General features: G+C 66.7%; 32 protein-coding genes and 2 tRNA genes (1 of these 34 only partly in view). 19 read left to right on the forward strand and 15 right to left on the reverse strand.

Annotated features, from left to right (window positions below; all coding sequences use genetic code 11):
* A protein-coding gene (gene lgt, locus DB354_RS01715; protein ID WP_107833704.1) for a prolipoprotein diacylglyceryl transferase crosses the window boundary here: on the forward strand, window positions 1–514 show its 3' portion. The gene continues 350 nt to the left of window position 1, outside the view; 514 of the gene's 864 nt are visible here — the last part of the coding sequence; its start codon lies off the left edge, out of view; the stop codon is at window positions 512–514.
* A gap of 70 nt (window positions 515–584) precedes the next feature.
* On the opposite strand, the gene DB354_RS01720 is transcribed toward lgt, so the two are convergent.
* Window positions 585–1,874 (reverse strand): glucose-1-phosphate adenylyltransferase, encoded by a 1,290-nt coding sequence (locus tag DB354_RS01720; RefSeq protein ID WP_107833705.1) that lies wholly within the window; start codon window positions 1,872–1,874, stop codon window positions 585–587.
* A 96-nt stretch (window positions 1,875–1,970) separates the two neighbouring features.
* On the opposite strand from DB354_RS01720, the gene glmS reads away from it, so the two are divergent.
* The 6 genes from glmS to glnS all read left to right on the forward strand — a co-directional run bounded on the left by glmS (window position 1,971) and on the right by glnS (window position 10,145).
* Window positions 1,971–3,824, forward strand: coding sequence for a glutamine--fructose-6-phosphate transaminase (isomerizing) (glmS, locus tag DB354_RS01725; RefSeq protein ID WP_107833706.1), 1,854 nt, complete (start codon window positions 1,971–1,973; stop codon window positions 3,822–3,824).
* 249 nt (window positions 3,825–4,073) lie between these two features.
* A complete protein-coding gene (trpE, locus tag DB354_RS01730; protein WP_107833707.1) occupies window positions 4,074–5,555 on the forward strand; it encodes an anthranilate synthase component I in 1,482 nt (493 codons plus the stop codon).
* Between the two features lie 458 nt (window positions 5,556–6,013).
* Entirely contained in the window at window positions 6,014–7,096 is a 1,083-nt protein-coding gene (locus tag DB354_RS01735) for an RNA polymerase sigma factor RpoD/SigA (RefSeq protein ID WP_107833708.1), read from the forward strand.
* Between the two features lie 246 nt (window positions 7,097–7,342).
* Window positions 7,343–7,882, forward strand: coding sequence for a DUF1579 domain-containing protein (locus tag DB354_RS01740; protein ID WP_199226768.1), 540 nt, complete (start codon window positions 7,343–7,345; stop codon window positions 7,880–7,882).
* 200 nt (window positions 7,883–8,082) lie between these two features.
* Window positions 8,083–8,157, forward strand: a tRNA-Arg gene (locus tag DB354_RS01745).
* Between the two features lie 191 nt (window positions 8,158–8,348).
* Entirely contained in the window at window positions 8,349–10,145 is a 1,797-nt protein-coding gene (glnS, locus tag DB354_RS01750; RefSeq protein ID WP_107833710.1) for a glutamine--tRNA ligase, read from the forward strand.
* Window positions 10,146–10,304: 159 nt separating this feature from the next.
* On the opposite strand, the gene DB354_RS01755 is transcribed toward glnS, so the two are convergent.
* Entirely contained in the window at window positions 10,305–11,372 is a 1,068-nt protein-coding gene (locus DB354_RS01755) for a PAS domain-containing sensor histidine kinase (protein WP_107833711.1), read from the reverse strand.
* Window positions 11,373–11,621: 249 nt separating this feature from the next.
* On the opposite strand from DB354_RS01755, the gene DB354_RS01760 reads away from it, so the two are divergent.
* Both DB354_RS01760 and thrH read left to right on the forward strand, forming a co-directional pair.
* Window positions 11,622–12,308: a YceH family protein gene (locus DB354_RS01760; protein WP_107833712.1), complete on the forward strand. Its 687-nt coding sequence runs from the start codon at window positions 11,622–11,624 to the stop codon at window positions 12,306–12,308.
* A 492-nt stretch (window positions 12,309–12,800) separates the two neighbouring features.
* Window positions 12,801–13,403, forward strand: coding sequence for a bifunctional phosphoserine phosphatase/homoserine phosphotransferase ThrH (gene thrH / locus DB354_RS01765; protein WP_107833713.1), 603 nt, complete (start codon window positions 12,801–12,803; stop codon window positions 13,401–13,403).
* A gap of 68 nt (window positions 13,404–13,471) precedes the next feature.
* Here thrH and DB354_RS01770 read toward each other — a convergent pair whose 3' ends face one another.
* The gene (locus DB354_RS01770) at window positions 13,472–15,571 is read right to left on the reverse strand and encodes a Cache 3/Cache 2 fusion domain-containing protein (protein ID WP_233256523.1); all 2,100 of its coding nucleotides are present in this window, start codon (window positions 15,569–15,571) and stop codon (window positions 13,472–13,474) included.
* Window positions 15,572–15,707: 136 nt separating this feature from the next.
* Window positions 15,708–18,965, reverse strand: coding sequence for a family 78 glycoside hydrolase catalytic domain (locus tag DB354_RS01775; RefSeq protein ID WP_107833715.1), 3,258 nt, complete (start codon window positions 18,963–18,965; stop codon window positions 15,708–15,710).
* A 106-nt stretch (window positions 18,966–19,071) separates the two neighbouring features.
* Between DB354_RS01775 and DB354_RS01780 the strand changes: the two genes are divergently transcribed.
* Window positions 19,072–19,935: a diacylglycerol kinase family protein gene (locus DB354_RS01780; protein ID WP_107833716.1), complete on the forward strand. Its 864-nt coding sequence runs from the start codon at window positions 19,072–19,074 to the stop codon at window positions 19,933–19,935.
* Window positions 19,936–19,962: 27 nt separating this feature from the next.
* Here DB354_RS01780 and DB354_RS01785 read toward each other — a convergent pair whose 3' ends face one another.
* The 5 genes from DB354_RS01785 to DB354_RS01805 form a co-directional block, all read right to left on the reverse strand.
* The gene (locus DB354_RS01785; RefSeq protein ID WP_107833717.1) at window positions 19,963–20,934 is read right to left on the reverse strand and encodes a diguanylate cyclase; all 972 of its coding nucleotides are present in this window, start codon (window positions 20,932–20,934) and stop codon (window positions 19,963–19,965) included.
* A 355-nt stretch (window positions 20,935–21,289) separates the two neighbouring features.
* A complete protein-coding gene (gene trpA, locus DB354_RS01790; RefSeq protein ID WP_107833718.1) occupies window positions 21,290–22,090 on the reverse strand; it encodes a tryptophan synthase subunit alpha in 801 nt (266 codons plus the stop codon).
* Between the two features lie 246 nt (window positions 22,091–22,336).
* Window positions 22,337–23,107, reverse strand: coding sequence for an endonuclease/exonuclease/phosphatase family protein (locus DB354_RS01795; RefSeq protein WP_107833719.1), 771 nt, complete (start codon window positions 23,105–23,107; stop codon window positions 22,337–22,339).
* A 103-nt stretch (window positions 23,108–23,210) separates the two neighbouring features.
* Entirely contained in the window at window positions 23,211–23,669 is a 459-nt protein-coding gene (locus DB354_RS01800; RefSeq protein WP_107833720.1) for a universal stress protein, read from the reverse strand.
* A gap of 320 nt (window positions 23,670–23,989) precedes the next feature.
* On the reverse strand, window positions 23,990–25,258 hold the full coding sequence (locus tag DB354_RS01805; protein ID WP_107833721.1) for a uroporphyrinogen decarboxylase family protein: 1,269 nt from the start codon (window positions 25,256–25,258) through the stop codon (window positions 23,990–23,992).
* A 219-nt stretch (window positions 25,259–25,477) separates the two neighbouring features.
* Between DB354_RS01805 and DB354_RS01810 the strand changes: the two genes are divergently transcribed.
* Window positions 25,478–26,608 (forward strand): tetratricopeptide repeat protein, encoded by a 1,131-nt coding sequence (locus DB354_RS01810; RefSeq protein WP_107833722.1) that lies wholly within the window; start codon window positions 25,478–25,480, stop codon window positions 26,606–26,608.
* A gap of 216 nt (window positions 26,609–26,824) precedes the next feature.
* Here DB354_RS01810 and DB354_RS01815 read toward each other — a convergent pair whose 3' ends face one another.
* A complete protein-coding gene (locus tag DB354_RS01815; protein WP_107833723.1) occupies window positions 26,825–30,172 on the reverse strand; it encodes a TonB-dependent receptor plug domain-containing protein in 3,348 nt (1,115 codons plus the stop codon).
* Between the two features lie 316 nt (window positions 30,173–30,488).
* On the opposite strand from DB354_RS01815, the gene DB354_RS01820 reads away from it, so the two are divergent.
* The gene (locus DB354_RS01820) at window positions 30,489–31,700 is read left to right on the forward strand and encodes an MFS transporter (RefSeq protein WP_233256524.1); all 1,212 of its coding nucleotides are present in this window, start codon (window positions 30,489–30,491) and stop codon (window positions 31,698–31,700) included.
* A 26-nt stretch (window positions 31,701–31,726) separates the two neighbouring features.
* Here DB354_RS01820 and DB354_RS01825 read toward each other — a convergent pair whose 3' ends face one another.
* The 4 genes from DB354_RS01825 to DB354_RS01840 all read right to left on the reverse strand — a co-directional run bounded on the left by DB354_RS01825 (window position 31,727) and on the right by DB354_RS01840 (window position 37,505).
* Window positions 31,727–33,508 (reverse strand): hypothetical protein, encoded by a 1,782-nt coding sequence (locus DB354_RS01825; RefSeq protein WP_107833725.1) that lies wholly within the window; start codon window positions 33,506–33,508, stop codon window positions 31,727–31,729.
* Window positions 33,509–33,619: 111 nt separating this feature from the next.
* Window positions 33,620–34,915, reverse strand: a complete 1,296-nt coding sequence (locus tag DB354_RS01830; RefSeq protein WP_107833726.1) for a hypothetical protein — start codon at window positions 34,913–34,915, stop codon at window positions 33,620–33,622.
* A gap of 47 nt (window positions 34,916–34,962) precedes the next feature.
* Window positions 34,963–36,222, reverse strand: a complete 1,260-nt coding sequence (locus DB354_RS01835) for an AGE family epimerase/isomerase (RefSeq protein WP_107833727.1) — start codon at window positions 36,220–36,222, stop codon at window positions 34,963–34,965.
* A 29-nt stretch (window positions 36,223–36,251) separates the two neighbouring features.
* On the reverse strand, window positions 36,252–37,505 hold the full coding sequence (locus DB354_RS01840) for a prenyltransferase/squalene oxidase repeat-containing protein (RefSeq protein ID WP_146180065.1): 1,254 nt from the start codon (window positions 37,503–37,505) through the stop codon (window positions 36,252–36,254).
* A 150-nt stretch (window positions 37,506–37,655) separates the two neighbouring features.
* Here DB354_RS01840 and DB354_RS01845 point away from each other — a divergent pair, with 150 nt between their 5' ends.
* The 6 genes from DB354_RS01845 (at window position 37,656) to DB354_RS01870 (ending at window position 47,204) form a co-directional block, all read left to right on the forward strand.
* Window positions 37,656–38,684 carry a LacI family DNA-binding transcriptional regulator gene (locus tag DB354_RS01845; RefSeq protein WP_107833729.1) on the forward strand — a complete coding sequence of 343 codons (1,029 nt, stop codon included), beginning with the start codon at window positions 37,656–37,658 and terminating at the stop codon, window positions 38,682–38,684.
* A gap of 171 nt (window positions 38,685–38,855) precedes the next feature.
* Complete coding sequence (locus DB354_RS01850; RefSeq protein ID WP_107833730.1) at window positions 38,856–40,400, forward strand: sialate O-acetylesterase; 1,545 nt, start codon at window positions 38,856–38,858, stop codon at window positions 40,398–40,400.
* 148 nt (window positions 40,401–40,548) lie between these two features.
* Window positions 40,549–41,535 (forward strand): amidohydrolase family protein, encoded by a 987-nt coding sequence (locus tag DB354_RS01855; protein WP_107833731.1) that lies wholly within the window; start codon window positions 40,549–40,551, stop codon window positions 41,533–41,535.
* The gene (locus DB354_RS01860; protein WP_107833732.1) at window positions 41,532–42,317 is read left to right on the forward strand and encodes a 6-phosphogluconolactonase; all 786 of its coding nucleotides are present in this window, start codon (window positions 41,532–41,534) and stop codon (window positions 42,315–42,317) included. Before DB354_RS01855 ends, DB354_RS01860 begins: the two co-directional genes overlap by 4 nt.
* Window positions 42,318–42,323: 6 nt before the next feature.
* Window positions 42,324–46,646 (forward strand): glycoside hydrolase family 38 C-terminal domain-containing protein, encoded by a 4,323-nt coding sequence (locus DB354_RS01865; RefSeq protein ID WP_107833733.1) that lies wholly within the window; start codon window positions 42,324–42,326, stop codon window positions 46,644–46,646.
* A 303-nt stretch (window positions 46,647–46,949) separates the two neighbouring features.
* Entirely contained in the window at window positions 46,950–47,204 is a 255-nt protein-coding gene (locus DB354_RS01870) for an addiction module protein (protein ID WP_107833734.1), read from the forward strand.
* A gap of 65 nt (window positions 47,205–47,269) precedes the next feature.
* Here the strand turns inward: DB354_RS01870 and DB354_RS01875 are convergent.
* Window positions 47,270–47,346: transfer RNA gene (locus DB354_RS01875), tRNA-His, on the reverse strand.
* A gap of 911 nt (window positions 47,347–48,257) precedes the next feature.
* Here DB354_RS01875 and DB354_RS01880 point away from each other — a divergent pair.
* Window positions 48,258–49,946, forward strand: coding sequence for a hypothetical protein (locus DB354_RS01880; RefSeq protein ID WP_107833735.1), 1,689 nt, complete (start codon window positions 48,258–48,260; stop codon window positions 49,944–49,946).
* Window positions 49,947–50,099: the final 153 nt, after the last annotated feature.

Consider the following 50,099-nt stretch of genomic DNA (forward strand, 5'->3'; position numbering starts at 1 on the left):
CGCCCTGGCCTGGTTCGCCCGGAGCCAGAAGGTGCCGTTCCTCCACGTTGGCGACCTGGTCGTCTCCACCGCGCCCGCGGGGCTCTTCTTTGGTCGCCTCGCCAACTTCATCAACGGCGAGCTCTGGGGCAAGGTGAGCGACGTCTCGTGGGCCGTCATCTTTCCGAAAAGCGCCTCCCCCGGCATGCCGGAGTCCCTGATCCTGCCCCGTCACCCCTCGCAGCTCTACGAGGCCGCGCTCGAGGGCCTCGCGCTTTTCATATTTGTCCAATGGCGTTTCTGGCGCAGCGATGTCGCGGCGCGGCAGCCCGGCCGCCTCGCCGGCGAGTTCCTGATCGCGTACGCCGTCGTGCGGGCGATCGGCGAGGTGTTCCGCGAACCCGATGCCGGGGTTGATCCCATCTGGGGCCTCAGCCGCGGAACGTTCTACTCCCTCTTCCTCGTGCTCGCCGGCCTGTTTCTCATCCTCCGGCGCGGGCGCTCGCTCGACGCCAGCACGCCGAAGGCCGGGTGAGCGCCGACAAAAATGCCGGAACGGCGGGACCGTTCCGGCGAAAGCAAACCCGCGCCGCCCGTGCGGCGGGTTACACGTGCGTACCGGCAGGAACCACCGCGTTCTTCGGCACAACGAGGACGCCGTCGCGAATGATCACCGCGCCGTTAACGTACACCCCGTCCTCCTTCCCGGCAGCCGAAAGCACGCAGCCGTCGCCGATGCGGGTGTTCTTGTCGATGATCGCACCGTTGATCCGACAGTTCTTGCCGACACCGAGCCGGGGCTTCCCTTTCGCGATATTCTCCGCGAGTTGCTCGGGTGTCTCGTAGTAGTCGGAGCCCATGACGACCGTGTCCTCCAGGACCGTGCCCTCGTCGATGAACGAGCGGATGCCCAGCACGCAGTGCCGGAGACTGGAGTCGGTCAGGATCGACCCGTCGCCGATCACCACGTGGTCGATGGCGCACTTGTTCAGCTTCGACGCCGGCAGGTACCGGTCCTGCGTGTAGATCGGCGCCTTGGGTTCGAAGAAGTTGAACGGCGGCAGCGGCTGCGCCAGCGCGAGGTTGGCTTCGTAAAAGGCGCGCACCGTGCCGATGTCCTCCCAGTATCCTTCGAATGCGTACGCGTAGAGCTTCTTGTTCCCGAGCAGGCCGGGAATCACCTCGCGGCCGAAATCCGTCATCGTGTTATCCAGCGCCTCCGCCAGGACCGAGCGGTTGAACACATAGATGCCCATGTTCGCGAGACACCGCTTCTCCGGCGCCTGCGTACGCAACGTGGCCTCGATCGCCGGGCTGATCGCCAGGTCGGCAATCACCGCCGGATCCTTCGGCTTCTCCACGAAGCGCACGATCGAGAGATCATCATGCACCTGCATGAGACCGAGCCCCTCGACCTTCGAAACCGGGAACGGCACCGCCGCGATCGTCACATCCGCACCGCGTTCGATGTGCTGCGCAATGATCTCGCGAAAATCCATCCGGTACAGCTGGTCGCCGGAAAGGATCATCACGATGTCGTGCGGGAAGGAGCGAAAATGCAGGAGATTCCGGCGCACGGCGTCCGCGGTGCCCTGATACCAGTCCGATCCCTTCTCGGTCTGCTCCGCGGCGAGGATGTCGACGAAGCCGCCGCCGAACGGGTCAAAATTGTAGGTCGTCTGGACGTGGCGATGAAGCGAAGCGGTCTGGAACTGCGTGAGCAGGAAGATCCGGTTGATGTCCGAGTTGATGCAGTTGCTGATCGGGATATCGACGAGCCGATACTTGCCCGCGAGCGGGACCGCGGGTTTGCAGCGTTCGGATGTCAGGGGATGCAGACGGGTGCCTCGACCGCCTCCCATGATCACAGCCAGCACACGTTTCTGAGTGGTCATACGAAAATCTCCGATGGGGTTCTAATTCCTTGATAGAGGTTTGCGCGGCCAGCTAATGTTCGCCAACACAAAACCTAACTCGGCCCACGGAAAACCATGTGCGGAATTGTCGGCTACGTTGGTAAGCAAAAGGCTGCGGCCATTCTCTTGGAGGGTCTCAAGCGGCTCGAGTATCGCGGCTACGATTCCGCCGGCATTTGTGTGCAGCAGTCCAACCGCCTCGACGTGGCGAAGAAGGTCGGGCGCGTGGAAAACCTGGTCAAGGAGGCCGCGAAGCAGCGGTTCACCGGGACCACCGGCATCGGGCATACCCGGTGGGCGACCCACGGCGGCGTCACCGATGCCAACGCGCATCCGCATGTGAGCTGCGATGGCAAGATCGCGCTGATCCACAATGGCGTGATCGAGAACTACGCCCAGATGAAGTCCTTCCTCCTGGGCAAGGGCTACACCTTCCAGTCGCAGACCGACACCGAGGTGCTGTGTAACCTCATCGCCTACCACTTGGCGAAAGAGCCGGAGGCCCAGAACGGCACCAACCGTTTCGTCGAATGCGTGCGCAAGACCCTGCGCCACGTCGAGGGCACCTACGGTATCGCCGTGCTCTGCGTCGATTACCCGTCCGAGATGGTTGCGGCCCGCAAGGCCTCCCCGCTCATCCTCGGCGTCGGCGATGGCGAGTACATCCTGGCGTCCGACGCCTCCGCGCTCGTCAGCCGCACGCAGAACGTCGTTTATCTGCGGGACGGCGAGATCGTGCACGTCACGCCCGTGTCTTTTGCGATCACCACGCTCGACCAGATCGATGTGTCGCCGGTGGTGGATAAGATCACCTGGTCGATCCAGGACGCCGAAATGGGCGACCACGCCCACTTCATGGAGAAGGAGATTTTCGAGCAGCCGACCGCGCTCGAAAACACGATGCGCGGTCGTTTCTCGGAGGACGGCAGCACCGCCCAGTTCGGCGGTCTCAACATCAGCGCCGCCGAGTTTCGCCAGGTTGAACGCTTCGTCTTCTGCGCATGCGGCACCGCCTGGCACGCCTGCCTCGTGGCCGAGCAGCTCATCGAGCGTTTCGCGCGCATCCCCGTCGAAGTCGATTACGCGTCCGAGTTCCGCTACCGCAACACGCCCCTCGACCCGAGCACCCTATTCCTCTTCCTGAGCCAGTCCGGCGAGACGATCGACACGCTCGCCGCGCTGCGCGAAGCGAAGCGCAAGGGCTACAAGGCGCTCGCGATCAACAACGTCGTCGGCTCCACCCTCGCCCGCGAAGCCGATGGCGGCATCTACCAGCACGTCGGCCCCGAGATCGGCGTCGCCTCCACCAAGGCCTTCACTTCCCAGCTGCTGCTGGGCGCCATGTTCGCCCTCTACCTCGGCCGCATGCGCGACATGAGCTACAGCGACGGCGTGCGGCTGGTGAACGCCCTCAAGGGTGCACCCGATCTCGTGCGCAAGGCGCTGCGCGAGGCGCCGCACATCCGGGAGATCGCCCGGCGCTACGCGCAATACCGCGACATGCTCTTCCTGGGCCGGCTCTCGCTGTTCCCGATCGCTCTCGAGGGCGCCCTCAAGCTGAAGGAGATCTCGTACATCCATGCCGAGGGCTACCCAGCGGCGGAAATGAAACACGGTCCCATCGCGCTCATCAGTGAGAAGTGCCCAAGCGTGATCTTCGCCACCGCCGGCGAGATGTTTCCCAAGGTCGTCTCGTCGATGCAGGAGATCAAAGCCCGCAAGGGTCCGATCATCGCCATCGTCACCGAGGGCTGCGAACTCCCGCCCGGCATCGCCGACGAGGTCATCACCATCCCCGACTGCCACGAAGCCGTCCTCCCAATCGTCGCCTCCATCCCAGTCCAGCTCCTCAGCTACTACATCGCCGTGGAACGTGGCTGCGACGTCGACAAGCCCCGCAACCTGGCCAAGTCCGTCACCGTGGAATAGACGGCGTCCCAGAGGCCGGAAGCCAGAGGCCAGAACTCAGAGGAGAACGGATCAGTCGGCCACTGGCCTCCGGCTTCCGGCCTCTGATTTCCGGCTTCTGGTTTCTGGCCTCCGGCTTCTGGCTTCAGAGCCGGCACAGTGTCGCACTCACCTGCGGCGCCACTGGCCCGGCTCCCAGCGAGGCAAGCTGACGCCGGCGGATTCGCCGCTTGCCGCTCCCCCGGGCGGCTCGCATAAGCCAGACCGACGATGCACATCCATCCGACTCGCGAAGTTTTCATCAGCCTCGCCACTCAGGGCAACGTCGTGCCCGTGTACACGGATCTGATGGCCGACTTCGAGACGCCCGTCTCGGCCTACGCCAAGCTCAAGCACGCCGGCCCGTCGTACCTGCTCGAGTCGGTTGAGGGCGGCGAGAATCTCTCCCGCTACAGCTTCATCGGCTGCCGCCCGCGCAAGGTCTTCATCTGCGGCCCTGAGACCACCGAGATCCGCTCGCCCGGACAGCCCGCCGAGCGCGTGCCCACTCCGCAGGATCCGCTGACGCTGATCGAGGCCGAGATGAAGGGCTACCGTCCCGTCACGCTCCCGGGCCTGCCGCGTTTTACCGGCGGCGCCGTCGGCTTCGTCGCCTACGAGTACGTGACACGCATCGAGCCGAGCGTGCCCGCCGCCGGCCGCAACGAACTCGGCACGCCCCTGCTCTACTTCATGCTGTCCGACTCGCTGCTGATCTTCGATCGCGCGAAGCAGACGCTCCGGCTGTGCGTCAACGGCCACGTTCAGGGCAACGCCGGCGCCGCGTACGACGACGCCGTCGCTGAGCTGCGTGAGCTTTACGCGCTGCTGCGCCAGCCACGCGAACTTGCCCCGGCCCCGCTCGAGGAAACCTCGAAGATCGCCGTGCCGCCGGGGAACTTCACACGCGCGGCGTTCGAACGTGTCGTCGAGGATGGCAAGGAGTTTATCCGAGCCGGCGACATCATCCAGTTCGTCCCCTCCCAGCGCTTTACCCGCCCCTTCTCCAAATCGCCCCTCGATCTGTACCGCGCCCTCCGCACGGTGAATCCGTCGCCCTACATGTTCATCCTCGAGGCCGGCGATTTCTCGGTTGTCGGCGCCTCGCCGGAAGTCCACGTGCGCCTCACCGACGGTCGCGTTGAGATCCGGCCGATCGCCGGGACGCGCCACCGCGGAGCCACCCACGCCGAGGACCTCGCACTCGAGAAGGAACTGATCGCCGACGAGAAGGAGCGCGCCGAGCACCTGATGCTGGTCGACCTCGCCCGCAACGACATCGGTCGCGTCTGCAAGTTCGGCAGCGTGCGCGTGCCTGAGATGATGGTCATCGAGCGGTACTCGCACGTGATGCACATCGTTTCCCAGGTCGAGGGCGACATCGCGCCCGACCGGAATGCCTTCGATCTCATGCGGGCCACGTTCCCGGCGGGCACCGTCAGCGGCGCACCCAAGATCCGCGCGATGCAGATCATCGCCCAAAGCGAACCCAGCCAGCGCGGCATCTACGCCGGCGCCCTCGGCTACTTCGGCTACGACGGCAACAGCGACACGTGCATCATGTTGCGCACCGCCCTGCTGAAGGATGGCCAGATTCACATCCAGGCTGGCGCCGGGATCGTCGCCGACTCCGTCCCGTCCGCCGAGTACCAGGAGACTGTGAACAAGGCCTCGGCCCTGCTCAAAGCGGTGGCCATGGCGGAGCAGTTTTAGCCCGATACCAGGGCGGATTGCTCATAAATAGCCATTGCTCGGGACATTAGGTGGATTAACCGCTCTGTCGCCAGTGCGGCGCCGAATGCTGCCGCGGCCAGCACCGACGCTAACTGTGCCAGGCGAAGGGCCGATGGCAGCACGGTCGGGCGGAGAAGTTTCCAACCAATTAAGCACTAGTATCTTCTAACTTCATCCGCCCCTTCCCCTCTGTCCTCCGGTTGCGAATTCGTTTCTTCCGTGCAGTTTGGCCGCACGTGGGAGCCTGAGACAGTGCCAACTGAGCCTAAACGCCTCTAATCTCACAGGGCACTGTGACATTAATGCCCATAATAACGTACGCTGTTGGGCAACGTACGACTGGGCATGTGCGTTTATCCGTGTGGAATGAAATCCGCTCGTAGCAGGGGAACATCCACACTGTCCGTTCCACTATTCCCTCCCACGAGGTTCCCATCATGCCCACAAAAGCAAAGTCGCTCCGCAGTACTAACCTAGCTGACGATCCTGTTGCCGTAGAGGCCCCGACCGCCACTCTCGACGCCGCTCCCATCGACGCGCCTCCGTCGTTCCTGGAACGCCCCGAACCACCTGCCGCCGAACCCATCGCGCACGGCGAGCGCAGCAACCTCCAGCTCTATCTCCAGGAGATCGGCAAGACTCCCCTGCTGACCATCGACGAGGAAATCGCGCTCGCGAAACGTATCCGCCGCGGCGATCGCGCCGCCCGCGACCACATGATCAAGGCCAATCTGCGCCTGGTCGTGAAGATCGCGATGGACTACAAGGATTTCGGCCTGCCGCTGCTCGACCTCATCAGCGAGGGCAACATCGGCCTCATCAAGGCCGTCGAGCGCTTCGATCCCCGCAAGGGCGGCAAGCTCTCCACCTACGCCGCCTGGTGGATTAAGCAGTCCATCAAGCGCGCCCTCGCGAACCAGAGCAAAACCATCCGCCTCCCGGTCCATCTGGTCGACAAGATCTCCAAGATGCGCCGCACCGCCATGGCCCTCACCGAACAGCTCGGCCGCGAGCCCACGGATGAGGAGTTGGCCGCCGAGCTCCAGATCCCGACCTCCAAGGTCGCGCATCTGAAGTCCGTCAGCGTGCGTCCCGCCTCCCTCGACGCCCCCATCGGCGAAGAAGGCGACTCCGCCACTTTCGGCGAAATCGTCGGCGACGAAAATGCCGTCAGCCCCTACGAGGGCCTGCGGGAGAAGAACCTCACCAGCGACCTCCACGCGATGGTCGACTCCCTCGACAAGCGCGAAGCCGAGATCATCAAGCTCCGTTTCGGCCTCGAAGGCCGCGACGAACTCACGCTCGAAGAGGTCGGCAAACGCTTCAACGTCACCCGCGAGCGTATCCGTCAGCTCGAGTACCTCGCGCTCACCAAGATGCGCAAGGCGATGGCCCGGAACGAATCCGTCCGCTCCGTTGACGAGATCGAACAGGAAGAACGCCAGCGGCAGCGCATGGCGGTCATCCGCGAGTTCGTCGAGAGCAAGACCCGGCGTCAGCCGCGTCCCGGCCGCAACTAGGCCGCTTCGTCCGATCCCACCTTCAGGCCCACGCGCTCCCGCACGTGGGCCTTTTTTCGGTTCCTCAGGACGCCCCCGTCTCCGGCATCCGATGGCGCGCGGGCGGCCACGGCCTCCGCGGCTCATGTCGTCGCGCCGCTACGTTGTCCGGGGGCGCGCGGCCCATTCGTAGTGAGAGCAGAGGGACGCATGCACCGCGCATTCGGCCCGTGCCACCACCACCCACCCACAAAACCCACCCGTCCCATGGAAACCACGACTGCTCCCACACCAATCACGTCCCCGGAAACCGATGCCTGCGCCGCCATGTTTGCCAAGCCCCAGAAGGAACACGAGTGGCTGCACCAGCTCCTCGGCAAATGGACCTACGTGTCGGAGTGCAGCGGAGAACCGGGTCAGCCGCCCCAGAAGTTCGGCGGCACCGAAACCGTGAAGTCCCTTGGCGGACTTTGGATCGTCGGCGAAGCCGAGGGCGAATTTCCCGGCGGCAAGTCGTCGATGATGATCACCCTCGGTTTCGATCCGAAGCAGGACTGCTTCGTCGGCACGTTCGTGGCGTCCATGATGACACACCTGTGGCAGTACAAGGGACACCTCAACGCCGCCGGTCGCGTGCTGACCCTTGACGCCGAAGGGCCCAGCTTCGCGGATCCCAACAAGCTGGCCCGCTACCAGGACATCATCGAGTTCCGCAGCCCAGATCATCGCGTGCTCTCCTCCCAAGCCCTCGGCGAAGACGGTCACTGGACGTGCTTCATGACCGCCCACTACCACCGCTCCGCCTGATCAGCCCTCGACCCCGCTTTCCGCCGGCGCTTCGCAGCGCCGGCTTTCTGCGTCCGCAACGCGACGCGCCAAGCACACGTGCCGAAATCTTACTGACGTTTCCGGAGCTGGCTGGGAGAGCTCCGCACACGCCCCAGAGAGATTTCAGCCGGAGGCTTGACGCCCCCCGGGCCGAAGCACTTCATGAGCGCTCGTTCTCTGCGAATGTAGCACAATGGATAGTGTAGTGGCCTCCGAAGCCATTGATCCGGGTTCGACTCCCGGCATTCGCACCAGACTTCGCTCACCCACAAGTGGTTGAGCCACCCCCGCCGAAGGCTTCCAGCCACCGTCCTCCGGCTTCTGGCCTCTGGCCTCTGGCCTCTGGCTTCCAGCTTCAGCCTTGGGCGCCGCGCGTCCGCGCGGCGCCTGACGCGCCCAAATGCGCGTTGCCTCGCGCCGCTCCGCGCCACAAGTTCACCGGCCTATGTCCGCCGAGAAAACCGATTCCAAGGGAGAGCCCGCCTCAGCAGCCGCGCCGAGCGACTTCATTCGCGACATCGTGGCCCAGCACGTGGCGGAACAGCGCTACCCCAAGATCGTGACGCGCTTCCCCCCGGAGCCCAACGGCTATCTGCACATCGGCCACGCCAAGTCGATCTGCCTCAACTTCGGGATCGCCCGCGAAAACCACGGACAGTGCAACCTGCGGATGGACGACACCAACCCGACCAAGGAGGACGTCGAATACGTCGAGTCCATCATGGCCGACGTCCACTGGCTCATCGACGGCTGGGCCGATCACTGCCTCGGTTTCAAACCCAAGGGCACCCACCCGGCCGCCAGCATCCGCGACGGCAAGACCGACTTCTTCCTCGCCCCCATCCCGGCCACCTCGCCCAACGCCGAGCCGTTCTTCGCCAGCGACTATTTCGACGCGCTCTACGAGTTCGCCCTGGTCCTCATCCGCAAGGGCAAGGCCTACGTCTGCGATCTCACGCCCGAGGAGACCGAGGCTTACCGCGGCGCGCCGGACAAGCCCGGCAAGGAGAGCCCTTTCCGCAACCGTTCGGTGGAGGAAAATCTCGACCTCTTCGCCCGCATGAAGGCTGGCGAGTTCCCCAACGGCGCCCGCACCCTCCGCGCCAAGATCGACATGGCGTCGCCCAACATCTGGCTGCGTGACCCGCTGCTCTACCGCATCCGCCACACGCCCCACCATCACGCGGGCGACAAGTGGTGCCTGTACCCGCTCTACGACTACGCCCACTGCCTCAGCGACTACATCGAGGGCGTCACCCACTCCATCTGCACGCTCGAGTTCGAGGTCCACCGCCCGCTCTACGACTGGATCCTCGAGAGCCTCGATCTCCCCCGCCCGCTGCCGCACCAGTACGAGTTCGCGAAGTTCATCCCGAGCTACATGGTCGTCAGCAAGCGCCGGCTCATCCAGCTCGTCCAGGACGGCGCCGTCACCGGCTGGAACGACCCGCGCATGCCCACGATTTCCGGGTTCCGCCGCCGCGGGGTCCCCGCCCGCGCCATCCGCACCTTTGTCCAGAACCTCGGCGTCACGAAGTACGAGAGCCTCACCGACATCGCGGTTCTCGAACACGCCATTCGTGACGAGCTCAACGGCACTGCCCAGCGCCGCCTCGGCGTCCTGCGCCCGCTCAAGCTCGTCCTCACGAACATCCCCGCCGGCGAGTCCGTCCCCTGCACCGCCATCAACGATCCGCAGAGCGAGACCCCCACCACGCGGCAGATCGCGCTCACCCGCGAGGTGTTCATCGAGACCGACGACTTCGCCGAGGTTCCGCCGCCGAAGTACTTCCGTCTCAAGCCGGGCGGCGAGGTGCGCCTCAAGTACGCGTGCATCATCAAGTGCGACGAGATCATCAAGGATACCTCCGGCCGCATCACCGAGCTCCGCTGCACCGCCGATCTCACCACGCGCACCGGCCAGCCCAACGCCGACCGCAAGGTCAAGGGCACCATCCACTGGGTGAGCGCCTCCGCCTGCATCGACGCCGAAGTGCGCCTCTACGACCGGCTCTTCACCGTGCCCGAACCCGCTGCCGAGGACGACTTCAAGAAGCACCTCAACCCGCATTCGCTCGAGGTCGTCACCGCCAAGCTTGAGCCGTCCCTCGCCACCGCCAAGGTCGAGGGCCGGTTTCAGTTCGAGCGGCTCGGCTACTTCACCGTCGACGCCGAGGACAGCGCGCCCGGCAAGCTGGTGTTCAACCGCACGATCACGCTGAAGGACACCTGGAAGGCCTAAGCTCTCCCCCACGTCTTTCCTTCACGCCGCGCGTGATCCCCCGACCCGCGCGGCCTTTTTTCGCCCGCCCTCACCTCACCTTCCCCCTTCCCCTTCCACGCACTCCCACTTTCACTCTCACCTTCACTCTCACTCCGGCCGCGGCGCAGCCGCGTCCGGTTAGTCCAGCACGCACGCCGGCAGCAGCATCCGCGTCTCCAGCCCGATGCCATCCGCGCTGCGCGCGAGCCGCAAATCGCCGCCCCACCAACGCACCAACTGGCGCGCGGCCGCCAGGCCGAGTCCCAGGCCCGGCACTTCGCCCGACGACAGCCGCTCCAACTGCCAGTACGAAGAGCCGACCTGCGCCAGCAGTTCGTCCGGCAGGTCCGGTCCCGGCGCCGCGAAACACACCTCGGCCCCATTCGCGTGGGCCAGGTCATAACTCACCCGCACCCCCTCCTCCTTGGCTCGGCCATACTTCGCGTAGTTGTCCAGAATCTCGGTCATCACGATCTCGATCATCTCCGGATGCGCCACCTCGATCTCAGGATCCGTCAGCACGATACGTCCCTCGAGTCCCGAGGCGGACGCCGCCCGGGCCAGAATTTCGACCAGGCTGCCGCGCACCGCGTTCACGTCCGGAGCCATCGGGGGCGCAAAGACCGCGCTGTGATACCGCAGCACCCCATAGAGCGTGTCCTCCAGGTGCTCCGCACTCTGCCGCGCCGTCTGCAATAGGCTGCTCATCTCCGGATCCGTCCCCGCGTGCTCCATCGCATCGAGGTACGTCAGGATCGGGCCCAGCCCGCTCATCGGCGTCCGGATTTTGTGCGCGATCAGATGCTGAAAGGTGAACGTCTCCAGTTCCCGCCGCACCCAACCCGACCGGTTGGTGAACCGCAGCAGCGTCTCGCCGTCCGCGCCCATCGGCTGCAACTCCACCTGGAACCATCGCGCCGCCATCTGCGGCGTCTCCGGTTCAAACAGGACAAACTTCCGGTCCAGCGGCCAACGCAGCTCACGCCACGCCGCCAGCGCTCCCGCCGGCTCGCACTGAAAACGCCGGCTCAGCGCGTCCGCGACATCCTCCCCCGACCCGTCCGCGAGACCGAAGATCTGCCGCGCACGGCAATTCGCATACTCCAACGCCCCACGAGCGTCCGCCACGATCACCGGCTCCAGCGCCCGGTCCAGCATCCAGCGATAGCGATCCCGCTCCCGTCGCAGTTTATCATCCGTCATCATGGTTCCGCTTTCCCGCTTAGTGTGGTCGTTCGCATGGGCAGCCGTGGCAGCCCCGCCCGACCGGCTGTCGTCGACCGACGAACAGGTGCTCCGAATCCCGAAGCCCGACCACGCGAGGCCATCCCTGTTTTTCGACCCCAGCCCGATTGGGCTGAATGCGTAGTATCCGCCGTTTCAGCGAATCTCGCGCCACCGCGGCCACCTCACGCCGCGGCTTGTCGCGCGCCGGGATCTCGCTAGCCGTTGGGCATGGATGAACCGCTCCCGGTGCTTTCCGCCGCCGAAATTCGCGTCCTCGGCTCGCTGATCGAAAAACAGGTCACCACCCCCGACAACTACCCATTGTCGCTCAACGCGCTCACCAACGCCTGCAACCAGCTCAGCAGCCGCGACCCCGTCGTGTCCTACGACGAGCAAACCGTCGTCCGCGCCCTCGACCGCCTCCGGGACAAACGCCTTGCCATCGTCTACAACGGCGCCGACAGCCGCGTCGCCCGCTACAAGCACGCCTTCCCCGAAGCCGTCCCCGTCTCGCCCGCCGAACTCGCCCTCCTTTGCGTTCTCATGCTGCGCGGCCCCCAAACCGTCGGTGAGCTGCGCTCCCGCAGCGAGCGGCTCCACATCTTCGAGTCCCTCCCCGCGGTCGAGGACACCCTCAACGGGCTCGCCACCCGCCAGCCTCCCCTCGTCACCAAGCTCCCGCGCCAGACCGGCACCAAGGAGTCCCGCTTCGTTCACCTTCTCGCCGGCCCGTTCGACCCCGCCGCCGCCACCGCCTCCGACCTCCCTGCCGCTTCCAGCGCCTCAGCGCCCACCGCGCCAGCCCCCTCCGCCCCAGACCGTATCGAACAACTGGAGACCCAAATCGCCGCCCTCCAGCAGGAACTGGCCAACCTCAAGCGCGACTTTGCCTCCTTCCGCCAGCAGTTCGAGTAAGCCGACAATCTCCGTCGCCCCATCTGGGAGTACTTAGGGCTCTGTCGCTCGCCACCCCAACCCTCAAATCAACTTTTCAGGAGGCAATAGAGGCAAGGGGAGCGTTCAAAACCGGTGCCAGTGGCACCCTCACTCTCACTCCGAAGGCCGTTCTCGTTCTCGTTAAGTCACACCGCCCGGCGAATGCGGCGCGGGCGAGCGCAAGCGCTCTTTCTCTTACTCGTACTCTTCCTCTTTCTCTCAACGTTTCGTCTTCCTTGTCCGTCCTCTCAGCGATCCGCCATCCCTGCTCCGTGCTCAGTCTCTACGCGACGCCGCGCGCGGATGGGCCGAAGCGGGGAGTAAGAGAAAGAGGAAGAGTAAGAGAAAGAGGATGTAGTCCCCCCGGCCCTCTCACAATCGCCCCCGCCGTCACAGGGGCCACTGTACCGCTCCCGGCTCCGAGTCTCAGCTTGCCACGGCGCGCCGGCGGTTGGTTCACTGCGCGCCTACGTGAAGCAAAGTATCGTCACCCTCGACATGGAGGGCGTTCTGACGCCCGAGATCTGGATCGCCGTGGCCGAGCGGACCGGCATCCCCGCCCTGCGGCGCACCACCCGCGACGAGCCCGATTACGACAAGCTGATGCGCTACCGCATCGATCTCATGCACCAGCACGGGATCACGCTTTCCCGGATTCAGGAGGTCATCGGCACGCTCGAGCCGCTCCCCGGCGCCCTCGACTTTCTCAACCAGCTGCGCGCCCGCACGCAGGTTATCATTCTCTCCGACACGTTCGAACAGTTCGCCCAGCCGCTGCTGCGCCGCATGGGCTGGCCCACCCTCTTCTGCCACCGGCTGATCGTCACCAATGGCCGGATCACCGGCTACCAGTTGCGCATGCGCGACCAGAAAAAGGCCTCCGTCGCCGCCCTCCAGTCGCTCAACTACAATGTCGTCGCCGCGGGAGACTCCTTCAACGACACGACCATGCTCGCGCAGGCCGACCACGGGATCCTCTTCCACGCCCCGGCCAACGTCGCCGCGCAGTTTCCGCAGTTCCCCGCGATCGAGGACTACGGCGCGCTCCTGCAACTGATCACGTCGAAGCTCTAGGCGGGCTCGGCGCTCCCCCGGCATGGGCGGACGCAGCCCCGCTGGCCGCCTCCAGTCCGCACGCGCGCTCAGCGAAAAGATCCAGCCTGCGCCCCGCGCAGGCTCACGCGCTCCGCCTTTCGCGACGCGCTGGGCGCCGCCGGCTTCGGCGTCGTCTCCGCCAGTGGGACGTCCACCGCACGCGCGGTCTCACGCCGGGTTTCCCGTGCGTCGCCGCGGCTGCCGTCGATCAGCTCGAAGAGCGTACTCGCCGCCTGGTGCAACTCGACCGCCTGCGAATTCAACTCCTGCGCCGCGCTGGCCGACTCCTCGGCGCTCGCCGCATTCGCCTGCGTCACCCGGTCCATCTCCGACACCGAGCGGTTCAATTCGCTCACGGCGCGGTTCTGTTCCTCCGACGCCGACGCGATCTCGCTCACGAGCGTCTCTGCTTCGCGCACGGTACCGGCGATCTCCTCCAGATTGCGGCACACCCGCTCCGAACACGCCGCGCCCTGCTGGCTGCTCTCGTAGGCATGCGAAATCTTCGTCGAGGTCTCACGCGCCGCGGCCGCACTGCGTTGCGCCAGACTGCGCACTTCCTCGGCCACCACGGAGAAGCCCGCGCCGGCCTCGCCAGCCCGCGCCGCCTCGATCGCCGCGTTCAACGCGAGGATGTTCGTCTGGAAGGCGATCTCGTCGATCGTGCGCACGATCTTCGTGACCTCCTCCGACGAAGCTTTGATGCCCTCCATCGCCGTCTGCATGCTCCGCACTTCGTCGACCCCCGCATCCGCCAGCGTCCGCGCCCGCGTCGCCACGGTCTTCGCCTTGCCGGCATGCTCCGCGTTGCTCTTCACCGTGCCCGACGTCTCCTCCAGCGCGGCACTTGTCTCCTCGATCGCCGCCGCCTGTTCCGCCGCCCCCTGCGCCAGACTCTGGCTCGCAACCGAGACGTGTTGCGCCGCCCCCTGCGTGTGCGAGGCACCTGCTTCCATCGACTCGGCCAGCAGATGCAGTCGCTGGGCGATGCGCTTGCCGTAAATCACCCACGTGAGCGTCGCCGCCAGCAGCGCCCCGATCACGATCCCCAGCTGCCACACGCGTTCCGTGCGCTGCCGCGCCTCCAGGGCATGCACCGACGCCATCGCCTCCGCCTCCGGCACCCCCGCGACAATCACCCAGTCCCAGGAGGGGAAATAGGCATAGCGCGCGTATTGCAGGCGCGGCTCCGCGTCTGCATCGCGTTTCCACGGGAAGCGCACGAGCCCGGTCTCCTGCGGCTGCAGGGTCACGGCGCGCGTCACCGCGTCCCGGAGCCGCTGCCGGGTCTCGGAGTTCCCCTGCTCCAGCAGATTGCGGCCCGCGATCGTTGAGCCCTTCGCCAGCACGCCGTTTCCGGCCACCGAGCCTTTGCCGTTCATGATCAGGATCTCGCCTCCGCGGCCCAGAGTCAGCGCCTGGATCGTCTTCTGGACGGAGGCAAACGCCTGTTCCTCGGATTCGCCGACAAAAAGCATGCCGATCACCGCGCCATCCGGCCCGCGCAGCGGCAGGTAGCCCGTCAGCATCCACTTTCCCACGACAACCGCACGGCCGATGTAGGTGTCCCCCTTCAGCACCGCCTCGATCACCGGCGTCTTCTCGCCATTGCCCGCGCGCGCGGGAATGTACGTGCCGATCGCGCGCTTGCCCTCCGCGTTGATCACGGTCGTCGCCACGCGGAGCATGTCGCCGTCGTCGTTCATCCGCTGGAAGATCGTCGCCACGCCGCCTGTCAGCTTGCTGATTTCGTCCACGACCGGCACCGCGCGCGCGGCGTCGGCGGTCGGTTCTATCGCCGTCTTGCCGCCCAGCATCGGCGTCGGCAACGCCACCGCCTGCACCGCCTGGTCCGCCTGGTTCCGCGCCTGCCAGGACTGCTTGTTCTCGGCGGCGACGCTAAAACCGCCGCCGCGCTGCAGGACGTCGCGCGCGATCCGCACCTGCAGCTGAATCTGGCCGCGTAACTGCTGCTCCGCCATGCCCGCCAGGTTCACCAGCGACAACGCGACCTGTTCGATCTGCGCGTCCGCCGCCGCCTGCGCCTCCTGGGTTGCCACCTCGGCATTCTTCACGCCGCGCGACCACGACAGGACCGCGATCAGGATCAACGGCAGCGCCACCGTGGCGATGCCGGCGGCTGACAACTTAAATCTCAGGCCATATGTGGATATGGAAGCCATTAGGCTCCCCGATCGTCACCTTAAGCCGGCAATGAATGGGTAATATGTGTAAATCTCTCAATACCTTCCAAACCGTCGCCCTGCCGCCCCAACTAAATCATCAGGGCGCCAGTTCCCCTTCGAACGCGTAAACCCCAGGTTCGACCCTCACTTCCGTTCCATAGTCGCCAGCGTCGACGCGAGTGACGCCGACGGATTTCGCAACCGGTTGTCCGTTCACCATCAGGCGCGATGCGCGAGCGGGGACACGTACGATGCCGGTGACATTGGGCGGAATCTCCACCCCGAGGCTCAGCCGGTTTCCTTCGCGCCGCCACTCCGTGCTGACCCGCCCCGAGATCGCGCGATAGCTCGCCCGCGCCCACGTGAGGCCGTCCGCCATTGCCGGCTCGATCCGCACGGTCCGAAAGCCCGGCTCCGCCTCCTCGATTCCGCTGACGTGCCGGAAGAGGTACTCCGCCACCGAGCCATAGGCGTAATGGTTGAATGAGTTCATCGCGATGGTCTGGAAGCCGCGCTCCAGGGTCCACCCGTCCCACCGTTCCCAGATCGTCGTGGCACCGTGCTTCACTGGAAACAGCCACGAGGGATAGTCCTCCTGCAGGAGCACCCGATACGCCACGTCGTCGCGCCCGGCCCGGTGCAGCGCCGGCAGCAGCCGCGGCGTGCCAACGAACCCGGTGCCCAGGTGCCACCCGCGGCGCTCCAGCTCCCCGACAAACTTCGCCGCCGCCGCCGGCCGCCGCTCCGGCGTCAGCAGGTTCCACGCAAACGCCAGCGCGTACCCCACCTGCCGGCTGTCCCGGATCGTCCCGTCCGCCGCCACAAACGCCGCCTGAAACGCCGCGCGCACCTCCGTCGCCAGCGCCGCATACCGGCGCGCGTCGTCGGCCCGCCCGATCGCCGCCGCCATCTCCGCCATCGCGTCGGCCAGATACGCATAGTACGCCGTCTCGATCACCGTCGTCGGCGCGCCGCCATCGAGGTTCAGGTGGTCACCGATACCCCGGCCGCGGAGCGTCACGATGCCGTCCTTTGTCTGCTGCGCCACCCAGCCCATGTACCGGGTCATCGCCTCGTAGTTGCGCCGGATGACCCGCGTGTCGCCGTAAACGCGATACAGGGTGTGCGTGCACACCAGCGCCGACTCGCTCCACCCCGCCGCGGTCCACGCCGTGCCAAACAGCGGCGCCACGTTGCCAAACGCCCCCGAGGGCAGCTGCGTGTCCTGCACCAGCGTCCGCAGCCAGCGCGTGAAAAACCCCGCCACGTCGAAGTTGTACGTCCCCGCCCGGATGAAGAACTCCGCGTCGCCGCTCCAGCCCGCGCGTTCGTCGCGCTGGGGACAATCCGTCGGCACTTCGAGGTAATTGCCCTTCTGCCCCCACACCACGTTGCGCCAGAGCTGCGTGAGCAGAGGGTTCGAGCACTCGAACTCGCCGGCCGGCTCCATCCCCGAGTGCACCACCACGCCCGTCACCGCCTCCGGCGCGGGTCGCTCCTCCAACCCCGTGACCTCCACGTACCGGAAGCCATGGAAGGTAAACCGCGGCTCCAACACTTCCTCTCCGCCGCCCTGCAGCCAGTACACGTCCACCGCATTCGCCCCGCGGAGGTTCGAGGTGTAGAGCGTCCCATTCGGGTTCAGCATCTCGCCGTGCCGGACCATCACTTTCTGCCCCGCCCGGCCGCGCACCTTCAGCCGCACCCAGCCGACCATGTTCTGCCCGAGGTCAAAGGTCCACGCGCCGGGCCGCGGTTCGGTCACGGTTCGCGCCAGCAACAACTCCGCGACGCGGGCGGCGTCCGCGTTGGCCGCCTCCACCACGAAGGTCGCCAGCGGCTTCGCCGGATCCACCGGCCGCAGGCCCGTCGCCACGGGGCGCCAGCCTGCCGCGGCAAATCCCGGACGCGACCACCCCGCCGGCTCGCGCCGCGCATCATACGCCGCGCCTGCCATGAGGTCCGCCTGCCGGAACCCGCCGAACCCGCCGCGCCATGCGCCATTCGTCGCCACCACGTCCCGCGTGCCGTCCGCGTACTCGATCTCCAGCTGCGCCCGCAGCCTGGGATATCCACCATAAAAATACCGACGCCCCGTGTACCCGAGGATGCTGGCATACCAGCCATCGCCCAGAATTCCACCGAGCACGTTTTCTCCCGCCGCCAACTGCCGTGTCACGTCGTAGGTTTGGTACTGCACGCGCGCCCGAAAGTCCGTCCACCCCGGCGTGAGCTGGTCCCGTCCCACGCGCTGCCCGTTCAACTGCAGCTCGTACGCGCCCAGCGCCGTCGCATACACCACCGCCCGGCGGACCGGCTTCGTCACGGCAAAGCTCGTCCGCAGATACGGCGGCGGCGGCAGCCAGTACGTGAAGGTCTGCGGCGGTCCGTCCCAGGGGTTCCGCTTCTCCGGCGGCGACACCAGCGGACGCCACTCCGTCGCCGCGAACTCCGGCCGTTGCCAGCCGTCCGGCGCCGTGAGCGCAAAGGTCCAGCTCGTATCCACCGTCACGCGCTGCTCCGTGCCATCCGCCAATGCGAACGTCACCTCCCCCAGCACCGCTGGCGGATGCCCGTCCCACTGCGTCACCTCCAGCGCGACGACGTTCGCCCCGGGCCTCACGTGCGGCGTCAGGTCCAACAGCATGACCTGCTCCCAACGGGAAATCTCCGCCACCGGCACGCCGTTCACCGCCACCTTCGCCACCTGGTCCACAAGTAGCGCCGCGGTGGCGCGCCGCACCGTGGCGCCGGCCGGAACCGTGAATCCACCGCGCACATACGCCGTGCGCGGCGCTGCCTGGTTCACCGGCACGTCCGCATACGCCCACTTCAACGCCGTCAGCCGCTGCCGCGTCGCTGCGTCCACCTCGCTGCCGTCTGTCGGCAGCTCCGCGTCCAATCCGATCCACTCCGCCCGCCACTCCTCCGGCTTCAGCAGGCCCATGCTCCACGACGCCGGTTCGCTCCATGCCCCGGCCACGCCAGCTTCATCCCACACGCGCACTCGCCACCAGCAGGTGTCCCGGGAGGCCAGCGCCCGGCCGGCGTACTCAATCTGGAATGCCGCCGCCGAGGCCACGCGGCCCGTGTCCCAGCGATCGGCCGCGCCCGCCAGCAGCCCCGCCGGCGTGCTTGCCACCTGGATCTGGTACGCACTCTGCCGCGCCCCTCGCGCCGGCCCCGCCGTTTCGCACTGCCACGCCAGTCGCGGCTGCGTCTCGTCGATGCCTTCCGGGTTCTCCCGGTATTCACAACGCAGATGCGCCGGCGTCAGCGCCGCCGCCGCCGTTCCCGCCCCACCTGCCAGGAGCGCCATCGCCCCGGCGAGGATCCACCGGCATGCCGAGTTCATGGGCGACCGAATCCACCGCCCGCCGCGCCAATGTCCACCGCGAAGGTTTCGGACGGTACCCTCGACCGTGTTGCCACCACGCCCCCGCCCGCCATGATGCCCCGGTTTGAAACCCCGCTTCATCGTCAACGCGCGCTCCGGCGGCGCCGCGCGCGCCCTCCCTGCCGTCCGCGCCTATGCCGCCGCCCGCGGCGTGCCCGTCGTGCTCACCGAGCGCTGCGGCCACGGTGCCGAGCTCGCCCGCGCCGCGCTCGCCGAGGGCTGCGAGCTCGTCGTCGCCGTTGGCGGCGATGGCACGATGAACGAGGTCGCCTCCGCCCTCGTCGGCACGTCCGCGACCCTCGGACTCGTGCCGTGCGGTTCGGGTGACGGCCTTGGGCGCTGCCTCGGGCTGCACGGTCCGGCGGAACACGCGCTGCGCGTCCTCGACCACGGCCACCCGCGCCGGATCGACACCGGCACCGCCGACGGCCACCCGTTCTTCACCGCAGCCGGCCTGGGCTTCGAGGCCGAGATCGCCCAGCGTTTCAACCAGCTCACCCAGCGCGGCTTTCTGCGCTACCTCAGCACGGCCTTTCGGCTCTGGCGCCAATGGATCCCCGAGCCGTACGAGATCACGCACGCAGGCGGCACGGTCCGCGTCTCCGCCTTCACCCTCGTGGTCACCAACGCCAACCAATACGGCAACGACGCCCGCATCGCCCCAGCCGCGCGCGTCGATGACGGCCGGCTGAACCTCACCGCCATCCCGCCGGTAACCCTCCTGCGCGCGATCCCGCTCGTCGTCCGACTTTTCGCCGGCGATGTGACCCGCGCGCGCGGCGTCACCGCCCTTGTCGGCGACCACTTCATCGTCCGGCGCCCGCAGCCCGGCTGGCTCCACACCGACGGCGAACTGCGCACCGCCGGCGCTTCAGTCGAGTTTCGTGTGCGTCCGGCCAGCCTGAGCATTCTCTGCCCCGCGCCCTGACGCCCATCGGCCGCCTCGCCACCCGCCTCAGGCCACTTCGGCGCCGCGATGGGGCGACTGCGACGGCCCCGAGCGGCGCTGCGCGTGTCCGCGCCGACCCGCACCGGTCGCCGCCATCACGCGGTTCCGCCCCGCCGCCTTCGCGGCGTATAGCGCCTCATCAGCCTCGCGCAGGAGATCGAGCGAGGTGCGGGCATCATCCGGCATCGAGGCGACGCCGATGCTGATCGTGACCCGCAGCGAAATGCCCTCGGCGATCGGAATCGGATCCAGTTCGAACGCCGCGCGAATCCGTTCCGCCACGCCGAGCGCGGCCACGCGATCCGCCTGCACCAGCAGCACCGCAAACTCCTCGCCGCCGTACCGCGCGACGCGGTCGACGTTGCGGGCCTGCGCCCGGAGCCGGCGCGCCACCTCGCGCAACGCGATGTCACCCACCGGATGCCCGTGGGAGTCGTTGATCATCTTGAAGTGGTCCACGTCCGCCATCAGCAGCGCGAGCGGCTGGTTGAAGCGCAACGCGCGTTCCTGCTCCTCCTCGAGCAGGCGGTCGAACTCGCGGCGGTTCTTCAGTCCCGTGAGCTCATCGACCGTGGCGAGCTGCCGCAACGCCTCGAGGGTGTCGGCCAGCTTCATCGCGTAGCGCAGCGAGCGCTCGAGCAGCCGCGGCGTGATCTCGCCCTTCACCAGGTAGTCGAGCGCCCCGGCGTCCATCGCCTCACAGTCAACCCGCGCCGAGGTCTCGGCGGTGAGGAACACGATCGGAGTGCGGCAGCCCTCGCGCACCGCCTCGCGGATCAGCTGCAGGCCATCGCGCGGCCCCAGCTGGTAATCGAGCAGGCAGACCGCATACGCCCCGGTGCGCAGCTGCTGCAGCCCCGCCTCGTACGTCCCCGCCCAATCAAGTTCGTACGCGTCCCGCGAACACTGGCGCAGCAACGCCCCCGTCAGAAGGAACTGCGCGCGATCATCGTCGATGAGCAGGACTCGCCGAAGCATGGGAACAATGGAGCCGGGATTACGCCCCAACCCCGCCCCAACACAAGACGGGATTCGGCGGCGGCGCTGCCGCCGCCGAAGTGAAAGTGCCCGACGGGGCTGCGCCGCCGCGGGAGTGAAAGTGAGAGTGAAAGGGGCGAACCGTGGAGCCTGGAGCCGGCGACAGCGCACCGTCTCGTCCGCGCGCCTTCACCATGCCCGCCAGCGCGATCGGCCAATCGGACTGACCTGATTGATCCGACCGATCCGACTAATCGGACTAATCCGTCTTCCGGCTTCCGGCCTCCGGCCTCCGGTTTCTGGCTTCCGGCTTCAGCCCTTCAGTCTTTCAGCCCTTGCGCTGAGCGCCCCGCGCTCAGCGCCGAGCGCCGCGCGCGAGGTCGTTCGCCTTGGCGCCCACGGTCGCCACGATGCGCGCGCGGTCGCCGAGGTTGTCCTTGATGGCGTTCACGAGCGCGCTGCCCACGACGACGCCGTCGGCGTGCGCCGCGACCTGCGCGACCTGTGCCCGCGTGCCGATGCCAAACCCCACCACCATCGGGATCTTCGTGTGCTTCCGAATCCGCGCCACCGCCTCCGGGATGTTCGCCGCGACCTGGTCTCTCACGCCCGTCACGCCTTCGCGTGACACGTAGTAGATGAAGCCCGTGGTCGACGCCGCGATCGTCTCGATCCGCGCCTCGGGCGTCGTCGGCGCGATGATGCACACCGTGCCCACCTCGTGCTTGCGGCACGCCGTCGCCATCTCCGCCGCCTCCTCGGGCGGCAGGTCGAGCGTCAGGATCCCATCCACCCCCGCTTCGCGCGCCTGCCGCACGTAGGCGTCCACGCCGTTCGAGAACACGAGGTTGTAGTAGGTGTAGAAGACGATCGGCGCCTGGCTGAATTCCCGGATGCGCCGCACAAGTTCAAACACCCGCGCCGCCGTCATCCCGTTCTCCAGCGCCCGCTGCGCGGCGAGCTGGTTGGTCAAGCCGTCCGCCAGCGGATCCGAAAACGGCACGCCGAGTTCGAGGATATCGACACCATTGGCGAGCAGCGACTGGCACACCTCGAGCGAGGTGTCGAAGTCGGGATCACCCGCGCAGACATACGCCACGAACGCGGCACGGTTCTCCGCCCGGGTCCGGGCAAACGTTTCAGCAAGGCGAGACATGCTGGAAGTTCGCCACAAACCCCGCCCCAAACACCACCCTTTTCTCGCCCCCACCCAGTACAGTTCACCCGCAATCCGCCCAGCGGAGCCCAAGCGCCTTCGGGGTCCGACTTCCGACCTCCGGCTTCCGGCTTCAAGCTTCCGGCCTCCGACTTCCGCCCTCACGCCTCCCCTCCCGGCCTCGGGCCTTCGGCATCAGCGTTCAGCTTTCAGACCTTCAGCCTTCGCGCGGCGCCGCGCGCGCGCCTAGATCTCGAAATCCACGACCACCGGCAGGTGGTCGGACAAAATCGAGCGCACGATCTCGCACCGCGCCGCCTTGCAGCCCGCCGGGAGAAACACGAAGTCGAGCGCCCGCCGCGGCAGCGGCGAGGGAAACGTCGGCTGCCCGTCCGGATACAGCTCGTAGTCGCAGTAGTCCGAGAGATGACTCAGCAGCGACGCCGTCGCGTCATCGCGCGTCCCCGGGTTGTTGAAGTCCCCGCACACGATCGGCGGCGTCAGCCAGCGCTCTGCATGCAGCCGGTGCTTTTCGCGCAGCCAGTTCAACAGCCGGTCGAGCTGACGCAGCCGTTGCGCGCGGGAGCTGAAGTGCAGGTGCAGGTTCACCAGTGGCAGGATGCGCCCGCCAACGTCGAGTTCGACGTACAGGAACCCCTTCTCGCCCAGCCGGCGCTGGCCGAAGACCACCGTCTCCGCGACGTGGATCGGATGCCGCGACAGTAGCGCGTTGCCGTAGCTCAGGTTGAGCAGGCCCGTGCGGCGATTATTGATCCCAAACACCGCATGCGGAAACCGCGTGTGCACGCGCAGGTAATCGAGATGGTCGAAGTTGCCCGCCCAGCGGGAGCGTTCGTCGATCTCCTGCATCGCCACCATGTCGGGCGCCAACTCCTCCACCAGGTCCGCGATCCGTCGCAGGTTCAGCCGCAGCTTGCGTTGCGAGGTGAGCCCCTGGATGGGCGTAAGCCCCCGACCGTGCGCGATGTTGAACGTTACGAGGCGGAGCCTCGGCATGCGGCGTACATAAGACCCGCGCCCCCAGTCCGCGCAAGCGCAGGGTCCGCGCCGGCCCGGCGCCATCCGTCCGGGCGGCGCGCGGTCTGGAGACGACAGAACATCAGGTACGATCGCGCCCCGTGCGCCGACTGGACGGCACCACGATCACCGCACACGGCGCGCGCAGGAGCACGCCATGCGTCGTGCTGCCGACAAGGAGGTCATAGAGCGCGGTGTGACCGTGCGAGCCCATGACGATATAGTCGGCCGCGCGTTTCTTCGCCTCTTCGAGGATATGGTGCACCGGCGGACCGCTGTGCTGCACCGTCTCGCACGGCACCTGGTCCGCCTCGAGCTTGGCCTTCAGTTCATTGAGCCGGCGCTCGGTGGACTTTTCCGCGGCCACGGCGATGTCGGCCAGATTCTCCACGAACGGGGCATATTCCGTGGCGACGATTGGCGGTTGCACCACCGCCAGCAGCACCACCCGACCGGCTTGCGTCTTCGCCAACTGCGCAGCCTCCGCGACAACTTTGTCGGTGATCCCTGAAAAATCGACTGCCGCAACAATCGTTTTCATGCCCCAAGTGAACCTACATCCCGCCGCATTGCCACCTCCGATTCACCGCGGAGGAAACTTTCTCCAGCCGCCGGACATCCCCGTCGCGTCGGGCTCGCTGAACCATTGAACCGCGAACACTCGCGAACCCAGCCGCGAAAACCCGCGGTGTTCGCCGCCGCCCACGCACTCGTCTCGCGCAACCGACCGCACCCCGTTTTCGCGCCCTTTCGCGCCTTTCGCGGTTTCCCCCTCTTCATCCGCGGCCGATCGCGCCGAGCACCTTCGCTCCCGAGCGTACTCAGCGCCCGGGCCCCTCATTCCCTCAGTCCTTCATTCCCTCACTCCCTCGGCGCCGCGGCGTTAGCCGTAGTGCCGCCGCCGTGCAGCGCCGCGAACATGGCCTCAATGTTCTCCGGCGGAACATCCGGCAGGATGTTGTGAATCGTGTTGAAGACGAACCCGCCGCCCGGCGCCAGGATGTCGACGCGTCGGCGCACGTCGTCGCGCACCTGCGCCGGCGTGCCGTGATTCAGGATCGCGCGCGTGTCCGCGCCGCCACCCCAGAAGGTCACATCCTTGCCAAACTCCGCCTTCAACCGCTCCGGTTCCATATCGCGGCACGCCGTCTGCACCGGATTGATCACCTCGAAACCCGCCTCGATCAGGTCCGGCAGCAGCGCGTGAATCGACCCACACGAATGCAGGAACGTATGCATCGACGAGTGACGATGCACGTACTCGCACATCCGCGCATGGCGTGACTTGAAGAGCCGGCGGTACATCGCGGCCGACATGAACGGCCCCGTATCCATCCCGAGGTCGTCGCCGAACCGGCACACGTCGGCGATATCGCCGACTGCCGTGCACACCTTGCGCAGCGTCTCGAGGTGGATCTCCACCAGGGCGTCGACCAGCCGCTCGACCTGCTCCGGCTCCGCCGCGAGATCCATCAGGAAGTTGTCCATCCGCCGCAGAAACGTGCCCCACTCGAAGAGATTGCAGCCGACGACCACCATGATCGCGCGGTCGGTCGTGGCCCGGAGGTGGAGCGCGTTGGCCCGCAGTCGCGCCCAGAAATCCGGTGCCGCCGCGGCGTCCCACGGACTGTGCGCGAGCGCCGCCCAGTGCACCTTGCCCATCGCCGCCGGCAGGCCGGCGAGGTCGTCGGGATAGCCGTCGATCCAAGGGAAGCAGGTCTGGTCGTAGAAATTCATGCCCGGGAGCTGAATCGCGATCTCGGTGCCATCCGCATGCCGCGCGCGATACGCGCCGTCGGCGCCCAGCTCCGGCCGAAACCACGCCGGATACTCCGCGCGGCTGCCATCCCACAGGCTGACGTCGTACCAGTCGCTCGGCCTCGCGTTGAACGTCCGGCCGAGGTCGACCACGTCGATGCCGTAGCGGTCGAGGATCACATCCTCCGGCTGCGCGAGCTGTTGCACGACATCGTACACGCGCGTGCTCCCCGCCTTGAGTCCGAGGTGCGCGCGGAGCCGGTTGTAGGCGACCGCCGAGATGCCGGAGCTCGGCGTGGCGCCGAGATCAACGGGGACGCGGTCCGGTTCACGATGCGCAATGCTGGCCAGGATACGTTCGCGAGGGGTCATAGGGTGCACCGCCGGGCCGCCCGGCAATGTCACCCACATCTAGCGCCCGTTCCGGCATCAGGGAAGCCCGGAGACAACCTGCCGCCCCTAGTCGGGCCGCCAGTAGCGCGACGCCGCCGGGCAATTAGTGACCGATCGCCGCGCTGAAACAGGATTTGTCATTATCCTCCTCCCATTCAGGCTGCCCCCAAAGTCCGCAAGCTGCGCGCCTCTCTTTCCATGCAACGCCAGATCCTTGTTCTCCTCGGCCTCTCGGTGGTCGGTTGGTCCGGCTGCACCAACCCCATCAACGCCCACACTGCCCGACGGTATTTCGAAGCAGCCCAGGGTGCCGAAGCCGAGGGTGATCTTCCCCGCGCGCGGATGCTGTACTCGCGCGCCGCGGGCAATACCGACCTCGGCCATCTGGACGCGAATTCCAGGGCCCACGCCTGGTTCGAATACGCCCGCCTTTCCGGGTACCTCGGCGAGGTCGCCGAGGCGGAACGCACGTACGAGCGCGTGCTAACCCTGATCGACGCTGGCGTCCCAGAGGCTGAATCGCTGCGCGCCCCGACGCTCGCCGAGTACGCACGCCTCCTGCAAAACAACGACCAGCCGCAGCGCGCGTCGCCCCTCTATGCGCGCGCCGTCGCCGCGCTGGAGCGAGTCTCTGCCGCCGACAGTGATCCCATCGGCTTCGCGCTCTTCCTCGAAAACTACGCCCAATGTCTACGTTCCGTCGGCGACGCACCCGAAGCCGACCGGATCAAGGAGCGGGCAAACGCGCTGCGAAACCAGCATCCCGGCGTGAAAGCCAAGTTCACGAACGATCACCAATACGCCAGCGCGGCACGCGCCGCGTCCGAGCGGGGAGACTGGGCTGCGGCGCGGCGGTTCTGGCAATTGGCCAATGCCGCCGCGATTGGCGGAGCCGAAGATCCCCGTTTTGTTGCCGTCACCCATTACGAGTATGGTCGGAGCCTCGGGGTCACCGGACGCTTCGCGGAGGCCGAAACCGAGCTCAAGACGGCGTTGGCGCGTGACACCGAGTCGGGCGGAGAGCCCCACTGGGCGCTGACAGAACTGGCGCGGCTCAACCAGGCGCAGCACAAGTACGAGGCGGCCGCCGAATACTTCGAACGAAACCTGCCCATCCTCGACGCCGCCCGCGCAGAGCAACGCAACCCCGCCGACATGGCAGCCTTCCTCGCCGATTACGCCGAGTGCCTACGCCACGTCGGGCGGACGGCGGAGGCGGATCAGATTTCGGCGCGCGCAACCGCCCTCGCCGCCACCATCCCCGCCGGCGCCGCCCCCGCCGATCGCACGCCCTACGGAACGCAAACCAGCGCCAAGAAGAGCGGCTAGCGTTCTGCGGCAAGCCGCGGGGCGAACCGGGCCCATCTGACCTCGAGCGCTCGATGCCATCTCGGCGCCAGCCCTGCGCCCCCCTCATCGACCGCTTTCTCCTCGGGCGGGCCGGCCTGTTCTTTTCGTGGCGATAGCCGCTCCGCAGCCGGCCCCAGCCCCCGATCAGCCACTGCCGGGGACCAAGGCCGCCGATGGCACAGACAAAACCCGCCATCAGAATTCGTACCGCGCGGACAACGTATAGGTTCGGGGCCTCTCGTACGTGAAACCGCCGGGCACCTGTACGCGGGCATATTGCGTAAAGTCATTACCATAGGCGCGGCTCACCGTGGAGATATAGATCGGATTGTCGTAGTTGAACACGTTGTCGATCGTCAGATTGAAAACGATCGTCTGGTTCTTCCGAAACTTCCACGGGTAGCCAAGCGTGACGTTGGCCAGACCGTACCCCCGTTCCCATATCGCGGTATAGGCACTGACGTCCGGATCATCGATCGCCGCGGTGGTCGGTGACGTTGGATTGGGCAACTGATCGGCGCCGCGGTAGCCGATCACCATCGGCCCCCGGTAACGCCAGCCGGCCCCCACCAGCAACCCCTTCAGGCGACCTTCGGAAAAGCGATAATCGGTATAGATTTTGATGGTATATTTTACGAGGCGCAGTTGGACCTGCGAGTCTGTGACCCAATTATTCATGGCCGTCATGATCCCGTTGAAAGCGTCACGTCCGGTCGCGGCGTCGATCGACCTTGGCGCATTCGGGTCCGTCGGCAGCGAAGCCGTGTCATTGTTGAGCACGATACCGGCGTCGAGCGCGATGAGGCGCAGCGTCGGCAGATTCGCGAGCACCCAGGCCCGCGTCTCGCGAAACGCCCCCTGCTGGATCGCATTCGCGGTGCCAACGCTGGCATTCATCCGCCAGCCGCGGGTGAAATTCGCGGTCAGCTCAAATTCATACCCGTGCGATTTGCGGTCGGACTTGTCGCGCCATTGGTCGGGAAGCGGACCGAGATTCCGGATATTGCGGCTGCTCGGGCTGTCATCGCCAATCGCATTGGTGTTCAGAAACGTGTTGAAGTTCGTGTAGCCCGCGGGATTTCCCGCATCGAAGTCCTTCTCCTCGCTTTCATACGCCTGCAAATTGGCACTCACCCGGCCGCCCGGCAGATTGTAGCGCACGCCATAATCGTAGCCCGTCGACGAGCTGGGGGCCGGCGTCTTGTAGTCGATCGTGAACAGGCCCAGACCACCCGGGTTGAAGGTTTGCGCGAAATTACCCCAGAGCGAGAAGCCGCGTCCGAGATTCACGATCGCCCCGATCGACTTGGTGGTCTTGTTCTTCGTTACGCTCGGCGGGTTGTAATCGTTCTGGAACCGGTCGTTGGCGTACTGCGCAAGCGGGACGCCTGAATTGGCATCCAGGGGACGCGCCGCCGCCGGCGCCGCCGGGCCGGTGATCTTGCCGGTGGCATCCTTGGGAAAATAGGTCAGCGAATCATAGTCGCTCGGCGCCTTGCCCCGATAGATATAGGCCTTGGAATTGGCCACATATCCCGTGGGGTAGTCCATCGCCCGCAGACCAACCTTCTGCTTATTCTCGGTCTCGTCCATCCGCACGGCCCCGAGCACGATGAACCGCTTCTTGAAGAACCCCACGTGCGCCGCGGCCTGGTTGAACGTCGTGGTGTTCCTCTGGTTGATCACGCCACCATTGGCCGTGTTGTTGGTCGCCAGCGCCCATACCGGGGTGTAGGTTGTCTTCGCCCCAGTCTGCGGATTGATCGCGGTCAAAGGCACCTCCATGCGCGGCATGCCAAGGCTCGGCTTGTTATAGTAGTGCGTGAAGCGGAGCAACCGGCTCCGTCCATTGTTCGCCAGCAGCCCCCAGTAGCGCGGATCCGCATCGATTGGCAGCACGCCGTTTTCCCGCGTGGAAAAGGCTTCGGAGTCCTCGATGCCCACCATCGCATTCAGCTTCACTTCCGCCCAGCGGAAGGTGTCGACATAGGCGGCGGCCAAGCGCGCCGACCGGTTTTCGTTCTCGCCCAACCGGCGGTCCATGCGGGCGCGCATGTACGGTTCGAGGAAATTTGGATTCGCCGTTCCGTCCGGCAGGTTCTTGTTCAGGTCGATCCACACGCCGCCGAATCCATCGAGGCTGCCATTATTGTAATAGAATGACGCGTTGCCCAAGTTGTTGCGTTTGTTATAGTCGCCCGCCAGCTCGAAAAACAGCGTGTCGCCCACCCGGTGACTCAGGTACGCGACGATATCGCGGTAGCGATCCTTGCTGAGTGGCACCGCCGGCAGAAACGTGGACCGGCGCGTCGGGAGCCTGAAGGTCGACCCGGCGGTGGCAGGGCCGTAAAGCTCCTCGTCGGTCAGTCCGCGCATCACTTGGTCGATGAACGGTGATGCCTCAATGTTCATCGCCCCCCGGCTCGACGCATGCCGTCCGTTGATCGCCCGATTGTTGGCCCCGGAATAGCCCACGGTCGTCATGGTACCGGCAAAGTTCATCAGCGTGTTGTTGTCGGGTCCCCACATCCAATATTCATTATTGAACGGGTTCGCGGTGGTGGGGGCTCCAGCGATTCGGGTGACGCCGAGCGCGGTGAATTTTGGGTCGACCGATGAACCCGTCAGAGGCTGCAGCGCGCTGTAGGTTGTGACACCATCCCAGCCTGAAAGCCGGTCGCGGGGTCCGAGGGTATACGTGCTCTCCTCCTTCTCGTAATATTCGCCGGCGACGCGCAGCTCGGTGTTCCGCGTTAGGTTGATGGTGAAGGACGGGGCGAAGCCCTTCTTCTTGATCACCTCGTCATCCCGCCACGTGTCGCCCCGGTCCCACATCAGGTTGAGCCGGACCGCCGAGTTCTTGGTGACGGGGTGGTTCGTATCGGCAGTGGCCCGCGTGCTGCCATACGAGTCAAACTGCGCCGCGATCGTGGTGCGGTTGCGGCCCAGGCGGGCAAACTTCGTCATCGCGTTGGCCGTTCCGCTGATCGTGCCCTTTCCAAAGAGGATCGAGTTGGGCCCGCGAGTGTAATCGAAGCGCTCGAGGTTGTAGAAGTCCCAATTGTAGCTTCCGGGAAAGAAGTTGCGCTGGGTGGCATTCGCCGCGATTCCCCGCACCGTCGCGACGGTGTTCTGGGTGCCACCAAGCGCCACGCCGCCCGACTGTTCCTCCACATAATTGGCGCTGCTCACCGCCCACTCCTGCGCCTGCTCCAAGGTGGTGATATTGAGCGCCTCGATGAACTCCCGCGTCTGCACCGAATACGCCACCGGCGTGTCGGCGAGATTGCTGGTCATGCGGCCACCCGCCAGCGCGGTCGCCGCGACAAAACCTCGATCGCGATCCGCGTTCACCGTGAACACGTCGAGCATCAGGGTATCGTCGTCACCGGCGGCGCGTTTTGCCGCCGTGGGCGCCGGGGCGGCCGCCTGCGCGAACGCACCAATGGCGAGCGGGCCCAAAAACAGGACCGAGAGGAGCAGGCCCTTCGACCGGGAAAGGCGCCGTAGCGGCAGCAGCGAGTCAGGCAGTTCAGATTTCATTCGAGGGTATCCATTGGGGTTGCTGGTGGGGTGAAGGCAGCGCGCGCAGCGCACGCTCGCCGGCGTTCCAATGCCACTCTCTTCGACCACGTTCGTCGCTCAGACAATGGAGGGTTTGGTAAACGTTGACCAACTTGCCGTCGAGGACGTCAACGTCTACCACGGTCGGCGTTGCGGAGGACCACACCTGTCGGCTGTTCATCTCCGGCCCGCCGCGCTACGCCCTCGTCTGCCGGGCCGCCCCACCCCTGATCACGCCCTCATGACTTCCCGAAGAATCCCTGGCCTCCGTTGGTATGTTGTGACCCTCCTTTGCGTGGCGTCCGGGCTTAACTACCTCGACCGGCAGACGCTCTCCGTGCTGGCCCAGACCATCCAGGACGAGCTGCACCTCTCCACGGTGCAGTACGCCGACATCACGTCCGCGTTCCTGCTCAGCTATACCATCATGTACGCGGTGAGCGGCGTGATCGTCGACCGGCTGGGCACCCGGAAATCGTTCCTCGTCTTTGTGTCGGGGTGGTCCGTCGCCTGCATCCTGCATGCCTTCGCCCGTACCGCCGCCCAGTTCACCGCCTTTCGCTTCCTGCTTGGCGCGACGGAGCCGGCCAACTTTCCCGCCGGGGTCAAGGTTGTGTCCGAATGGTTTCCCATGCGGGAGCGCACGCTCGCGGTCGGGATCTTCAATGGCGGCGTTGCCGTCGGCGCCGCCATCGCCGCCCCGCTGATCTCCTGGATTGCGCTCACCCATGGCTGGCAGTCCGCCTTCGTGCTCGGCGGGGCGCTGGGCTTCATCTGGGTGGCGCTCTGGGCCGGGTTCTATCGGCTGCCGCGGGCACATCGCTGGCTCGGCGCGGCAGAACTCAAGTTGATCGAGGCCGGAGACGCGCCGACCACCGAGCAACCGGCTCCCGTGCCCCTGAAGCGACTGCTGCGCCTGCGCGTGGTCTGGGGCTGCATCCTTGCCCGCATGCTGCTGGATCCTTGCTCCTATTTCTTCACTTTCTGGATCATCAAGTTCCTCCAGCAGGAGCGCGGCTTCGATCTCGCGGCGGTGGGAAAATTCAGCGGCATCCCGTTCGTCGCCCTTGCCCTCGGCAACCTCGCCGGCGGCGCGGTGCCACGGATCCTGATCGGCTGCGGCTGGACGCAGGATCGCGCCCGCAAGGTCACGATGCTGGTGACGTCGCTCGTGCTGCCCGCCTGCTTGCTGCTGGTCACGCGTGTCCCTTCGCCGGGCGTCGCCGTCGCCCTCATCAGCGTGGCCATGTTCTGCCATGGTGCTTGGGGATTCATGGCCCTGCCCGCCGAGGTCCTGCCCAAACGCGTCATCGGCTCGGTGACCGGAATCGCCGGTGCCATCGGCGGCGTCGCCGGCATCCTCACGCAACAGGCCATCGGCTGGACCGTGCAGACCCTCTCCTTCACCCCGGTCTTCATCGCCTGCGCCGCCGTCTACCTCGTCGCTTTCGCGGTCGTCTGCCTGCTCATCGGCCAGATCGGCCGGGAACAGGTGATTGCGGCATAGCGCTCGCCCTCCGCCGCGGCGCTCCTTCAGTTGCCGTCGGTAACCGTCATCAAGGCCACATAGCTCCGCGGGCCGAGCGTCGTGGTCAGCGCCGGTGCCGCCCCAAAGTTCTTCCCGCTCACCAGGTCGACCGTCTCGCCTCGCCCGTCCGCCTCCCTCCATCGCAGCGCCAGCGTGCGCGGTTCCGCGCCGTGGTTGAAAGCGACGACCAGGCGTTTCCCGCCAAGTTCGTAGGCCATGATTGATCCGGCATCGAAACCTTCTCCGATCACGAGGTCGCCATCACACCGCCGCCCATCGAGGAGAAGGTCCTCGATGTCGGCCGCCAGCGCGGTGACCTGGCCAATGGCCGCATACGCCGCCCCGTCGAGCACCTGCTGGTACCAGATGCCAAATCCCCCCGTCCCGTACATCAACGCGCACATCAGCCGGTAGCTGAAACGTTCCGGACTCGGCGCGCTGCTCTTTGTGAAGTTCTCCAGGTACATCTCTGCCGGGACAAAGGGACGCGGCGCCAGCGCTCGGGCCGTCGCTGTCAGATCACCCGGGCTGCCCGCATAGCCGGCAGTGCCAAATCGGATGCCACCGATCTTGCCGAGCAGGCCCCAATCCGTCGCGTATCTGGCCCGCGTCAGAGCCGCCAGGCGCCCCGCATGCTTGTATCCGCTGTAGTAGCCATAATCCAAACCGGGATCCACCGCCGTGACGCTTTCGGACAGAATCGCCGACATCTGCGCCGACTGCCAGCAGCGGAAGTCGATCCACGCGTCCCGATAACGGTCGCTGATGATTCGCGCCGTCAGTTCGAGCTCCGCCGGAAGCTGCGCGTGCTTCCGAAACTGCTCCAGCGTCGCCGGGGTGGCCACATCCCCGGCGATTTCCAACCGCTCCGAGTCAAACGCCCTTTCCTCGTTGTCGTTGATGAGCCCGGCATACCCGCTGGCTTCAATCCTCGGTCTGAGGTACTCGACCAGGGCGCGCTTTACGGTTTTCCGATGCTCGATGCACCAGGCGTAACACAGCTCGTTCATCGGAGAGCGGTCCGCATCGAGGCGTCTCGCCTCCGGCAAGGCATCCAGAATGGCCGCCTTTTCCTTGGGCCAAAACCAGAGCCACAGCGGTTTGAGGCCGTACGCAAGGGCCCGCTGGGTCACGACGTCTGCCGAGGCGGAGGGCCGCATGTAGCAAATCTGATTGATCCCCGTCTTGCTCAGGGTCGCGAGGGCTTCGTCCTGATACGCCGCGCTCTTGTCGCTACTGTAGCTGTACAACTGGATCCGCAGCCGGCTCGGGCGCCGGCCATCCAGCCTGGGCAATACCTCCGCCGTCCCCGTCAGAGGTGGCCAGCGCCTTTTTCCATCCGCACTCGAGAGCGCGAACTGGATTGCATATGCGCCGGGCCGGACTCCGCCCGGATTCATCATCAGCGACAGGCTCGCAGCCGACGGGGCGGAAATGCCCGGCAACGCCACGATGTATTCTGCCTCGTCTCCCTGCTCGGACCGCGTCAGCGAACCTGGCACAACGAGATGCGCCGGATTGCCCGCGTAGGCGTTTTGCGCCGTTTCAAAGGCCGTGATCCGAAAGGCCGCGGGCAACTTGATCCGAAGCTCGAGGGGTTGCTGGATCGCGGCGGAAGCGGGGAGCTTCGCCCACACCGGCGTCGAAGCTTCGCCCACGAGGTAGCACCGTTCGGAACGGGGCCACAGGGAAAGGCCGTCATCGACGGTGGACCCATGCGCGGGCGCCCCCAGCAGCATGATCAGGCCCAGGGTGCGGACGACGGACCGGTGAAGATGATCGAACATAAGCAAGGGAGGAGGAGGATCGGCCAGGCGATTGCCTGGCGCACAGGCGCCGAAGCGCCGGAAGACGTCAGGCATCCCAATTGGTTGAGCGGCTGAACCACTACGAGGCGGTCAGCGCAGCGTGGACCACTCCGGCAGGTGGCCATGGCGATCGAACACCGAGTAGTACGGCCCTTGTTCAACCCCCTCGAGCTTCAGCCAGGCGACGATCGCGTAGGATGAAGTGCGAATGTTCAGCCAGCGCTTCTCTCCCGATTCCCACGTCGGTCCATAGCCGTACACGCCGCCGCTGGCACGCTTGTCCGTCGCATGCACCTCCTGCTGCGTCAGGAGATACGTGGCCGCCTTGACCGCGGACTCGAGGTACTCGCGTTTGCCTGTAAGTCGGTAGAGGTCGACCAGCATGATCGGGCCCGTGGCCGCCGCCGGAGGGACGTCTGGCCGGCCGTAGCCCCCGTCGGGACGTTGCTCCCCGATGAGCCAGCGGGCATAGGCCTCCACCCGTTCGAGGTACTTGCGCTCACCGAACGCAGCATAGGCCTGCAGGAGCGCCAACGAGCCGAAGTCGTCATTGTGACGATGCATCTTCTGCATCCCGGCCTGACGGGTACCGTCCTCGACATAGGTGCCGAGCGCCGCGTCGTAGATGACCTTCATGCTGCCGTCGGGCTGGACAAACCGGTCGAGGTAGGCGTCCGCGATCGCCCGCAAGCCCCGAGCCAGATCGGTGCGGTCTCCCGTCACGCGCGCGTAATCGTAGAAGTATCCGGCGGAGCCGCCGTGAAACGAACCCTGGAGAAAGTCGTGCTTGCCGTCGACGACCGACCATTGCCACGCCGGCCATCCGTTCCGAACCGCATGATCGAAGAACCATCGGTTGAAGAGCGCCGCCCGCTCGCGATAGTCCGGCTGCGCGCTCTGCTCGTAGAGCCACAGCATCCCCCACGCCGCGGTCACGGCATCGCGGGGATAGACCCACGGGGTCTGCGGCGAGTACTCGCGAATCGTGCCAAAGTTCTCCGATTGCCGGGCATCCAGGATCTGCAGCGATTTGAGATACTGCCCCGCTCGCAGCGCCGCCTGCAGGTATTCCTTCCCCTCCGTCCGGTGATACACCATCAGCACGCCCATCGTGGCGGCGGCCACCATCCAACTCGCCGTGGCGCGATGATTGGCGGTCTTCGTCTCCGGCGTGTAGAGCTGCATGAAGCGCCCGCAGTTCGCGTCGTAGGGATCCTTGATCTGGTTGGCGACGAGCCAGTCTGCGGTCCGCACCGCCGCCTGCCTGAACTCGGTACGCAGCGACTCGGGCACGACGGCTTCAACCTTGGCGGCGGGGGCGGCCATCGTGCCGGCGGCGCCCAGCAGCGCCGCCAGGAGTGAAGCCGGTATGCGGATTGTCTTCATGGGGAGGGGCGGAATCACAGGTGAAATGGCAGCCGGATCATCGCGGTTCAGCGCGTCGGATCGAAGCCTCGCTCCAGCAGCTCAATCTGGAGAATCAGGCTCCGCGGCAGATGGAAGGGGTCCTTGACCGGCAACGCGACCACATCCTCGATCGGACTCAGATCGCGGCCGAGCTTTTGCCGCCACTCCCCATGCGCCCAGTCGGCAAAATGGTCGAGGCACAGCCGCCAGACGCGCTCGTACCAGTCGAGAAAGGCCGGTCGCTGCTCGAGCTTCCAACCGAGCAGGCTCATGTACAGCGCCTCCGTATGCGGCCACCACAACTTGGTGTCGGGGAACTTCCAGCCCCGGCACTCGCCCCCATTGGCGTCGAATGCCAGCAGGAGCCCGCCTCCATACGCCGCATCCCAGCCGGCCTCCAGGTGCCGCAGCGCGAGCCGCAAGATCTCGGGTTTCCGCTCCCAGCCGGGGCCGCCTCGTGCCAGCTCCCCCACGTGCAGTTGAAACCACATATCCTCGATGACATGTCCCGGAACCACCGCCGTCCCCAGTGGGGCCGGAAACTCCCGCCCATCGCTCCGGATGATCTCCAGAAACAGGTCGCGGTCCTCGCGATAGAAGTCGCGGAAGATCTCGGTCGAGAACCGCACCGCCGCGTTGAGGTACTTCTCCTCCTTCAGGGCATGCCCCAGATCGGCGAGCGCCAGGGACCAGAGCATGGGAATGCCATGTGGCTTTGCCCGGGGCGGAATCGGATACGGGAAATGCGGGATGGTGTCGTAGGGTTGCGCGAGCCTCCGCAGCGCGGTGTCCGCGGTGCGGCATGCCTCCCTCCGCACCTCCGGATCGCGGGTGGCGCGATGGAGCTCCGCCAACGCATACACCGCAAACGAGTCAACGTAGGTGCTCTCAAAGCCGCGGACCTTTCGGCCATCCTGCGCCACCACCAGCGACCAACCGTCGCGCTCCTCGTCCCGGCCGTACCGCAGGCAAAACGCGGCGATCTGCTTCGCGTAACCCAACCAGCGCACGTCGGCGTCGAGGCGATTGTAGATGCGCGCGAACACCCACACGGCCCGCCACTGGCTCCACAGCCATTTGTCGGTGCTGACCACCTTGCCCGCATCGGTGATGCAGGTCAGCAGCCCGCCGCGTTCATCAAAGGCATGCTCCTCCCAGAACGGCAGGACATGGCCAAACAGGTGGTCACGCAGCCAGCCGGCCAACGGGACCCCGTCTCCGCCGCGCAACTGCTCCAGCGCCGCAGAACAGGCACGTTTCGTATCGCTGACGCTTAGGGTGCTCATCGAAATCGCCCGAAGACCGTGGCGGCATGCTACCAGTGCGCGTCGATCCCCGGCTGAAGCATGTCTGCCAGCGCCCGGCCCGTGAGGGCCGTCACCACGTCGTTTTGCGTGAAGGCTCCGAGCGGAGACGGGTTCGACGCATCCCCGCCCGCCTGCAACAGGCCGAACCCACGTTGGTTGGCCCGATTGAGCAGGAAGGCGTTGAAGCGCCGCACGGCGGCGGCTACCCGGTCGTCGGCGCGCACGTTCGTGTAGTACCACACCAGGAGATGGCTGACGCCCGGACTGCGCTTCTGATCGTAGCTCCGGGCCGGGTTCTCGCTGTCCTTGTACCCCCAGGTTCCGTCGGCGTTCTGCGTCCGGAGCAGAAACTCAACCGTGGCACCGGCTTGATCACGCAGCCGCCGCCGCCATGCGGGCTGATCGCAGTACCGGTCAAACGCGATGACCGCCTCGCCGACATATGCCACCGCCTGGAATCGATGCTTCTCCCACAGCACAAAATCGGTGGCCGGATCACCCCGCTTGGCCAGGTCGCCGCCGTCGCCTTTGAGCACGTAGGGGATCGCCCCGTCGTCGCGCTGCGTGCTCATGATCCAGCCCAGCGCCTGGTGGGCGAGCTCGCGGTAACGCGCGTCCTGCGTCGCATGATACAGCCACGTGCAGACCACGCCGCCCGAGAGCGCCGAGGAAATGGTGTATTCATCCCGCCAGGGCACCAGGACCGTTCCCTGCGCCTTCGTCCGAAAGCCGACCCCAAACGCCCCCGAGGGCTGGATCAGCCGGTTGGCCTGAACCGCGGCGATGTACCGCTGCATCGCCGCCCGGTACCGGGCTTGGCGGCCCGGATCGGCGTGGCGGTTGAGCACCATCAGCAGGCCAAGTGCGCTGCCGGTGTCGGCCAGATAGATGTCGCCGTAGCCGGTCTTCCAGAATCCGTCCCCCCCCTGCCGCGCCAGCAGCCAGTCACCGTACGTCAACGCCCGCTCGAGATAACGCCGATCCCCGAACACCTGGTGCCCGGCGACCAGGGTGCGCATGTAGTAGCCGCCGATGAAGATCGTCGGCATCCCGGCCTTCTCCGCGGCAACGTACTCACAGAGATCATGCAGCATCTCGCGGGTGGCGGCGGGCGCGCAAAACACCGACTGAGACGGCTCCGTGGTGGCGGCCCGACCCCGGCCGCTCAGCCCGCACGCGGCCAGCAGACCGCTGAGGACAACCCGTGTCCAGCGCGGCCCGCGCGGACGCGTGGAGGGGAAACGACGAGAGGGAAGGCACATGGCGGCAACGGTCCCGAGCGGACCTGATCAGGCAGGATTCCCGGCGGTGAACCCAGGCTCAAAGCGAAGTTCGGTGGACGTTGACCTGCCCGCCCCCTCCCGCCCGGTATTTGCCTTGCCACGACGAGGGCTCGCGCCCACCTGAGAAACATGAGTGTGCGCGAGATCGCCCGACTGGCCAAGGTTTCGCCCAGTACGGTCTCCTTGGCCCTGAGGGATAGCCCCAAGATTCCCGACACGACGAAACGCAAGGTGCGCGAGCTGGCCAAGCGCCTCGGCTATCGACCCAACGCCAGAGTGAACGAACTGATGAGCTGCGTCCGGACGAGCCGCGCGCCCCAGAATCAGGCCTGTTTCGGCGTCGTCTCGTTCTACGACACACCCAAGCCCTGGGAAAGTTCTCACCACCTTGCCCGCATCTACCGCGGCATGTTGGCCCGCGCCGAAGTGCTGGGCTACCGTCTGGAACCGCTCTGGCTCCGCGCGCCGGGCATGACCTATCGCCGCTGCCGTTCCATCCTCGACGCGCGCGGAATCGAAGGCCTGCTCTGTTTCGGCAGTCCCGACATCGACGACGAATTTCCGCCGGAGTTCGACCACTACGCCATCGTGACCCAGGGGCTCAGCATCAAAACGCCCCTGCACCGTGTGGTCAGCCATGTGTACAAGGACATGTGGCGCGCCCTGGAACAGGTGTACCAGCTCGGCTATCGCCGCCCCGGCCTGGTCATCGGCCGCTACGAAGACATCCGGAGCGCCCACGGATACCTCAGCGCCTACCTTGGCTGGTGGCAGGTCACCCTCGGCACCACGCCGCTGCCCGTGCTCCAACTGGACAAGGTGGAACTGAAACCAGTCCGCGAGTGGCTCGCCTACAACGCGCCGGACGTGATGATCTTTGTGCACCACTACAACGTCCTGCCGGAATTCACCGCCTGCATGCGCGAGAGTGGCCTGCACATCCCGGAAGACATCGGCGTCGCCGTGATCAGCCAGATCCTCGATCGCACGGACTACTCCGGGCTCGAGGAAAACCAGCAACTCATCGGAGCGTGGGCCGTCGAACTGCTGGTTTCACGAATCATGAACCGCGACCTCGGCATCCCGACCAACCCGCGGATCGAGATGGTTGAACGCCACTGGGTCGACGGGAAAACCTTGCGGAAAATCAGCCGCTAGGCGCCAGCCACGCGGGCCTTCTTTTTGGGGGCAGCCGGGCCCTTCGGCCGCTCCGTGGACCGATGCCGAAATCGCCTGCGGCTCACCGGGGCCCGTGAGCCGTCCCCGCTGCGGTCAACGTCGACCAAGCCCCCGCTCGTCATCGGCCTCGCCGCGCCCCTCCCTCGTGCGATGCGTCGTTCCCCTCTTCTGCTCTCCGGCCTGGGCCTCCTGGCCCTCACCGGCCTCCTCCGCGCCGACGTCACGGTTGCGCCGCTCTTTCAGGACCACGCCGTCCTGCAGCAGGACCTGCCGGTGAACATCTGGGGGCGCGCGGATGCGGACGAGGTCGTCCAAGTCCGGTTCGCCGGCCAACGCGTCGAGACCAAGGCCGGTCCTGACGGGCGATGGCGCGTCGTCCTGCAACCGATGCCCCCCAATGCCAAGGGCGAGGACCTCGCGGTGGCGGGGAAGAATACCGTGACGCTGCGGGACGTCCTCGTGGGCGAGGTCTGGCTCTGCTCGGGGCAGTCGAACATGGAAATGGCCGTGGAAAAGGCGGCCAACGCGGCGGAGGAGCAAGCCGGGGCCACCTTCCCGGCGATCCGCCAGATCAAGATTGATCGCCATCCAAGTTCGACCCCGCGCGAAACGATCCGGGGCGCATGGCAGGTCACCACGCCAGCTACCGTGGGCGCGTTCACCGCGATTGGCTACTTTTTCGCCCGCCAGCTGCAGCAGGAACTCGGCCGGCCCGTCGGGCTGGTGAACGCCTCGTACGGTGGCACGCCGATCGAATCGTGGATGAGCCCCGGGGCCCTCGCCAGTGATCCGGCTTTCGACGTCGTCGCCGCCCGGTGGAGGCAAACGCTTGCGGACTACCAGACCCGTCGGTCGACGTACGAAGTCGCCCTGGCAAAATGGACGGAGGAGGAGGCCGCCACGCAGGGTGAAGGCGCCGAGTCGCACGCCGCGTTTCTGAAACAGCGCCCCAAGCCGAAGGCGCCCACGGCGCCAGCCGGTGGTCCTTTTGAACCGGCCGGCCTCTACCACGGCATGATTCACCCGCTCGTCCCGTACACGATCCGCGGCGTGCTCTGGTACCAGGGAGAATCCACCCGGAACGTGCAGCACCCGGAAGAGTACCGTGGCCTCTTCTCCGCGCTGATTCGGCAGTGGCGCATGGATTTCGGCCAACCGAATCTGCCCTTCTTCTGGGTCCAACTGCCCAACTACGAGGTGCCCAACGAGCCCTCCGGCGTGGCGTGGCCGCGGATCCGCGAAGCCCAGGCCGAGACGTTGGCGCTGCCCCATACCGCGATGGCGGTCGCGATCGACCTAGGGGAGCGGACCAACATCCATCCCCGGAACAAGCAGGCGGTTGCCCAGCGGCTCGGCGCCCTCGCGTTGACCGAGGTCTACGGCAAGCCCGCCGAAGGCCGCAGCCTCATGTTCGCCCGGGCGGAGCGGGACGGAGCAGCGATTCGCATCCACTTCGCACCCACCGGGGGCAACCTCGTCAACCGCGGCGAAGGCATGCCCGCGCTGCAGATTGCGGGCGCCGATCGCAACTTTCACGCCGCCGAAGGCCGCATTGACGGCGATACCCTGCTCGTCCGTTCCGCCTCCGTCGCCGATCCAGTCGCGGTGCGCTACGCCTGGACCAACTGTCCCACCGCCACGCTTTACGGGAAAAACGGTCTGCCCGTCGCACCGTTCCGCACCGACGCGTGGTAACGCGCCGGGCGCGGGACGCCGTCCGGCGCGACCGGATCCGGTCAACGTAAACCAATGCCGGCGTCGCCCGCATCGCGACCTGCCCCACGCTTTCCCACGCGCCCCGGGGGACCCGTTCCGCCCGCCGGTGCGTCCCCCTTTGCGTCCCATGTCCTGCCCCGAAGACTCTGTTGGCTCTGCCGGTTTGTGCGCGCCCCCCTCGAACGAACCGCCGCTGTTCGACTTTCAGGTCAACGGCTTCGCCGGCGTGGACTTCCAACGCCCTGATGTCTCCGCCCCGGCCCTCGAACATGCGGCGGCCGCCCTCCGGGCCCACCAGGTGGGCTGCATTTTCGTCACGTTCATCACCGCGCCCCTCGAACAACTCGCCCAGCAGCTCCGCCGGTTTGAGTTGTTCCGCGAAGCCAGTCCGTCGCTGTCCGCGATGATCGCCGGTTACCATCTGGAAGGGCCCTGGCTCTCACCCCAACCGGGCTACTGCGGCGCCCACCCGCCCGCCCACATGCACGCGCCCAGCATCGTGGAGTTTGAGACGCTGCAGCGTGCCGCCCGCGGTCGCATCCGGCTCGTCACGCTGGCCCCCGAGTGGGCCGGCAGCAGCGAGTTCATCACCCACCTGACCGCCCGCCAGGTGGCGGTCTCACTCGGCCACACCAACGCCACGGAGCGCGACATCGACGCCGCGATCGCCGCCGGGGCGCGGTTCTGCACCCACCTCGGCAACGCCGTGCCGCTGGTGCTGCCGCGCCACGACAATGTCGTCCAACAACTGCTCTCCCGCGACGAACTCATCGCCTGCTTCATCCCCGACGGGCTCCATCTGCCGCGGCGGGTCCTGCAGAATTTCGTTCGCGCCAAACCGCCGGGCCGGGCGCTCTTCACCACCGACGCCATGGCTGGCGCCGGCGCGCCGGCCGGGAACTACACGCTGGGCGACCTCACCGTGAATGTCGGCGCCGACGGCATCGCCCGCAACCCGGGCGGCGGCTTTGCCGGCTCGACGCTCCCACCGGACGACGGCGTGCGTCGCGTGGCCGAATACCTCGCCCTGCCACCCCACGAGGCACGCCGGCTTTGGTCCACCACCGCCGCCGCGGCTTTCGGCGTCACCCTTTCCGCCCCCTCCATCTCATGAGCACCTCTCCTGTGCACTACGCCGCCGTCGATCGCCTCGCCGTCGAGCGGCACCCCCACCGGTCCGCCATGGGCCGCGCCGCGGCCCGCGCGGTGGCCGCGTACCTTTGCGACACCATCAACCGGCACGGTCGCGCCCGCATCGTCTTTGGCTGCGCCCCTTCCCAGGACGACTTCCTGGCTGCCCTGGTCGACCCGGCGTTGTGTGGCGCCGAGATCGACTGGCGCAAGGTGACCGCCTTTCACATGGACGACTACGTCGGGCTGCCTGGAAGCCATCCGGCCAGTTTCCGCTCATATCTCCAGCGGCATCTCCTCTCGAAAGTTCCCGTGGGAACGTTTCATCCGATCACGGCCGAAGCGGCGGATGGCGCGACCGTTTGCCGGACGTATGCGGCCGCCTTGCGCGAGCAACCGATCGACCTCATCTGCCTGGGCATCGGCGAAAATGGCCACATCGCCTTCAACGACCCGCCGGTGGCCGACTTCGATGACCCCGCGCTCATCAAGGTGGTCGAGCTCGACCACGCCTGCCGGACGCAGCAGGTGAACGACGGTTGTTTCCCCAACCTGGCCGCGGTCCCGCCGTCTGCCTACACCCTGACCGTGCCCGTTTTTCGGACCGCTCGCCGGCTCAGCGTCGTCGTACCCGGCCCGCGCAAGGCCGCCGCGGCCCGCGCCGCGCTCCGCGACCCCATCGGCCCCGGGTGCCCCGCGTCCGTCCTGCGCCTGCATCCGTCTGCCACGCTCTATCTCGACGCCGACTCCGCCGCCCAACTCTAGCGCCCCATGCCCTCGCCGCTTTGCCGCCTCGCCCTCCTCGTCGCCCTCGCCGCCGCCCTCCCCAACGGCGCGCCGGCGGCCAACGCTCCGACGATCGAGACTTTCGCCCGCCAGCCGGATCGCCCGGTCGACGTCGCCCGTGACCGCAACCTGTACGTCATCGGCTATGCGCACCTGGACACCCAGTGGCGATGGACGTACCCACGCGTCATTCGGGAGTTCATTCCCGCGACGTTGCGGAAGAATTTTGCGCTGCTCGACCAGTACCCGAACTACACGTTCAACTTCACCGGGTCCCGCCGCTACGAGATGATGCAGGAGTATTACCCGGCGGACTACCAGAAGCTGAAGCGCTACGTCGCCGCCGGCCGGTGGTTTCCCGCCGGCTCATCCGTCGACGAGGCCGATTCACTCGTGCCCTCCGCGGAATCCCTCCTCCGGCAGATTCTCTACGGGAATCGCTTCTTCCGCCGCGAATTTGGTCTCGCGAGCAACGAGTTCATGCTGCCCGACTGCTTCGGATTCCCGGCGGCGCTGCCCACCATCCTGGCGCATGCGGGCATCAAGGGTTTTTCCACGCAGAAGCTCACCGTAGGAACGTCGGGCGGCATTCCCTTCAAGGTCGGCGTCTGGGAGGGGCCGGATGGCAGTTCCGTCGTGTCCGCCTTCGACCCCGGTCCGTACTATGGGCAGGAGACGGCGGACCTGAGCAAAAGCGAAAGCTGGCTCAAGCGGATCGAAGCCACCGGGCAGATTTCCGGCGCCTACGTCGACTATCACTATTACGGCATCGGCGATCAGGGCGGCGCCCCCAACCCCGGCTCCGTCCGCTGGATCGAGCGCAGCCTCATCGGGGGCGGACCGGTCCGCGTGATCTCGTCGACCACCGAACGCATGTTCAACGACCTGGCCCCGGCCCAGGTCGCCCGGCTGCCCCATTACCGCGGTGAGCTTCTCCTCGTGCAGCACTCCGCGGCGGCCATCACGTCCCAGGCGTACATGAAGCGCTGGAACCGCAAAAACGAGTTGCTGGCCGACGCCGCCGAACGTGCCACCGTCGCGGCGTTCTGGCTCCGGGGCGCGCCCTACCCCGCCAGGAAACTCTACGACGCGTGGAACCTCGTGCTCGGTTCCCAGATGCACGACATGCTGCCGGGCACCAGCGTGCCCAAAGCCTACGAGTACTGCTGGAACGACGAGATTCTCGCCGCCAACCTGTTCGCCTCCGTTGTGTCCGACGCCGTCGGCGCGGTCACCACGGGCCTCGACACACGCGCGGAGGGCACCGCCATCGTCGTCTACAACCCGCTCTCGATCGAGCGCGACGACCTCGTCGAAGCCGAGCTGCCCATCCGCGGCCCCACGCCCGCGGCGCTGGTCGCCGTCGGGCCCGACCATCGTTCAGGCCCCGTGCAGATCGTCGGCCGACAGGATGACGTTCTCAAAATTCTCTTCCTCGCCCACGCCCCGGCGGTCGGATTCTCAACCTACGACATCCGCCCGGCCCAGCCCGGCGCCGCGCCGGCAGCCCCATCGCTCCGCGTCGAGGATCACACGCTCGAGAACGAGCACTATCGCGTCACGATCGACGCCAACGGCGACATTGGCTCGGTCTTCGACAAGACGTTGACCAAGGAACTCCTCGCCGCCCCAGCCCGCCTCGAACTGCACCCGCAGAATCCCGAACGGTATCCCGCCTGGAACATGGACTGGCGCGAACGTCAGCAGCCCGCGCGCAGCGTCGTCGCCGGCCCGGCCCGTATCCGCCTCGTCGAGACCGGGCCCGTTCGCGTCGCCATCGAGGTCGAACGTGAAACCGAGGGCTCGAGCTTCACCCAGACGATCCGACTGGCGGCCGGCGCCGCGGGCGATCGTATCGAGATTGCCACCCTCCTGGATTGGCAGACGCGCGAAACCGTCCTGAAAGCCGCCTTCCCGCTCACCTCCGCCAACGCCGTCGCCACCTACGATTCCCAGGTCGGAACGGTGCAGCGGGAGAACAACCATCCCCGGAAGTACGAGGTGCCGCAGCACCAGTGGATCGACCTCACCCGGCCCGACGAATCCTACGGCGTCGCCCTCCTGAATGATTCGAAGTACGCCTCCGACAAACCCGACGACCAGACCTTGCGCCTCACGCTCGTGCTCACTCCCGGCGTGCGCAATCGGTTCCAGGACCAGGCGTCGCAGGATATCGGTCGGCATGAGATTCTGTACGCGCTCGCCGGGCACTCCGGCGACTGGCGGAAGGCCAACGTTCCCTGGCAGGCCGCCCGGTTGAACCAACCGCTGCTGGCATTCCGCGCGCCCTCTCACGACGGCGTACTCGGCCGGACCTTCTCCCTCTTCAAGGTGAGCAGCGGGCAGGTTGCGCTCGCGGCCGTCAAGAAGGCCGAAGACAGCGACGAGATCATCGTCCGCTTCAAGGAACTCACCGGCAAGGTCGCGGGCGGCCTGCGCTTGAGCGCCGCCGTCCCGATCGTGGCCGCCCGTGAGGTCGACGGCCAGGAACAGCCGCTGGGCGATGCGACCGTGGAAAACGGCGAACTCGCGTTCTCACTTCGCGGCTACGGACTGAAGGCCTTTGCGCTGAAACTCGGCCCCCCGCCGGCCACGCTCGCCTCCCCGGTTTCGCAGCCCGTGACGCTCCCCTACACCGACGACGTCGTGAGCACAAACGAGCACCGCCACGACGGCCACTTTGACGCCGCCGGCCGCGCCTATCCCGCCGAGCAGTTTCCCGGCACGCTCGTCAGCGAGGGCATCACCTTTGCCCTGGGACCCACCGCGGACGGACAGCCGAACGCCATGGCCGCCCGAGGCCAGTCGCTCGCGGTTCCAACGGGCGATTTCAACCGCCTCTACCTCCTGGCCGCCGCGGACGGCGACACCGCCGCCCGGTTCCTCGTGGACGGCCACCCGGTTGATCTCACGGTTCAGAACTGGACCGGGTACATCGGACAATGGGACAACCGGCTCTGGGGCGGAACTGTCCCCGAAAGCGTGTTCTACTGGTTCAAACCGCTGGTCGGCCTTGAGCCCGGCTTCACGAAGCGCGACGCCGTGGCCTGGTATGCCAGCCATCGCCACACCGCCGATTCAGACGACGCCTACCAGTTCTGTTACCTGTTCAAGTACCGCATCGATCTTCCCGCCGGGGCCAAGACCCTGACGCTCCCGGACACCCCCAAGCTCCGGATCTTCGCCGTCAGTGCGGCACAAAACCTGCACGACGACACCGTGGCCGCATCGCCGCTCTACGATCGCCTCGATGATCATCGACCAACCGCGCCTCGGTTCTCGGTCGCCGCCGGCCGCTATGCCGACACCCAGACGGTCTCGATTCTCCCGCCGCTCTACTGGCGCACAGGGGGCTTGCGCTACACGCTCGATGGCACCGAACCCGGGCCATCCTCCCCGCAGTACGAACACCCGATCACCGTCAGCCGCGACCTCACCCTTCAGGCGCGGGAGCTTGATCCCAACGGCGTGCCCGGACCGCTCTCCCGCGCAACCATTGCCGTCACCGACACCACGGCACCTCACATCCTCACCGCCGCGTCGGTCGGCGGCGTGCCAAGCGTGCGCGTCGAGTTCTCCGAGCCGGTGACGAGAACGAGCGCCGAGAACGTCGCGAACTACGCCTTCGACGGTCCCGCCCACGTCACCGCCGCCACGCTCAGCCCCGATGGCCGCGCCGCACTGCTCACCTTGTCCGCCCCTCTCACCGCCTCGGCCCGGGTCACCGTGGGCGCCATCCGCGACACCTCTCCCCAGGGCAACGCCCTCCCGCGAGCGACGCTCGCGGTCACGCCCGCCCAGCCCGTGTTTCGGCAGCGCGATGCGACTGCGCCCCGCGACATTCCAGTTGCCAGGCTTCCGAGCCAGAAGGGCCAGGCCTGGACGATGAACGTGTTCGTGAAGGCGACCACGCCACCGCCAAACCGGACGCTGATCGCGGGCTTTGGCCGTGCGGATAACAAGGTTGACGGCACGGGCCGCTATTTCGCGACCTTCGCCAACGGCATCCACCTCTGGTTGCGGAATCCGACCGATGTTGAGAGCACCACTCCCCTGACCATCGGCCGCTGGCAGATGCTGACGGCGACATACGATGGCACCGTCCTCCGGCTGTTCTCGGAGGGGCGCCAGATCAGCTCGCTCGAGGTGGCGCTCCCCGACGATGAAGCCGTCGTCCGCCTCGCCCCCATCGATCCTTGGGACAAAGAACGGACGTTCTCCGGTGACATCCGCCACCTCACGATCTGGAGCGAGGTCCTGTCAGCCGAGGCCATCCAGACCCTGCTCGCGACCGACCGGCCCGAATAGGCACATGAGGAAAGGGAGGGAACCGCGCGTGGTTGGGAGTTCGATCGCGCTCTGGTTCCACCCTTGTCTCCTGTGAGGAGTTCGAATCTCGGTTCAACAACCCCCAAGGCCGTTCAACAGGAGACCGCTGAGCGCACAGAGATCGATCCGGAGGAGCATTGATCTCCCGCTCGAGTTCTCTGCGGCCTCCGCGAGCTCCTGTTCACCGTCGGTATTCTCATCGTATCTCTCGCCTTTCCGGGTTCGCCAGAGCTCATCCCGCCGCCGCCTTGATCGAGGCCCGAAATGCTATGCGGTTCGGCCATGAGCACGCTGCAGGAGATCGAAGCCGCCGCCCTCCGGCTTTCGGAAAAGGATCGGTTGCAGCTTGCCGACCGGATTCTCGGAAGCCTCCCACCACCGCCTGATGCAGCGGAACCCGAAGAGATCCTGGCCCAGGCCGTGCGTCGAGATACTGAACTGGAGAGCGGCAAGACCGCTCCTCTGACAGAACAGCCCTTCTGGGCAGGCGTGCGTCGGCATAGCGCGGGATCCCCCGCTCTTCCGAGTCCTCAGTGACTCTGTGGTTCAATCCATCCTCGGTTCGCCGGGCCGGCGGAAGATTCTCCGCCGCAGCGGAAAATTGGGGCGGCCAACGGGATTTGAACCCGCGACCCCAAGATCCACAATCTTGTGCTCTAACCAACTGAGCTATGGCCGCCGTAAAGTAAGGAGCGCGGAATGTCGCGAGCGGCTCCAGACCTGTCAAGGCTTCCGTTCTTGGCGGACTGAACGTCTGCCAAGAAGGGGTTTTGCGACTGCCGCAGTCCGCCGTCCGCTTCGCTCAAATATCTAACGTTAAGGCTTTTGCGCGTATGTCCGTCGCGCTGAATCCTGACCTCGCGCCTCGGCGCTGACTCTCCGCGCACGCCGACTGCGCTCACGTCTTCCCTCGCCTTCTTCCCCCGGCCGCGCCCCGCCGGTCCCTCCTCCGTTCCGCCCAACCGCCGTTCCTGCCTGCCCCCGATGGCAGCGCCACCCCACGCGACCTACCTTGCCGCTGCCTGCTCTTCGACTGCCCTCCGCCGAGTCTCCCCTCGGCGGAGCCTTTTCCTCCCCACCCCACCCCGCCCCGCGCCGCACGTCCAGCCGCCGCTGACGCACTCGTCTCGCGCAACCACCCCCCGTTTTCGCGCCCCTTCGCATCTTTCGCGGTTCACCTCTCTTCATCTGCGTTCAATCGCACACTGCGAAATGGCCTAACCACGAACGGACCGCGACTGCCGCGATTCCCAAACCAGAGCTCACCGCGAAAACACGCGAACCCAGCCGCGAAAACCCGCGGTGTTCGCCGCCGCTCACGCACTCGTCTCGCGCAACCGACCGCCCCCCGTTTTCGCGCCCCTTCGCATCTTTCGCGGTTCACCCATCGCCCGCCTCCGTGGTTCGCCCCACCCTCACTCTCACTTTCACTCTCACTCCGGGCGGCCCCTGCCGCCCGGACACTTTCACTCTCACTCCAGGCGGACCCCGGGCGCCCGGACACTCTCACTTTCACTCTCACTGCCCGGCGGCGGCCGCGCCGCCGCCGGGCTTGTCTCACTCCGCCCGTGACACTGGGATGCCCGCGCGATGCGCCGGTCCACCGCAACGTTTCCCTGCCTGCTGCTCCTCCTCGCCGCTGTGCTGTCGGCCAACGTCACCGCCTTCGCGGAGACCGCGTCCTCGTCGGCGCCCGCACCGTCGCCATCGCCATTGCGCTGGCTGCGTTGCTCCACGCCGGAGTTCACGCTCATCACCGACCTCGACTCCACCGCCGCCACCGCCCGCGCGAAGGAGTTCTCCCAATACATCGCCGCACTCCGCGGCTACTTCGGCAACCCCACCGCGCCGCTGCTGCCGCTGACGCTCGTGGTGTTCCGCAGCCACGCCGACTTCGACCGCTTCCGCCCGCTCGACGCCCAGGGCCGACCCCAGCTCGTCGGCGGATTCTTCGTCCGCAACGAGGCCTGGGCCATCCTCGGCGCCCCCGGCGACGCCACCGCCGAAACCACCCGCACCCTCTACCACGAGGGCGTCCATTGGTTCATGCACAGCGCCGAGCGCACCCTCCCGCCGTGGCTCGACGAGGGCATGGCCGAGGTGTTCTCCACCTTCGAACTCGTCGGCAGCGACGTCCGCTGGGGCCGCGAACTCCGGGGACGCGTCCAACTGCTGCACCGCTACCACGTGCTGCCGCTGAAGCAGCTCCTGTTCACCAGCCGCGCCGATCTCTTCGGCCGCGACGCCACCGCGACCGATGTCTTCTACGCGCAGTCGTGGGCGTTCGTGCACTTCCTGATGTTCGGCGAAAACAAGTCCCCGCACGACGCCGCCACCCACTACGTCGCCCTGCTCGAACGCGGCACCGATCCCGACGCCGCCTTCACCCAGGCGTTCGGCCACAGCTACGAGGCGATGGACCGCCTTCTCCAGCGCTACCTGCAAGGCCAGGGCGGCTACCGCACGTACCGCCAGCCCCTCGCCCCCACCGTCCCCGTGCGCCCGGTCCCCGCGACGCCTGACGACGTCGACGACGCCCTCGGCCGCCTCGCGCTCGTCGGCGCCCGCCTCGTCCCCGCCTCCGCCCGCGCCCGCGCGATCATCGCCCGCGGCCTGGCTCCCGCCCGCGGCCACACGCTCCTCGCCCTCACCTACCGCGCGGCGCGCCAGCCCGCCGAGGCGGCGGCGGAGTTCGAGCGCGCCGCCCGCGCCGGTAGCACGGACTTCGAGACGTACTTTGAAGCGGGATGCGCGCTGCAGGGCGCCAGCGCCGGCATCGCCACGGTCACCAGCGACACCGCGCGCCAGGCCGCCGACTACTACGAGCAGGCGATCAAGCTCAACGCCGGCTACGAGAAGGCCTACGCCAACCTCGCCGGTCTCATGGGCCTGGCCGAACCGTTACTCCCCGCCGACCACGCGGCGCTCACCGACGGCGCACGCCGTTTTCCTGGCAACCTCCTCATCCCACTCGGCCTCGCCCAGCTCTCCTGGCGCCGCGGCGAAAAGCCCGCCGCCCGCCGGCTCCTCGACGGCGTGCTCGCGCAGGCCGACCGGCTCAACGCCCAGACCGCCGCCTACGCCGAACGTATCCGCGCCGCCTGGACCGACGAGGAGCGCATGGCAACGATCGCCACGCTCGCCCGCGAACGAAAGTACGCCGACGCCCTCGCGCGCGTCGATGAATGGCTCGACACCGTGTCCGACCGCACCACCGAGGCCGAACTGCTCCGCTGGCGCCGCGACCTCACCCGGGCGGCCGGGGTTTCCAAACCATAGTTCACCGCGAACGCTCGCGAACCCAGCCGCGGAAACCCGCGGTCGTCGCCGTCGCTCACGCACACGTCTCGCGCCACCGACCGCCCCCCGTTTTCGCGCTCCTTCGTGAAGGGATGTGGTTCTCGAAAACCGAGGAGCGAGGATGAAAATTAA

Source organism: Opitutus sp. ER46 (assembly GCF_003054705.1).
Lineage (GTDB): Bacteria > Verrucomicrobiota > Verrucomicrobiia > Opitutales > Opitutaceae > ER46.

Coding starts and splice junctions, on each gene's coding strand:
- DB354_RS01720 (WP_107833705.1), bottom strand. CDS start 1,874: ATGACCACTCAGAAACGTGTGCTGGCTGTGATCATGGGAGGCGGTCGA.
- glmS (WP_107833706.1), top strand. CDS start 1,971: ATGTGCGGAATTGTCGGCTACGTTGGTAAGCAAAAGGCTGCGGCCATT.
- trpE (WP_107833707.1), top strand. CDS start 4,074: ATGCACATCCATCCGACTCGCGAAGTTTTCATCAGCCTCGCCACTCAG.
- DB354_RS01735 (WP_107833708.1), top strand. CDS start 6,014: ATGCCCACAAAAGCAAAGTCGCTCCGCAGTACTAACCTAGCTGACGAT.
- DB354_RS01740 (WP_199226768.1), top strand. CDS start 7,343: ATGGAAACCACGACTGCTCCCACACCAATCACGTCCCCGGAAACCGAT.
- glnS (WP_107833710.1), top strand. CDS start 8,349: ATGTCCGCCGAGAAAACCGATTCCAAGGGAGAGCCCGCCTCAGCAGCC.
- DB354_RS01755 (WP_107833711.1), bottom strand. CDS start 11,372: ATGATGACGGATGATAAACTGCGACGGGAGCGGGATCGCTATCGCTGG.
- DB354_RS01760 (WP_107833712.1), top strand. CDS start 11,622: ATGGATGAACCGCTCCCGGTGCTTTCCGCCGCCGAAATTCGCGTCCTC.
- DB354_RS01775 (WP_107833715.1), bottom strand. CDS start 18,965: ATGAACTCGGCATGCCGGTGGATCCTCGCCGGGGCGATGGCGCTCCTG.
- DB354_RS01785 (WP_107833717.1), bottom strand. CDS start 20,934: ATGCTTCGGCGAGTCCTGCTCATCGACGATGATCGCGCGCAGTTCCTT.
- trpA (WP_107833718.1), bottom strand. CDS start 22,090: ATGTCTCGCCTTGCTGAAACGTTTGCCCGGACCCGGGCGGAGAACCGT.
- DB354_RS01795 (WP_107833719.1), bottom strand. CDS start 23,107: ATGCCGAGGCTCCGCCTCGTAACGTTCAACATCGCGCACGGTCGGGGG.
- DB354_RS01800 (WP_107833720.1), bottom strand. CDS start 23,669: ATGAAAACGATTGTTGCGGCAGTCGATTTTTCAGGGATCACCGACAAA.
- DB354_RS01805 (WP_107833721.1), bottom strand. CDS start 25,258: ATGACCCCTCGCGAACGTATCCTGGCCAGCATTGCGCATCGTGAACCG.
- DB354_RS01810 (WP_107833722.1), top strand. CDS start 25,478: ATGCAACGCCAGATCCTTGTTCTCCTCGGCCTCTCGGTGGTCGGTTGG.
- DB354_RS01815 (WP_107833723.1), bottom strand. CDS start 30,172: ATGAAATCTGAACTGCCTGACTCGCTGCTGCCGCTACGGCGCCTTTCC.
- DB354_RS01825 (WP_107833725.1), bottom strand. CDS start 33,508: ATGTTCGATCATCTTCACCGGTCCGTCGTCCGCACCCTGGGCCTGATC.
- DB354_RS01830 (WP_107833726.1), bottom strand. CDS start 34,915: ATGAAGACAATCCGCATACCGGCTTCACTCCTGGCGGCGCTGCTGGGC.
- DB354_RS01835 (WP_107833727.1), bottom strand. CDS start 36,222: ATGAGCACCCTAAGCGTCAGCGATACGAAACGTGCCTGTTCTGCGGCG.
- DB354_RS01840 (WP_146180065.1), bottom strand. CDS start 37,505: ATGTGCCTTCCCTCTCGTCGTTTCCCCTCCACGCGTCCGCGCGGGCCG.
- DB354_RS01845 (WP_107833729.1), top strand. CDS start 37,656: ATGAGTGTGCGCGAGATCGCCCGACTGGCCAAGGTTTCGCCCAGTACG.
- DB354_RS01850 (WP_107833730.1), top strand. CDS start 38,856: ATGCGTCGTTCCCCTCTTCTGCTCTCCGGCCTGGGCCTCCTGGCCCTC.
- DB354_RS01855 (WP_107833731.1), top strand. CDS start 40,549: ATGTCCTGCCCCGAAGACTCTGTTGGCTCTGCCGGTTTGTGCGCGCCC.
- DB354_RS01860 (WP_107833732.1), top strand. CDS start 41,532: ATGAGCACCTCTCCTGTGCACTACGCCGCCGTCGATCGCCTCGCCGTC.
- DB354_RS01865 (WP_107833733.1), top strand. CDS start 42,324: ATGCCCTCGCCGCTTTGCCGCCTCGCCCTCCTCGTCGCCCTCGCCGCC.
- DB354_RS01870 (WP_107833734.1), top strand. CDS start 46,950: ATGAGCACGCTGCAGGAGATCGAAGCCGCCGCCCTCCGGCTTTCGGAA.
- DB354_RS01880 (WP_107833735.1), top strand. CDS start 48,258: ATGCGCCGGTCCACCGCAACGTTTCCCTGCCTGCTGCTCCTCCTCGCC.